We start from the raw sequence: 57,319 nt of genomic DNA on the forward strand, positions 1-57,319 counted from the left end.
CCGCCCGGGCCGGGCGGGGGGGGTTGGGCCGGCCGCCCCGCCCCCCCCCCCGGCGCCCCCCCCCCCCCCCCCCCCGGGGGGGGGGGGGGGCGCCCCCCGCCCCCCCCCCCCCCCCCCCCCCCCGGGCCCGCTACTTCACCGGGATCTTCGGCTCGGCCGTTTCCGGCTCGCGCGTCTCCTGCTGCCCCGGCACCAGGATCCGGCGGGACAGCACATAGGTGAACGGGATCGCCACCACGGCGGCGACCAGCGGGGCGATCGTCTTGTTCATCCCGACCCAGTGCACCAGCACGAACAGGCCGGCGCTCTGCACCACGAAGTTGGTGACGTTGGTGAGCGGGAAGAGCAGGAACTTCTTCCAGCTCGGCCTGGTGCGGTAGGTGAAGTAGGTGTTCAGGAAGAACGAGCCGACCATGCTGAGCAGGAAGGCGATGGTGTACGCGACGAAGTACGGCAGCTTCGCCAGGTGGAGCAGCGGCCAGTAGAAGGCGTAGAAGGTGCAGGTGTTGACTCCGCCGACGAAGCCGAACCGGATCACCTGCCCGAGCTGACTGGGCATCAGATCACCTTGTGCTGCTGGTCGTTGCGCCGCACCTCGCGCCGCTCGACGCGCTCGCGCCCGCCCGGGAAGCCGTGGGACTCCTTGACCAGGAAGTGCGGGCGGCGCTTGGTCTCGTAGTAGATGCGGCCGATGTACTCGCCGATCAGGCCCAGCATCACCATCTGCACGCCGCCGAGGCCGACGATGATGGCGACGAGGGTGACGTAACCGGGGGTGCTGACGCCGTAGGCGATGGCGGCGACGGTGATCCACAGGGCGTAGGCCGCGCCGACTCCGGCGAGCAGGATGCCGAGCCAGATCGCGATGCGCAGCGGCCGGTTGTTGAAGGAGATCAGGCCGTCCATGCCGTAGTTCAGCAGGGAGCCGAACTTCCACTTGGTCTCGCCGGCCTCGCGCTGGGCGTTCTGGTAGTCGAAGGTGACGGTGTCGAAGCCGATCCAGGAGAACAGGCCCTTGGAGAAGCGGTTGTACTCGCCGAGCGAGAGCAGCGCGTCCACGGCGGGCCGCGACAGCATGCGGAAGTCGCCGACGCCGTCGGTGAGTTCGACGTCGACCCACTTGTTGACCGCGTGGTAGTAGAGGCGGCTCAGGGCGGAGCGGACCTTCTTGTCGCCTTCGCGGGTGCGGCGGGCGATGATCTGGTCGTGGCCGAGCTGGTAGAGGTCGAGCATCCGCTCGATGAGCTCCGGCGGGTGCTGGAGGTCGGCGTCCATGATGACCACGGCGTCGCCGGTGGCCTCGCGCAGCCCGGCGAGCATGCCGGCCTCCTTGCCGAAGTTGCGGCTGAAGGAGACGTAGCGGGTGGCGTCGGGGTGCTTTTCGGCCAGGTCCCGCAGGTGCATGAGCGTCTTGTCGCGGCTGCCGTCGTCCACATAGCAGATCTCGTACTCGATCGCGAGGGTGTCGAGCACGCTGCGGGTCTTGGCGTCGAATTGGTCGATGACCGCTTCTTCGTTGTAACAGGGGACGACGACCGACAGCTTCATCATCAGCGCTTTCCGTTGGAAGAAGAAGTGGAGGAGGAGAAACGGGACGACCGGGTACGGACCACGCCGACGGCCCCGACGGCGAGCAGGGCCACCAGGGCCAGGCCGCTCGCCAGGAGTCCGGGCCCCAGCCCGGGGGTCTGGTACGAGCACGAGACCCGGGATCCGCCGTCGCCGAGACTCACGGCAATCAGCCCGCCAAGAGTACCGGGGGTGCGGGCGGCGCCGCCGTCGACCGAGCACTGCCAGCCGGTGACGGCGGGCGTGGAGATCACGGCGGTTCCCGTGGTGCCCTTGCGGAAGGTGGCGGCGATGGAGTGGCCGCCGGCCGTGACCTCCAGGGGCGCGCTGGTCTTGAGCTGCCCGACCGCGGCGGTGAGCTTGGCGCGGTCCAGGCAGCCGACCGGGAACTTCGGGATGTCCTGGGCCTTGCGGGTGCCCAGCGCGACGGTGACCTTGCCGTCGGCCGGGACGGTGCCGAGCGACAGCAGGGTGTTGCTGGTCATGTTGTAGCGGCCGTCCTGGGCGAACTTCCCGCCGAGCGCCTGGATGTTCCCCGCGTACCAGGGCGCGTACCAGAAGGCCTCGGTGCCGGGGGTGCAGGTGGCGGTGAACGACGTCCACTTGCCGCCCTTGGCGTTGCCGGGCAGGTGCCAGTCGCCGTTGGGCTTGCTGGTGGGCACCGGACCGGCGCCGGGGGCGAGGGCGAGCACGTCGTAGACGGAGGCGCCGAGCACGCGCTCCTGGCGGGCGTAGACCGAGGTGTCATGGGCCTTGGCGCCGGCGTCGGTGGCGGTGCCGGGCCGCAGGGTGACCACGGGCGGGGCCGGCACGGACTTCTCGGCGAATCCCTTGGGGTTCTTGGCCCAGTCCAGGTAGCTGCCGACGCCCATGATCGCGCGGCCGACGGGGTCGGTGAAGCTCAGCGTGTGGCGGCCCTGTATGTACCAGCCGGCGCCGAGGGCGTGCAGGGCCTCGGCGGTCTTGGCCGGGACGTAGCTGCTGTAGTACGAGCCGCCTTCGCCGCCGAGCAGCAGCGGGTCGTTGTTGGCGAACTCGTGCGGGCCGGGGTCGCTGCGGGTGGCGGGCCAGTCGTCGTGGGCGCGGACGGCGTCGTGGGCGGCGAGCGACTTCGAGTCGAGGGTCCGCTTGGGCTGCCACCAGTCGGTGCTGTCGCGGATGGCGGTGACCGAGAAGACGGTGTACGCGGTGGACAGGAACACGGTGCAGGCGAGCCCGCCGGTCACCGCGATCCGCAGCCTGCGGTCGCCGCGGAACCGGTACAGCAGCACCAGCAGCGCCAGGACGAGCAGTCCGCCGCCGACGGTGAGGATCCAGGTGCCGCGCGAGACGTAGGGGCTGCGGGCGGCGAGGGCCACGACGACCGCGGTCACCCCGGCCCCGTACAGGAGCTCCTTGGGGCGCGGGCGGCGGGCCAGCGCCAGCCAGGCGACGATCACGAGCATCGCGGTGAGGGCGATGGAGGCGCGGTACGGGCTGCCGTTGGGCATGGCCAGGCCGTGCCAGAGCAGGATCGTCGGCGTCCAGATGTAGGACAGGGCGACCAGGACGAGCAGCACGCACCAGGCGATCCGCTCCTTGCCGGGCACCCGCCGGATGAACGGGAAAGCGAAGACGAGGAGCAGCGGGAGCAGGCCCACCGAGATCTGCGGCGCGGAGGTGAGCAGCCCGCCCGGCAGCAGGTGGGCCAGGTAGTCGGTGGGGTGGGGCGCGCCCTTGTACGTGGCGTCGGGGGCGGGCTGCGAGAGCTTGCTGGCCTTGAGGCCGACGGTGAGGACGGGCGCGGCGAGCAGCACGCCGGTCACGGTCATCGTGCCGGCCCGGACCAGGACGTTCAGGCGCTGCCGGGCGGGGGTGTCCTCCAGGATCAGGCGGACGACGAGGACCAGGCCCATGCCGATGGTGGCCATGGCCGCGATGTAGAAGTTGCCGGCCCAGGAGGCGAAGACGAGGAGGGTGCCGAGGATCCAGTGGCGGCCGCGCAGGCACCAGTCGGAGGCGATGCCGAGCATCGGGAACGCGGCCAGGCCCCACATCCACATGGGGTCGGAGAACCCGTCGGAGATCATCCAGGCGCTGACCGCGTAGCCGACCGAGAGCAGTCCGCGCAGCCAGGGCGAGCCGGGGCGCAGCCGGCCGAGCAGGACGGTCATGAGGAACGCGGCGAGGCCGACGCTGAACAGCGTGACGAGGAAGACCGGTATCTCCACCTGGTCGCGCGGGAAGAGCCCGACGAGCCAGGAGAAGGGGTTCATGAGGTAGGTGAAGAAGTCCCCGAGGAAGGGCACGCCGAAGCCGCTGCCCCAGTTGAAGACGAGGTCTCCGGAGGTGTTCCCGTGCATGAGGTCCCACAGGTGCGCGTGGAACGGCACGAACTGGTTGCCGAGGTCGTTGACGGCCCGCGAACGGGATCCGAAGGGATACGTACCGTGCACGGCCATCGCCAGGCAGTAGGCGCCCATGGAGATCACGGCCGACAGGGTCGCGGCGACCGTCTGTGCCCCGAGGATCTTCCTGCCGCGGCGGCTGCTGGTCTCTTCGGTCGTCGCCGATCCCGGAGGGGAGGTTTTCAGCACCGTGCCTTCTCGTTCACTCGCTCTGTGTCTGCTTCGTCCGCAGCGTCCTGCCGTGACGGCGATGGACATGGTTCGAGGAGAAGTATGACGTTCCCGACGGGCGACCGCCCGTGGCATCGCCTCATCGGGAGATGGCCGGGGCGGGTCTTTGGTTGCCCGTTCGTTTCTCACGGTTGCGTAACGAACGGGCCGGACATGCCGTGGCGCCCGCCCCCCGGACGGGTGGTGGTGGGCCCCGGGCGGCTGCCGAGGGGTGGATGAATACCAGGTAGCGTTGAAGCGCATGCCATTAGCACAAATGGATTGAGGTGCCAGTGCCTGACGTCTCCGTGATCGTCATCGTCTACAACGATGCCGATCGACTGCCGACGGCCGTTCAGTCTGTCTTGGACCAGACCCACAAGAGTGTCGAGGTCCTGATCGTCGACGACTGCAGCAAGGACCGCTCCTTCGAGGTCGCGCAGGAGCTCCAGGCCGCCAACCCGGGACGGGTGCGGGCATTCCAGCTGCCGCAGAACAGCGGCGGCTGCGGCGCACCGCGCAACCACGGCATCTCCGAGGCGCTCGGCACGTACGTGATATTCCTCGACAGCGACGACGTCCTGGAGGAGAACGCCTGCCGGAACATGGTCGCCGCGGCCGAGCGGACCGGCGCCGACCTCGTGTCCGGCATGTGCGTCCGGGTCCACGTCGACAGCCGGCACGGCAAGACCGTCGAGTGGTACCCGTGGATCTATTCGGTGAGCCGGACCCTCGAATCGATCACCGAGATGCCGGACCTGCTGGTCTTCGACACCCTCTCCACCAACAAGTGCTACCGGCGTGACTTCCTGCTGGAGCAGGGCCTGACCTTCCCGGTCGGCATCCACTACGAGGACCTGCTGTTCTCCGCGCAGGCCTACGTCGCCGCGCGCCGGATCGCGCTGATCCCCAACCAGGTCTACTTCTGGAACGTCGTCGAGAACGCCTCGGCGAAGTCGATCAGCAACCGGCGCCACGAGATCGCCAACTTCGTGCACCGCATGGAGATCCACCGGCGCGTCGACGAGCTGCTCGCGTCGAAGGGCTACGACGACCTCAAGTTCCGCAAGGACGTCAAGTTCCTCAAGCACGACCTCGTCCTCCATCTGCGGGACCTGCCGCTGCTCGACAACGAGTACCGGCACGACTTCGCCGAGCTCGCCAACAGCTACCTGGCGACCATCTCCCCGCAGGCGTACGCCGAGGTCCAGCCCATCCAGGCGATCTGCGCCTATCTGCTCGGCCAGGAGGACTGGCAGAACCTGATGCCGGCGGCCGACGCCCTGATCAGTCCGGGCAAGCTCTCCGCGCCGCTGGTGGAGAAGGACGGCCGGATCTACTGGTGCGCGGAGCACCTCGACGACCCGGACGGCGCCCGCATCCTGGACGTCACCGAGGCCGGCTACCACACCCGCCCGCTGACCAAGCTCTCCCTGGGCAACCGCCTCACCTCGTACGCCGACGACGGCCGCGGCAAGGTGCGCCTGGGCGGCTCGGTGGTGAACCCGCTGGGCCGCGTCAAGCCCGGCGCCGAGCTGAGCGGCACCCTGGAGTTCCGGGCCCGCCGCACCAGCCTGCAGTCCTTCCGCTTCCCGCTCACCTCGCTGACCCACGCGGGGCGCACGCTGGACTGGAAGGCCGAGGCGGACATCGCCCGCAAGCTGCGCCCGCTGGGCATCATCGACGTGGTCTGGGACGTCTGGCTCAACCTGGACATCGACGGCGACGCGGTCTCCACGCGGGTCTCGGCCGGCAGCATCGATGTGAACTCCGGGCATCCGCTGCACATCCGCCCCCGGCTGACCCGGCTGGTCTCCGACCGCATCGAGCCCTCGGTCTCCAAGAAGGGCAACCTGTCGTACGTCCTGACGGCGGCGGGCGCGGTGACCGTGCGCACCCAGGGGCTGATCGACGAGGCGCTGCAGAGCAGGGCGGCCGGCATCGCCAAGAAGGGTCTGCGCAAGGCCCGCCGGGCGAAGAAGGACCTCAACTCGGGCGAGACCAAGGTCCGGGTCTACCACGACGTGCTCTGCAAGCTGCCCGTCCGCAAGGGCCTGGTGGTCTTCGAGAGCCACATGGGCAAGCAGTTCAGCGACAGCCCGAAGGCGATCTACGACGAGATGCGCCGCCAGGGCGTGGACTTCGAGGCCGTCTGGTCCTACGAGGGCGCCAAGCCGACCGGCTTCCCCAAGGACGCCACGCTGGTCAAGCGGTGGAGCTACGCCTATCTGCGGGCGCTGGCGCAGGCCGAGTTCTGGATCGACAACCAGGGCTTCCCGGCGTCCCTGAGCAAGCGGTCCGGCACCACGTACATCCAGACCTGGCACGGCAGCGCGCTCAAGCGGATGGGCTTCGACCTGCCGCAGATGAAGGTGCTCGGCCGTCCGGAGCGGGAGCGGCACCAAAAGGGCCTGGACCGCTTCGACCACTTCCTGGTCCGCTCCGAGCACGATGTGCGCACCCTCGCCAAGGGCTTCCGGCTGCGCGAGGACCGGCTGCTGCGCACCGGCTACCCGCGCAACGACGAGCTGGTCAGGGCCCGCGAGAAGGAGGCCGAGTCGGGCTCGCGCGAGCGCGGTCCCATCGCCGCCGACCTGAAGATCGACCCGGCGAAGAAGATCCTGCTGTACGCGCCGACGTTCCGGGCCACGCCGCAGGGCTCGGTCCGCCGCTTCGAGCTGCCCTTCGATGTCGAGGCGTTCGCGGAGCGCTTCGGCGACGAGTACACGCTGCTGATCCGCTCGCACTACCTCAACCAGGTCGTGCTGCCGCCGTCGGTGCGCGGCAAGGTGATCGACGTCTCCAGCGGCTACGACATCTCCCCGCTGCTCGTCCTCGCCGACGGCCTGATCACCGACTACTCGTCGCTGATGTTCGACTACACGCTCCTCGACCGCCCGATGGTCTTCTTCACGTACGACTACGAGGAGTACGCGGACGAGTCCCGCGGCACCTACTTCGACCTGCGGGAGAAGGCGCCCGGTCCGGTCGTCGCCACCGAGGCCGAGCTGTTCGCGGCGGTGGAGGGGCTCAAGTCGGCGGACACCGAGTACGCCGGGGCGCGGGAGCGGTTCGCGGCCGAGTTCGGCGAGTACGACAAGGGCACCGCGGCCCAGCAGATCGTTGCCAAGTTCTTCACCTCCGGGAGCGGTAAGTGACCGAGCAGTCCGCCAGTGCCGGCGGCCGTGACATCTTCTTCGTCTCCAACGCCGTCAACGAGCTGGGCGGCGTCGCGACCTGGTCGCACCAGATGGCCCGGCTGTTCGCGGCCCGCGGCAACCGGGTGCACGTCGTCGGCATCACTCCGCCCTCGCACCCCTTCGAGCTGGGCGACGACCTCCCCTACGGGACGACGACGCTGTACGACGTGCATCCGCCGTCGGTGCCCGGCCCGCACGGCATCAAGGGCAGGCTGAACCTGGCCGACCACCGCCGTCGCGCCGCCCGTACCGCGGGCATGCACGAGCAGGCGGCCAAGCTGACCCGGATGTTCCGGGGGGCCCGTCCCGGCGCGGTCGTCATCGTCACCCAGGTGTGGGCGATGGAGTGGGTGGCGCTCGCCGACACGTCCGCGCTGACGGTCATCGGCATGACCCACGAGTCGTTCGAGACCTGCCGCAAGTCGTCCCGGTTCGGGCGCGTCAAGAGGTACTACAAGGATGTTGACCGGCTGCTCGCGCTGACCCGCGAGGACGCCGACCTGTGGGCCCAGCAGAAGCTCGACAACGTCGACTTCATGCCCAACCCGCTGCCGTTCCTCCCCGAGACGCCGTCGCAGCGCACCGGGAAGCACGTGGTGAGCATCGGCCGGCTGCACGAGGAGAAGGGCACCGACCTGCTTCTGGACGCCTGGTCCGAGGTGGCCCCGCTGCACCCGGGCTGGACGCTGCGGATATACGGCTCCGGCTCGGACGAGGCGGCGCTGCGCCGCCAGTGCACCGAGCTCGGTCTGGACGGCTCGGTGGAGTGGATGGGCCGCACCGACGATCCGGCGGGCGCGCTGCGCGACGGCTCGGTCTTCACGCTGGCCTCGCGCGGCGAGGGCTTCCCGCTGTCGCTGCTCGAAGCGATGGCGACGGCCGTGCCGTGTGTCGCCTTCGACGTCGCGCCCGGCATCCGCGAGATCATCCGGGACGGCGAGGACGGACTGCTCGCGCCGCCCGGCAACACCCTCGCCTTCGCGCGCCGCCTGGACAGCCTGCTGGCCGACCAGGCGCTGCGCGACCGGCTCGGCGAGGCGGCCCGCACGAACATCCAGCGGTACCGGACGCAGGAGATCGTCCGCCGCTGGGAGGAGCTCTTCGCGTTCCTGGAGCGCTGACCCGCGCCGCATCCCGAGGTGCGGTCCCACGGTCCGAGCGGCCCCGGCACAAAACGTGTGCCGGGGCCTTTCGACCCCGTCCCACCAGCACAGCAACCGCACAGACTTCGCATACCGACACCCTTTGACACTGCTCCGCCAGCGGCCTCCAATAAGTAGGAATAGCTGTGCTAGCGTCCGCAGGCGCGCGAGCCGAGGCTCCGACGACACCGCAGCCGTGACCCCATTCGAGGATGTGTGCCGATGGACCCCGTTGTTACCGTGATCGTGCCGGTGCACAACACCTTGCGGTATCTGGAGCGCTGCTTCGGGTCCGTCGACAGCCAGACCATCGGGCAGCACAAGCTCGAAGTGATCGCGGTCGACGACGGCTCCTCGGACGGCAGCGGCGACTGGCTCGACGCGTGGGCGCGTGGCCGCGACAACGTCCAGGTGGTCCACCAGGAGGCCTCGGGCGGCGCCGGAAAGCCCCGCAACGTGGGCATCGAGCGGGCCCGCGGCACCTACCTCTTCTTCCTGGACTCCGACGACTACCTCGGCCCGGACGCGCTGAAGCGGCTGGTCAGGATGGCCGACCAGGAGCAGTCGGACGTCGTGTACGGCCGGATCGTCGGCATCGACCGGGCCGCCCCGGTGGACTTCCGCACCACCAGCCCCGAGGTCGACCTCTTCGACTCGCCGGTGTACTGGACGCTCGCCGCGTACAAGCTGTGGCGCCGCTCGCTGATCGAGGAGCACGGGCTGCGGTTCGTGGAGCACCGGCTGCTCGGCGAGGACGTGCCGTTCGCCGTCCCCGCGCTGCTGCGCGCCAGGAAGATCTCGGTGGTGGCCGACCACGACTGCTACTTCCTGGAGGGCCGGGGCGACGGCACCAACGCCAGCCGCCAGGACGTCGACTGGGTCGACCAGCTCGGCTACGTCGGCGGCATCCTGCGCACCGTCGGCGAGCTGGTGCCGGCCGGCCGCGAGCGCGACAAGCTGATGGAGCGTCACTTCCACGGCGAGATCCTCGGCATGTTCGCCGAGCCGTACCTGGCCCGCGACGAGGCCGGCCGCAAGGAGATGGCGGCGGCCGCCCGGGTCCTGCTCGACGAGTGGACCACCGACCGGATCATGGAGGCGCTGCCGCCCCGGCTGCGCCTTCGGGTGCACTGCCTGCGCCACGGCCTGGTGGACGAGCTCACCGAGATCGTCCGCGCCGACACCGAGAACGCCCTGGGCCCCGCACGCCTGGACGGCGACCGCGCGTACGCCGCGTACCCCTACTTCCGTGACGCGCGGCGGGCGATCCCCGACTCCTGTTACGACATCACCTCCCGGATCCGGCTGGTCCAGCAGGTCGACTCCTACGCCTGGGACGGGCCGGTGCTGCGGCTCGCGGGCTCGGCCCGGCTCAGCGAGCTCGACCCGGCCGACCAGCAGGTCGGCGCGCTGCTGCGCCGCCAGGGATACACGTACTGGGTGCCCGCCGAGACCGCCGACGACGGCACGTACACCCTCTCCGTCGACGTCGGCCGGGCCGCCGACGGCGGGCCGCTGCCCGACGGCGTGTGGACCATGCGGATCACCGTCACCGCGGGCGAACTCAACAAGGAGGCCTGGCTGGCGCGCCCGGCGGGCAGCCGCTACGACGTCTCGCCCGAGCCCCGCCTCGTCGACCGCGGCGAGGCCGGGCCCGGCGCCGCCGCCCTCTTCCACTCGGCCGCCCACCAGCACCTGAACCTCGACATCGGCGACACCCGCAGGCTGCTCGCGACCACGGCCCGGGGCACCGCGGTGCGCGCCCGCTTCGGCCGGGTCGAGGCCACCGCCCGCACCACCGTGCCGGGCTGGTCCTCCGGCCGGGGCGAGGCCCGGCTGCTCCTGGTCTCCGGCGGGCACACGCTGACCGCGCCCACCTCCACCGACGTCGACGCGGGCGGCCGCATCTCGGCGCGGGCCACCGCCAACGGCGTCGCCCCGGGCACCTGGGAGCTCCAACTCCGGCTCGTGGCAGGCGGGTTCAGCCGGGACGTGCCGGTGACCGACGCGTCCGGCGCCCCGCTGCGGATGACGGTTCCGGTGCCGCTGGCCCGTCAGGTGCGCCGCAGGGCGGGCCGGGTGCTGCGCGGGCGCTGAGCACCCGACCTCACGCGAAGTGCCCCGCCACCCTTCCCGGGTGGCGGGGCACTCTGCGTGCGTAACGGGTACGGGCTCGGGCTCAGCCGTCCTGGTGGTGGCGCCAGCCGGACCACGCCGAGCTGATCATGGAACGTACGTCGTGGTGGGCCTTCCAGCCCAGTTCCTCGGCGATGCGGTCGGCCGAGGCGACCACGCGCGCCGGGTCGCCCGCGCGCCGCGGGTGGACCTCGGGGGCGATGCCCCGGCCGGTGATCTCGTTGATCAGGTCGACCATCTCGCGCACCGAAACGCCTTCGCCGCGGCCGATGTTGACGGTCAGGTCCCGGAACTCGCCGGCCTGCGCGGACTCGGCGAGCTTGCGGGCCGCGGCCAGGTGGGCATCGGCGAGGTCCTCGACGTGGATGTAGTCGCGCACGCAGGTGCCGTCGGGGGTCTCGTAGTCGTCGCCGAAGATGCGCGGCGGCTCGCCGTCCTCCAGCTTCTCGAACACCATCGGCACGAGGTTGAAGATGCCGGTGTCGGCGAGCTCGGGGGCGGCGGCGCCCGCCACGTTGAAGTAGCGCAGGCAGCCCGTGGAGATGCCGTGCGCCTTGCCGGCCGCGCGGACCAGCCACTCACCGGCCAGCTTGGTCTCGCCGTACGGGCTCATCGGCAGGCACGGGGTGTCCTCGGTGACCAGGTCGACGTCGGGCATGCCGTACACGGAGGCGGACGAGGAGAACAGGAAGGTGCGCACGCCCGCGTCGGCGACCGCTTCCAGGAGCACGGTCAGGCCGAACACGTTCTCCCGGTAGTAGTGCAGCGGGATCTCGACGGACTCGCCGACCTGCTTCTTGCCCGCGAGGTGCACCACGCCGGTGATCGCGTGCTCCGCGAAGGTCCGGTCCAGCAGCTCGCGGTCCAGGACGGAGCCGACCACCAGCGGCACACCCTGCGGCACGCGGGCCGCGTCGCCCGTGGACAGGTCGTCGAGGACGACCACCCGCTCCCCCGCCGACGTCATGGCCCGCACGACATGGGAACCGATGTATCCGGCACCGCCAGTGATCAGAAAAGTCATATGCGTGTCCACGTCCTCATCGTCGCCTTGACCGGGCTGTCCGGGTCAGTCGGCGCAGCTTCCCGCCGACCACCCCGAAGGCCCCCTGCACTCCGGGTGCGAGCCGCACCGCGAGCGAACCGCTCGCCGTCCGGTAAGGCTGCACCAGCAGAACACCGTACCGGCTGCCGGGGACCGCCGTGCGCCGCAGTCCGGACGGCTGTGCCCGGAGCGCGGTGTGCGGGCCCGGACCCGCGGGGGTGTTCAGCCGGACCCTCAGGTCCCAGATCTGGGTGCCGCGGCCGCCCGCCGCGGCCAGCCGCGCGAGCGCCACGGGCACCTGCCCGCTCCAGCCCCCCTCGGCCGCGCGCAGCGGCGCGGTGAGCGTCAGGGCGGGTTCGCCGCCGTCCCTCGGCACGAACTCGACGTCGGCGCTCGCCGGGGCGCCGGTCGCCGCGAGCCGCCCGTACAGCTCGTGCACGCGCAGCTTGAGGATGCCGCGCCGGCCAGCCAGCAAGGTGGCGTCGACGGTGACCGGCAGCAGGCCCGCGGGCAGGTCGTCGAGTCCGTCGAGCGGTACGTCGGGGAGATCGTCGGCCCACACCGGGCCGGGCCCGGCGGTCGCGTACGGCGGGGTCAGCCGGGCCGGGTCGGCGGCGAGCTGGGAGAGCCGCTCCAGGTCGCGGGGGGCTTCGGCGCCGAGCACCACCTGGGCGATCCAGCGGGCCGGCGCGGCCGCCGCTGCCCGCTCCGCGGCCTCGAAGGCGGTGAGGTGGGTACGGGCCAGCCGCCACCAGTCGGCCTGGTACCCGGCGTCGCGCACCCGCAGTTCGCGGGCGTACAGGCACAGGTCGTAGTCGATGAACTTGGTGCGGCAGGCGGCCGCGAGCTCCTTGCGGCCGGCGGCCCGGAACGCCTCGACGGCCTGGGTGTGGGCGGCGATCCGCGCCTGCCAGTTGGCGACGTCCTTGCGGGCCAGCGAGATGGAGACCTGGGCGGCGGCGCGGCGCACATGCCAGACGTAGACGAGCTCGGGCACCACGGCGACGCGGGGCGCGGCGGCGTACACGCGGGCCGTGAAGACGAAGTCCTCGTACACGAACTTGCCGTCGGGGAACCGGAGTTGACGGTCATTCAGGAAGTCGCGCCGGTAGAGCTTGTTGACGCAGAGGGTGTCGTGGAGCAGCTTCGGCTCGGCCTCGGGCGACTCGTACACGGCCGCCTCCCGGTACAGGCCGGGCTGCCAGCGCACATCGCGGCCGCCGGGCAGCTCGCGGCGCACGGCCCGGCCCACAGTGACGTCGGTGCCGTGCCGCTCGGCGGCGGCCAGGAGCGCCGGGACGGCGCCGGGGGGCAGCACGTCGTCGCTGTCCAGGAACATGACGTACGGGGCGGTGGCGGCGGCGATGCCGTCGTTGCGGGGCGTTCCGCAGCCGCCGCTGTTGTCCGCGCGGCGTACGACCCGCAGCCGGGGCTCGGTGGCGGCCAATGCGTTCAGGACGGCCGCGGTGCCGTCGCCGGAGCAGTCGTCGACGGCCACGACCTCGGCGACGGCCGGCCCCTGCGCGAGGGCCGACCGAACGGCGTCACCGACCAGCTCGGCGTCGTTGTAGGCGATGACGACGACGCTGACGCCGTGCGGGGTGGTGGGACTCTGGCTCACGCAGGAATCCTACGGGAGCCCCCGAAACCACCGGCCCCGCACACCCGTCGGGCCCGACCGGCTAGAACGGTCCGAAGTCCTTGAACTCCTGCTCCGCCTCGTCGCGCTCCGCGTCGCGGTCCCGGCGGCGCTGGGCGGCGGGACGCGGTGCCTCGAAGCGGTGGTCCTCGCCCCGGCGGCCCAGCATCTCGGCGCCGGCCATCATCGTCGGCTCCCAGTCGAAGACGACCGCGTTCTCCTCGGGGCCGATCGCCACGCCGTCGCCCGCGTGGGCACCGGCCTTCATCAGGGCCTCCTCGACACCGAGGCGGCTGAGGCGGTCCGCGAGGTAGCCGACGGCCTCGTCGATGTTGAAGTCGGTCTGGCGCACCCAGCGCTCCGGCTTCTCGCCGCGCACCCGGTAGACCTCGTTCGCCTCGTCGAAGACGACGGTGAATCCGGCGTCGTCGACCGCCTTCGGGCGGATGACGATGCGGGTCGCCTCCTCCTTCGGCTTGGCGGCGCGCGCCTCGGCGACGATCCCGGCGAGCGCGAAGGACAGCTCCTTCAGGCCGGTACGGGCGACGGCGGAGGCCTCGAAGACCTGGTAGCCGCGCTCCTCCAGCTCCGGGCGGATCATGTCCGCCAGGTCCTTGCCGTCCGGGATGTCGATCTTGTTGAGGACGACGATGCGCGGGCGGTCGTCCAGGCCGCCGTACTGCTTCAGCTCCTCCTCGATGATGTCGAGGTCGGAGACCGGGTCGCGCTCCGACTCCAGCGTCGCGGTGTCCAGTACGTGCACGAGGACCGAGCAGCGCTCGACGTGCCGCAGGAACTCCAGGCCCAGGCCCTTGCCCTGGCTGGCGCCGGGGATGAGACCGGGGACGTCCGCGATGGTGTAGACGGTCGAACCGGCCGTGACCACGCCCAGGTTCGGGACCAGCGTGGTGAACGGGTAGTCCGCGATCTTCGGCTTGGCCGCCGAGAGGACGGAGATCAGCGAGGACTTCCCGGCGCTCGGGTAGCCCACCAGGGCGACGTCGGCGACGGTCTTGAGCTCCAGGACGATGTCGCCGTCCACGCCCGGCACGCCGAGCAGCGCGAAGCCGGGGGCCTTGCGGCGGGCGGAGGCGAGCGCCGCGTTGCCGAGGCCGCCGCGGCCGCCCTCGGCGGCGATGTAGGTGGTGCCCTCGCCGACCAGGTCGGCCAGCACGTTGCCGTTCTTGTCGAGCACGACGGTGCCGTCCGGCACGGGCAGGACGAGGTCCTGGCCGTCCTTGCCGGACCGGTTGCCGCCCTCGCCGGGCTTGCCGTTGGTGGCCTTGCGGTGCGGCGAGTGGTGGTATTCAAGGAGCGTCGTCACGGACTGGTCGACGACCAGGATGACGTCGCCGCCACGGCCGCCGTTGCCGCCGTCCGGGCCGCCGAGCGGCTTGAACTTCTCACGGTGAACGGAGGCGCAGCCGTGGCCTCCGTTACCCGCGGCGACGTGCAGCTCGACGCGGTCCACGAAGGTGGTCATGGGGTGTGCCTCCAGTAAGTACGGGAATGTCTATCTAGTAACACGCGAAAGGCGGACCCGCTTCCCGTGGGGGAAGTGAGGTCCGCCTCCGCTGAAACCGCTCTACGGGTGCCTAAGTGATCAGGCAACCGGAACGATGTTCACGACCTTGCGGCCACGGTGGGTGCCGAACTGCACCGCGCCGGGCAGCAGCGCGAACAGGGTGTCGTCGCCACCGCGACCGACGCCCGCACCCGGGTGGAAGTGGGTGCCGCGCTGACGGACCAGGATCTCACCGGCGAGCACGGTCTGACCGCCGAAGCGCTTCACACCGAGCCGCTGAGCGTTGGAGTCGCGACCGTTCCGAGTGGACGATGCGCCCTTCTTGTGTGCCATGTCTCCTCAGTCCCTTACTTCGCAGCCGTGGGGATGCCGGTGACCTTGATCGCCGTGTACTGCTGGCGGTGGCCCTGGCGACGGCGGTAGCCGGTCTTGTTCTTGTACCGAAGGATGTCGATCTTGGCACCCTTGTGGTGGTCCACGACCTCGGCGGTGACCTTGATACCGGCCAGCACCCACGGGTCGCTGGTCACAGCGTCGCCGTCGACAACGAGCAGGGTCGAGAGCTCGACCGTGTCGCCAACCTTGGCAGTGGAAATCTTGTCAACCTCAACGATGTCGCCGACAGCAACCTTGTGCTGGCGACCACCGCTGCGCACGATGGCGTACACGCGGATCTCTCTCTCGCTCGATACGGAACCCTTGAAGCCAGCCCTCCCGCAGGAAAGCAGGGGGCCTCCCCCGGCGGACCGGGAGGTGAGGTGCTCAGGGGCAGGCGCGTATATAAACACGCCGAGGGTCAAGGCTACGGGGCCGGGCGTGGCGGGTCAAACCGGCGCCATTACCCGCACTCCTCGGCGACGAAACCACGCAGCCACGCCCGGAAGTCCGGACCCAGGTCCGCTCGCTCGCTGGCCAGACGCACGATGGAGCGCAGATAGTCAGCCCGGTCCCCCGTGTCGTACCGGCGCCCCTTGAAGACGACGCCGTGCACGGTGTCGAGCCGGTTGAGCGCGTCGGTGAGCTGGATCTCGCCGCCCCGGCCGGGTGCGGTGGTGCGCAGCACGTCGAAGACGGCCGGGTCCAGGACGTACCGGCCGATGATGGCGAGGTTGGAAGGCGCCTCGGACGCCTCGGGCTTCTCCACAAGCCCGGTGACGCGTACGACGTCACTCTCGGCGGTGGTTTCGACGGCCGCGCAGCCATAGAGGTGGATCTGCTCCGGATCGACCTCCATCAGCGCGATCACACTGCCGCCCTCGCGCTCGCGGACCTCCAGCATCCGCGACAGCAACTGATCCCGCGCGTCGATCAGGTCGTCACCGAGGAGCACCGCGAAGGGCTCGTCGCCGACGTGCGGGGCCGCGCACAGCACCGCGTGGCCCAGGCCCTTCGGAGCGCCCTGGCGCACGTAGTGGACGGCCGCCAGGTCGCTGGACTCCCGTACCCTCGCGAGCCGGTCGGCGTCACCCTTGCGGGTCAGCGCCGACTCCAGCTCGTGATTGCGGTCGAAGTGGTCCTCCAGGGGGCGCTTGTTGCGGCCGGTGACCATGAGCACGTCCGACAGGCCCGCCGCCACCGCCTCCTCCACCACGTACTGAATGGCCGGCTTGTCCACCACCGGCAGCATCTCCTTCGGCGTGGCCTTGGTGGCCGGAAGGAACCGGGTGCCGAGCCCGGCGGCGGGAATGACGGCTTTGGTGATCGCACTCATGCGGGGACGGACTCTCCTTCGTACGACAGAGCCCGCCCCCGGCGTTCCGGGGACGGGCTCTTGGGGCCTTGCATCAGCCAACTACCGCTTGGTGTACGTCGGCTGAGCGGGGGCTGTCTGTCGGCTGTCGGCTGACCCTTGTCGTCTGTCAGTTGTCAGTTGTCAGCCGACATTTGTCAACCGTCAGCCGTCAGCTGTCAGTCGACGCCGAAACCGAGGACTGCTGCTGCTCGGCCGCCGCCGTCGTCTTCTTGGCCGCGGCCTTCTTGGCGGTCGTCTTCTTCGCCACGGTCTTCTTGGCCGCCGTCTTCTTGGTGGCGGCCTTCTTCGCGGTGGCCTTCTTGGCGGTCTTGCGAGCCGCCTTCTTGGCCGGAGCGGCCGCCTCGGCGGGCTCCGCCGACTCGGCGGGCTCCGCGACCGGGGCTTCCGGCTCGGCTGCCGGGGCGGCGGCCACCACGACGATCGCCGCGTCCTCGGCGCCCGACGGCGAACCGGCCGGGGCCGTCGCCTTGCGCGTCGCCCGGCGGCGGGCCCGCGGCGGGGCGGCGACGGGCGCCTCCTCGACGACAGGCTCGGCGACGGCCACGACCTGCTCGGCCACGGGCTCCTCCGCCTTCGGCTCGGGCTCCGTCACGACCACCACCGGCTCGGCGGCGGCCGGCTTCGGCGCGCCCGCCGGGGCCGACACCTTGCGGGTGGCGCGGCGGCGGGTGCGACCGCGCGGGGCCTCGTCCTCGATGAACGACGCGACCGTCACCGCCTGCGGAGCCTCCGGCTCCTCGACCGGAGCGGCCGGGGCCTCGGCCGCCGCCGCCCGGGGCGCACCGGCCGGAGCCGACGCCCTGCGGGTGGCCCGGCGGCGCGAGGGGGTACCTCCCTGGCCCCTGAGGCCTCGGAGGCCTCCACGGGCCGCTGCCTCCGCCTCGGCGACGCTGCTGTACAGCTCCTCGTCGGGCACGAACTCCGGCTCGGCGAGAGCGACCGGTGCCGCGATCTCGGCGGCGACCTCGGCCTCGGACTCGACGGCCTCGTGGTCGACGTCGGCCGCGATCTCGACGGCCTCGTGCTCGTGGATGTGCTGGTCGTGCTCGGCGCCGCCGCGGCCGCGCTTCTTGGGACGCTTGCCCGCGCCGCCGCCGGCACTGGTCGGCTGCTCCATGTGCACGATCACGCCGCGCCCGTTGCAGTGGACGCAGGTCTCGGAGAACGACTCCAGGAGACCCTGGCCGACCCGCTTGCGGGTCATCTGGACCAGACCCAGCGACGTGACCTCGGCCACCTGGTGCTTGGTGCGGTCGCGGCCCAGGCATTCGAGCAGACGGCGCAGCACCAGGTCGCGGTTGGACTCCAGGACCATGTCGATGAAGTCGATGACGACGATGCCGCCCAGGTCGCGCAGCCGCAACTGGCGCACGATCTCCTCGGCCGCTTCGAGGTTGTTCCTCGTCACGGTCTCTTCGAGGTTGCCGCCCTGGCCGGTGAACTTGCCGGTGTTGACGTCGACGACGATCATCGCCTCGGTCTTGTCGATCACCAGCGAGCCGCCGGACGGCAGCCAGACCTTGCGGTCCAGCGCCTTCGCCAGCTGCTCGTCGATCCGGTACGTCGCGAAGACGTCGACCTCGCTGGTCCACCGGGACAGCCGGTCGGCCAGGTCGGGCGCGACGTGCGAGACGTAGCCATGGATGGTCTCCCAGGCCTCGTCACCGCTGACGATGACCTTCGAGAAGTCCTCGTTGAAGATGTCGCGGACGACCCGGACGGTCATGTCCGGCTCGCCGTAGAGCAGCGACGGCGACGACGTCGAGATCTGGTTGGCCTTCTTCTGGATGTCGGCCCACTGCGCCTGGAGACGCTCGACGTCACGGCGCAGCTCGTCCTCGCTCGCGCCCTCGGCGGCGGTGCGCACGATGACGCCCGCGTCCTCGGGGACGATCTTCTTGAGGATGGTCTTCAGACGCGCGCGCTCGGTGTCGGGCAGCTTGCGGCTGATGCCGGTCATCGAGCCCTCGGGCACGTACACCAGGTAGCGGCCGGGCAGCGAGACCTGGCTGGTCAGTCGGGCGCCCTTGTGGCCGATCGGGTCCTTCGTCACCTGGACGAGCACCGACTGGCCGGACTTGAGGGCGGCCTCGATGCGGCGCGGGCCGTTGCCCATGCCGAGCGACTCGAAGTTGACCTCACCGGCGTACAGGACGGCGTTGCGGCCCTTGCCGATGTCGACGAACGCGGCCTCCATGGACGGCAGTACGTTCTGGACCTTGCCCAGGTACACGTTGCCGACGTACGAGGTGGCCTGCTCCTTGTTGACGTAGTGCTCGACCAGCACGTTGTCTTCGAGGACGCCGATCTGGGTGCGCTCGCCGTGCTGGCGGACGACCATGACGCGCTCGACGGCCTCGCGGCGGGCCAGGAACTCCGCCTCGGTGATGATCGGGACGCGGCGGCGGCCCTGCTCGCGGCCCTCGCGGCGGCGCTGCTTCTTCGCCTCCAGGCGGGTCGAGCCCTTGATGGACTGGACCTCGTCGGAGGAGGTGGACTCCGCGCGCTCGCGGGCCGGGCGCGGTTCACGGACCTTGACGACCGTACGCTCCGGGTCGTCGGAGCCCGGCTCGCCCTCGGGGCCCGCGTCGCCGGTGCGGCGACGGCGGCGGCGCCGGCGACGGCTGCTGCTGGTGCCGGCCGCGGACGGGGTGCCGTCCTCGTCCTCGTGCTCCTCGTCCTCTTCCTCGGACTCGGCTCCCCCGACCGGCTCGGTCTGCTCGGCGGGCTCGTAGGCCTGCTCCTCCGCGGCGTCCTCCGCCTCGGCGGACTCACCGCGACGACGGCGACGGCCGCCACGGCGACGGCGGCGCGAGGGGCGGTCGTCGTCGGAGTCCTCGGACTCCACGTCGGCCTCGGCCTCGGCGGCCTCCTCCACGTGCTCCTCGACCGGCTCCTCGGCGGCCTTGTCGAGCACCGGCTCGGCGGGCTCGCCACGGCGGCGGCGACGGCGCGAGCGGCCCTGCGGCTCGGCGGCGACCGGCTCGGCGGCCTCGACGGCTGCCTCCTCGGCCTCGGCGGGCTCCTCGACGCGGGCGGCGGCAGCGGCGGCCGCAGCCGTCTCCGGGGTCTGGAACATCGGCTCGGTGAAGACCGGCGCCTGGAACACGGCCACGGCGGGACGCGTGGCGCGGCGGCGGGACCGCCCGCCGGTGGGCTCCTCGTCCTCGGGCGCGGCCTGCGGCGCCGGCTCGACCGGGGTGAACTGCGGGGCGGAAGCGGGCCGGGCGGCCCGGCGGCGGATGGGGGCACCTCCCTGGCCCTTGAGGCCTCGGGGGAGGCCACGCGGCGCCTCGTCCTCCACGACCGGGACCTCGACGGCGGCGATCTCTTCGGCCTCCTCGGCCTCTTCGGCCTCGTCCAGCTCGGTCACATCGGCGACGACCGGGGCCTCGACCGTGGTCTGCGGGGCGGTCGCCTTACGGGTCGCACGGCGGCGGGCCCGCGGCGCGGGGGCGGCGGACTCCTCGGCTGCGGCTTCCTCGACGCTCTCGGGCGCCGCGACGACGACCGGGGCCGGGGCGGCCTCCACCAGGTCTTCGGCGGCCTTGGGCGCACCGGCCGGAGCGGTCACCTTGCGCGTGGCACGGCGACGGGTGCGCGGGGCCGGAGCGGCCTCGTCACTGTCTGCCACGGCAGCGGACTCGACCGGGGCGGGCGTCTCGACGGCCTCGGCGGACACGACGGCCTGCGGCGCACCGGCCGGAGCCGTCGCCTTGCGCGTCGCACGACGGCGCGTACGCGGCGCGGGAGCCTCGTCCGCGGCGGACTCGACGGAGGCAGCGGATTCGGGCGAAGCAGGCGCCTCAACGGCCTCTGCAACCCCTGCGGTCTCAGCGGTCTCCACGGCCTGCGGCGCACCGGCCGGAGCCGTCGCCTTGCGCGTCGCACGGCGACGGGTGCGCGGCGCGGGAGCCTCGTCCGCAGCGGACTCGACGGCCACCGGCGCGGCCGGCTCGGCGGTCTGCCCCGCGGGCTCCGCGTTCTGCGCGCCGACCGGCGGGCCCGCGGGCCGCGAGGCCGCACGGCGCCTGCGGCGCGGCGGCAGCGTGTCGCTGGGGCTGTTCTGATCGTTGTTGGTGTTGTCCCCGGCCGTACCGGGTTCGTTCTGCTCAAGCATGCGGGCGTAGCTCCCGTCACGCTCCCGGGCGCCGCGCCTGTTTCCGGTCCGGCGGCACGTACCGCGTGATGTGCGCGGGTGCCGCCGTCCGGGGCGCGGGCGCCGCACGGGAGCTGATATGTCTGGCTCGCCGGTTCCCTGCGCGATGTACGCACGGCCTGGCGAAAGTCTTTTAGGTCAGTGCGCGGCCCGACCCAGGTGGCTCCCGAGTGCCAGGGCTGCGCTTCAACGACTGCCCTTACGCGGCGGGACCTTCCGGCGCCGTCGCAGAGACGGTCCCGGCGGCCGTTTGTGGAGCGGCCGGGGCTGCCTCGCGGTCGGGCGCGAGCGGGTCGGTCACCGTGCCGGACTCCTCGTCGAAGAGCCCCTGCGCCAGCCTGGTCACCGCTGCGGGGACCGGCGGCGCCAGGTCGGCCACAGCTTGGAGACCGGACAGGACGTCGTCGGGTCGCACGGCAGGTGTCAGGTGCCGCACTACCAGCCGCAGTATCGCACAGGCGTCGCCCACCGGCCTATCGATGGGCGTCGCGGCGGCTTCGGCGGCCTGCGGAGCGAGCGCCCGGAGTTCGGCGACGGCGCCCCGGGTGTCGAAGGTGCGCATGCCGTTCTTCGTCTTGCGCTGGACCTCGACGGTCTCGGCGGCGAGGAACGTCGCGACGGCCTTCTCGGCGGCCTCGACGCTCACGCCGTCGAGCCGCAGCTCCCATACGGAGGCGGTCAGCCGGTCGGCGAGCCCGGAGGTGCGGACCTCGACGGCGTCCACGATGTCGAGCCCGGCGGGCAGCGACTCGTCGAGCAGGGCGCGCAGCTTCTCGGGGTCGCGCTGTGCGGTGAGGGCGATCTCCAGGTATTCGGCCTCGGAGCCGACGCCGGTGGGTGCGGCGTTGGCGTACGACACCTTGGGGTGCGGGGTGAAGCCCGCCGAGTACGCCATGGGCACCTCGGCGCGGCGCAGGGCCCGCTCGAAGGCGCGCTGGAAGTCACGGTGGCTGGTGAACCGGAGGCGGCCGCGCTTGGTGTAGCGCAGTCGGATGCGCTGCACCGCAGGTGCGGGCGGCGGGCCTTCGGGCTGTCGCTTGCCCAGTGGTTCTTCTCCTCGGTGCGGGGCGGGCGCGGTCGGCGCCGCCCACCGTCCTGTGGGGCCCCTCCGGTCACGGCCCGTCCACCACCCGGCTCATCCCTCCGTCGTACGGAAGGAGATCTCGGGGGCGGGCACCGCGCCGGAGGCAGTAGTTGTACTACCCAGAGTACGCGCCCACCGCCACCCCGGATTCCCTGCCGGACCGTGAAGGGCCCCCGGCCGAGCGGCAGGGGGCCCTTCGCGGTCGAGCGGTTACTTGACGACGGTCAGCGGCAGGAGCTTCTTGCCGGTCGGGCCGATCTGGATGTGGGTGTCCATCTGCGGGCACACCCCACAATCGAAGCAGGGCGTCCACCGGCAGTCCTCGACCTCGGTCTCGTCGAGCGAGTCCTGCCAGTCCTCCCACAGCCAGTCCTTGTCGAGGCCCGAGTCGAGGTGGTCCCAGGGCAGGACCTCCTCGTAGGTGCGCTCGCGGGTGGTGTACCAGTCGACGTCCACGCCGAAGGCGGGCAGCGTCTTCTCCGCGCAGGCCATCCAGCGGTCGTACGAGAAGTGCTCGCGCCAGCCGTCGAAGCGACCGCCGTCCTCGTAGACGGCGCGGATGACGGCGCCGATGCGGCGGTCACCGCGCGAGAGCAGGCCCTCCACGATGCCGGGCTTGCCGTCGTGGTAACGGAAGCCGATCGAGCGGCCGTACTTCTTGTCGCCGCGGATCTTGTCGCGCAGCTTGGTGAGGCGGGCGTCGGTGTCCTCGGCGCTCAGCTGCGGGGCCCACTGGAAGGGGGTGTGCGGCTTCGGGACGAATCCGCCGATCGAGACCGTGCAGCGGATGTCGTTCTGACCGGAGACCTCGCGGCCCTTCTGGATCACGTTCATCGCCATGTCGGCGATCTGGAGGACGTCGTCGTCGGTCTCGGTGGGCAGGCCGCACATGAAGTACAGCTTCACCTGGCGCCAGCCGTTGCCGTACGCGGTCGCGACGGTACGGATCAGGTCCTCTTCCGAGACCATCTTGTTGATGACCTTGCGCATGCGCTCGGAACCGCCCTCGGGGGCGAAGGTGAGGCCCGAGCGACGGCCGTTCCTGGTCAGCTCGTTGGCGAGGTCGACGTTGAAGGCGTCCACGCGGGTCGAGGGCAGGGACAGGCCGATCTTGTCCTCGGTGTAGCGGTCCGCGAGGCCCTTGGCGATGTCGCCGATCTCGCTGTGGTCGGCGGAGGAGAGGGAGAGCAGGCCCACCTCTTCGAAGCCGGTCGCCTTCAGGCCCTTCTCGACCATTTCGCCGATGCCGGTGATGCTTCGCTCCCGCACGGGGCGCGTGATCATGCCGGCCTGGCAGAAACGGCAGCCGCGGGTGCAGCCGCGGAAGATCTCCACGGACATCCGCTCGTGGACGGTCTCGGCGAGCGGGACCAGGGGCTGCTTGGGGTAGGGCCACTCGTCGAGGTCCATGACGGTGTGCTTGGACACCCGCCACGGCACGCCCGACTTGTTCGGTACGACACGGGCGATGCGGCCGTCCGGCAGGTACTCGACGTCGTAGAAGCCGGGGACGTACACCGAACCGGTCTTCGCGAGGCGGAACAGGACCTCCTCGCGGCCGCCGGGGCACCCCTCGGCCTTCCAGCCGCGGATGATCTCGGTCATGTCGAGGACGGCCTGCTCGCCGTCGCCGATGACGGCGCAGTCGATGAAGTCCGCGATCGGCTCGGGGTTGAAGGCCGCGTGGCCGCCCGCGAGGACGATCGGGTCCTCGACGGTACGGTCCTTCGACTCCAGCGGGATGCCCGCGAGGTCGAGCGCCGTGAGCATGTTGGTGTAGCCGAGCTCGGTGGAGAAGCTGAGCCCGAAGACGTCGAACGCCTTCAGCGGGCGGTGCGAGTCCACGGTGAACTGGGGCACCCGGTGCTCGCGCATGAGCGCTTCCATGTCCGGCCACACGCTGTACGTGCGCTCGGCGAGGACGCCCTCGCGCTCGTTCAGTACCTCGTAGAGGATCATGACGCCCTGGTTGGGCAGCCCCACCTCGTACGCGTCCGGGTACATGAGCGCCCAGCGGACGTCCGTGCTGTCCCAGTCCTTGACGGTGGAGTTCAGCTCACCGCCGACGTACTGGATGGGCTTCTGCACATGCGGGAGCAGAGCTTCGAGCTGTGGGAAGACCGATTCGGCAGACATCTCCGGACCTTCGTGGCTGGCAGGGGGCGACTCTCAAGCGTAACCCGAGCGGAAGCCGCCCCCTGCCCGCCGAACTCCCCGCGGTCAGGCCCCCGGCCGCAGCCCCGGCTTCGCCTCGGCCGCGCGGGCCCAGGCCTCGGGGAGTTCGCGCTCTCGGTCGGCCGCGGCCGCCTCCTCCTGTCCGTACAGCAGTCCCCAGGTGAACGCGGACTCGCCGGCCGCGTGGGCCTGGGCGGCCAGGGTCCGCAGGGCGTCGCGGGCGACCACGCTGTCCTGGTGGTCGCCGAGCACGGTCTGCACGGCCTTCATCCGTTTGGCGAACTTCTCGACGGGCCTGCCGAGTGCGGGGGTGGCGGCCTCGGCGGCGTACCGGGCGCGCTTGGCGGCCTTGCGGGCCTCGTGCAGGGCGAGGTCCCGCTCGTGCCCGGGGGCGAGGCCGAGCGCGGTGTGGACGCGGCCCGCGAGGCGGTCGTAGTCCTTGAGGACGGCCTTGAGCAGTACGTCGCCGACGGGCCGGCCCGCGTCGGGGAGGAGCGGCGGGGCCGCGAGCAGCGCGTCGAGTGCGTCGAGGAGGGCGAGGTAGCGCTTGCTGTCGAGGACGGCGATGGTCGTGCGCCGGGAGCCGCTGCGGCGGGCCGTGCTCCAGATGCGCAGCCGGCCGCGGACCGGGCCGAGCAGGAGGGTGCGGGGCAGCGCGGCGATACGGGCCTTGAGGCGCTCGGCGAGGACTTCCTGGTCGCGGTCCACGCCGAGTTCGGCGGCGAGCCATTGGAGTTCGTCGCCGACAGGGTCGGTGGCGGCCCGGTCGAGGACTTTGGCGTACGTCTTGAACGCGCTGCGCAGCCGGCGGGTGGCGACGCGCATCTGGTGCACGGAGTCGGGCAGTTCGCGGCGGACGGCGGGGTCGAGCGCGACGAGTGCGTCGCGCTGGGTGCGCAGGAAGCCGAGCACATGGGCGCCCGCGGTGCCGTCGGCGGGCCCGGTGGTCGGCGCGGGCGGCTCGTGCCGCGTGGCCGGGGCCGTCTCGTGGAGGGCGCGGGCGACCTTGGAGGGGCTGGTCGCGGGCCGGATGCCCGCCTTGCGCAGGCGTTTCTCCACCCGGTCCAGGATGCTCTCGTCCTCGACGCCGTCGGCCAGTTCGACCTCGATCTCGGTCCACGCGGTCGAGGAGGAGCCCTCGCGCAGTCCTTCGGCGCGGACGGTGTCGATGCTGAGTTCGGCGAGCAGCGAGCCGTCGTCGGCCAGGAGGTGGCGTACGTCGCGGGACGACAACAGCCGTACGACGGGGACGAGTTGGGCGGTTCGGACGCGGGAGCGCAGCAGGGCGGACAGGGTGCGCGGGAGGCGGTCGGAGAGCGGGGCGCGGATCTCGTCGCGGATTCCGAGGGCGACGGGGAACTTCAGGTGCCAGCCGGCGTCGGATCCGCCGGTTCTGCGGCGCAGGGTGACGGAGCCGGCGTCCAGGCGCAGGTCCTCGGTGTCGTAGTAGACGGCGTCGAGGTCGACCACGCCCTGGTCGGCCACCGCGCCGATGCCTGGCACCCGGGTCAGATCGGGAAGCCGGGTCCTGTCCCCGTCGGCTTCCGTGAACTCGAATTTCCGCTCGATCTCGCGCTTCGTGTCCGCCATGGCCAGAATCTAGACGCGATCGCCGGTCGGCGGCAGGACGCCGGACCAGCCATTTCTCCGGCCGGTCCGGCGTGCGGGTCAGCTATGCCGTTATCGGGCGCTGCACCCGGATCGACTGGAGCAGCCCTATGGCCACCCACACCGCGAACATGGAGGAGCCTCCGTACGAGACGAAGGGCAGCGGGATGCCCGCCACCGGCATGATGCCGAGCGTCATGCCGATGTTCTCGAAGGACTGGAAGGCGAACCAGGCGATGATGCCGGCCGCCACGATGGTGCCGTACAGCTCGGTCGTCTCGCGGGCGATGCGGCAGGCGCGCCACAGGACGATGCCGATCAGGACGATGATCAGGCCCGCGCCGAGGAAGCCGAGTTCTTCTCCGGCGACCGTGAAGACGAAGTCCGTCTGCTGTTCGGGGACGAACTGGCCGGTGGTCTGGGAACCCTTGAAGAGCCCGGTGCCGGTCAGCCCGCCCGAGCCGATCGCGATCCTCGCCTGGCTGGTGTTGTAGCCGACGCCGGCCGGGTCGAGTTTGGGGTTGGCGAACGCGGCGAAGCGGTTGATCTGGTACTTGTCCAGTATCCCGAGGGACGCGACCAGGATCGCCCCGATCACTCCGGAGACGAGCAGTCCGAAGATCCAGCGGTTGGAGGCGCCGGAGGCGAGCAGCACGCCGAGGATTATCACCACGATGACCATGGTCGAGCCGAGGTCGGGCATCAGCAGGATGCAGCCGATCGGGATCACCGCGAGGCCGAGCGACTTGACCACCGTGAGGTGGTCGGGGTGCAGTTGGTCGCCGGCGTCCACCCGGGCCGCGAGCAGCATCGCCATGCACAGGATGATCGCGATCTTGGCGAACTCGGAGGGCTGGAGGGAGAATCCGCCGCCGAGCACGATCCAGGAGTGCGCGCCGTTGACGGTGGCGCCGAGCGGCGAGAGCACCGCGAGCAGCAGCAGGATGGCGAGCCCGTACAGGACGGGCACGGCGCCGCGCAGGGTGCGGTGGCCGAGCCAGATCGTGCCGACCATCAGGCAGAGCCCGATGCCGGCGTTCATGATGTGCCGGATCAGGAAGAAGTACGGGTCGCCCTGGTTGATGTTGGTGCGGTTGCGGGTGGCGGACCACACCAGGAGCGAGCCGACGAGACAGAGCGCGAGGGCCGCCAGCAGCAGCGGCCAGTCGAGTCTGCGCAGCACCGAGTCGCGTGCGGTGAGCTTGGCGAAGGCGCCCCGGTCGGGGGCGTACCGCTGGACGGAGAAGCCTGCCATGGCGCTAGTCCCTCCGTGGGTTGCGGTTGTCGGTGTTGGCGTTGGTGTTGGTGGCCGTGTTGTCCGGCGGCTGCGGCTGGCCGGAGGGCTGCTGGGGCTGGCCGTCGGGCTGCTGCGCGGGGGCCTTGTAGGCGTTCGGGTCGTACGCGGTGACCGTCGGCGCGTCGATGGAGCCGTCGGCCTGGACCTTGGGCAGGGACTGCTCGGGCTGCGGCAGCATGGCGCGCTTGAGGTCCTGGTGTCCTGCGGAGTCGATGCCGTACATCGCCGAGTAGATGTTGCGCACGGCCTCACCGGAGGCGCCGGAACCCGTACCGGCCTGGGCGATCGTCATGACGACCGTGTAGTCCTTGGAGTACGTGGCGAGCCAGGACGTGGTCTGCTTGCCGTAGACCTCGGCGGTACCGGTCTTGGCGTGCAGCTCGATCTTGTCCTGCGGCCAGCCCTGGAACTTCCAGGCGGCGGTGCCGCTGGTGACGACGCCCGCGAGTGCCTTGTTGTAGCCGTCGAGGGTGGCCTGGTTGACCGGCAGCCTGCCGTTGACCTTCGGCTTGATCTCCTGGACGGTCTTGCCGTCGGCGCTGATGATCGCCTTGCCGATGGTCGGCGCGTGCATGGTGCCGCCGTTGGCGATCGCCCCGTAGATCATGGCCTCCTGGATCGGCGTGACGAGGGTGTCGCCCTGGCCGATGGCGTAGTTGATCGAGTCGCCCTCGCGCATCTTGTTGCCTTCGAGGCAGTTCTCGTACGCGATCTTCTCGACGTAAGTGCCGTCCTTCTTGCCGGTCTTGCACCAGGAGTCCCTGTTGGCGTGCCAGGTGCTCTCCTTCCACTGGCGGTCCGGGACGCGGCCGGTCACCTCGTTGGGGAGGTCCACGCCGGTTGTCTTGCCGAGGCCGAACTGGTGGGCGGCCTTGTAGAAGTAGTCCTTGGGCTGGCCCTTCTTCGGGTTGATGCCGCCGTCCTTCTTCCACTCGTTGTCGGCGAGCCCGTAGAAGACGGTGTCGCAGGAGACCTCCAGGGCGCGGCCCAGCGAGATGGGGCCGAAGCTCTCGCCCTCGAAGTTCTTGAAGACCTGCCCGCCCACGGAGTAGGAGCTGGTGCAGGGGTAGCCACCGTCCCACTTGTAGCCGGCCTCGACCGCGGCGGCCGTGGAGACCACCTTGAAGGTCGAGCCGGGCGCCGCCTGACCCTGTATGGCCCGGTTCAGCAGCGGGTAGTCGCCGTCCTTGCCGGTGAGCTGCTGGTAGTCCTTGGCGGAGATGCCGCCGACCCAGACGTTAGGGTCGTACGTCGGTGCGGACGCCATGGCGACGATCCGCCCGGTCTTGGCCTCCATCACGATGACCGCGCCGGAGTCCGCCTTGTAGTTCTCGTTCGTGATCTTGTCGAACTGCTGGCGGGCGGCCTTCATCGCGAAGTCCAGCTCGTACTCGGCGACCGCCTGCACGCGTGCGTCTATCGACGTGACGATGTTCGAGCCGGGCTGCGCCTTGTCGCTCTGCGCCTGCCCGATGACCCGCCCGAGGTTGTCCACCTCGTACCGGGTGACACCGGCCTTGCCGCGCAGCGCCTTGTCGTACGTGCGCTCCAGGCCGGAGCGGCCGACCTGGTCGGAGCGCAGGTAGGGCGAGTCGGTGTTCTTCGCCTTGGTGATCTCGTCGTCGGTGACGGGCGAGAGGTAGCCGAGCACCTGGGCGGTGTTGGACTTGCCGGGCCCGGGGTAGCGGCGCACGGCGGTGGGGTCGGCGGTGATGCCGGGGAAGTCCTCGGAGCGTTCGCGGATCTGCAGGGACTGCTGGGTGGTGGCCTGGTCGGTGACGGGGATCGGCTGGTAGGGCGAGCCGTTCCAGCAGGGCTTGGGGGTCTTGGCGTCGCAGAGCCTGACCTTGTCCATGACGTCCTGCGGCTTCATGCCGAGCACTGCGGCGAGCCGGGTGAGGACGGCCTTGCCCTTGTCGGGCATCTTCATCAGGTCGGTGCGCGAGGCGGAGACCACCAGGCGGGTCTCGTTGTCGGCGAGCGGCACCCCGCGGGCGTCCAGGATCGAGCCGCGCACGGCGGGCTGGACGACCTGCTGGACGTGGTTGTTCTTGGCCTCGTCCGTGTACTCCTTGCCGTTGCGGATCTGGAGGTACCACAGGCGTCCGCCCAGCGTGAACAGGAGCGAGAAGACCAGGACCTGGATGATGACGAGCCGGATCTGCACCCGAGGGGTGCGGCCGGTCTCGGGAATGTTGCTCATGCCTTGACGACCCCCTGGTTCACAGTCGCTTGACGCCCTTGATGCGGCCGGCTCGGGCGGCCCGGTTCTTGGCGACCTTGATGCGCAGTCCGCCGCGCTGGCCGCCGATGCGCAGTCCGGTGCCGCCGGCGATCCAGCCGGAGGTGATGTTGTTCTTGGGGTTGCCGTTGGCGGTGGTCTCGACGAGCGGATCGTTCTCGGCCCGCCGGGCGATCGCCATGATCAGCGGCACGGTGAACGGCGCCAGCAGCAGGTCGTACACGGCGGCCGTGAACAGCAGGCTGGGCAGCCCGACGTGGCGGGCCGCGGTGTCCCCGACGAGCGCGCCGACCGAGGCGTACAGCAGCGTCGAGCCGATGGCCGCGCCGACCACCACCAGCATCGGCCCGGTGGCCGAGCGCAGCCGGCCGTAGTCGGGCTTGGCGAGCCCGGCGAGGTAGCCGATCACGCACAGGACGAGGGCATAGCGCCCGGCGGCGTGGTCGGCGGGCGGCGCGAGGTCGGCGAGCAGCCCCGCGCCGAATCCGACGAAGGCTCCGCCGACGTGGCCGTAGACGAGGGCCAGACCGAGCACGGTGAGGAGCATCAAGTCCGGTACGGCGCCGGGGAGTTGGAGGCGGGCGAGGACGCTCACCTGGATGACGAGGGCGACGACGATCAGGGCGGCGGAGAGGATGACCCTGTTGAGACGCATCTGGATCAGCTCCTACTGGTCGCCGTTGGCGTTGGCTTTGCCGTTGCCGTTCGGATCACCGTTGGGATTCGGAGGCGGATTGGCGTTCCCGTTCGCGTTGGGGTTCGCGTTGGCGTTGGGGGTCGCGTTGGCGTTGGGGGTCGCGTTCGCATTCGCGTTGGCGTTGGGGTTCGCGTTCGCGTTCTGATTGGCGTTCGCGTTCGTGTCGGGGCTGGCGTTGCCCTGGCCGTTGGGGCTGGCGGGCGGGCTGACCGTGACGGTGACCGTGGGCGTCGGGGTCGGCTGGGGCTTGGCGGGCAGCACCTGGTCGCGGGGATCGGTGCGCGGGGCCTGGACCACGATGCCGACGATGTCGAGCTTGGTGAAGGCGACGAACGGGCGGACGTAGATGGTGCGGGTCAGGGCGCCGCCCGAGGGGTCGACCTTGACGACCTCGCCGACCGGGACGCCCGGCACGAACGGCTTGTCGGCCTGGGACCCGAAGGTCACCAGGCGGTCGCCCGGGTTGACCTTGGCCTTGCCGTTGAGCAACTGCACCGACAGCGGCCGGTCGCCGTGGCCGGTGGCGAAGCCGAGTTCGTCGCTGTTCTCCATGCGGGTGCCGACGGTGAAGTCGGGGTCGTTGGCGAGCAGCACGGTCGAGGTAGAGGGGCCGACGGTGGTGACCCGGCCGACCAGGCCCTCGCCGTTGAGCACGGTCATGTCGCGCTTGATGCCGTCGTTGGATCCGGCGTCGATGGTGACGGTCCAGGAGAAGCCCTGGGCCGCTCCTATGGCGACGACCTGGGCGGCCTTGATGCCGTACTGGCCGTCTCCCGCCGTCTTCAGCATCGCGTCGAGCTGGTTCAGGCGGGAGCGGTTGCGGGCGTCGCTGCCGAGCTTCTGGCGGAGCGTCTCGTTCTCGGCCTGGAGGGCGGAGATCTTGTTGTGCCGCTTGCCCGAGTCGCGTACCGCGCCGATGGCGTTGCCGATCGGGTCGACGGCGGCCGCGACCCCGTTCTCCACCGGCCCGAAGACCGTGGCGGCGGCCTGCCGGGCGCCGGCTACCGGTGAGTTCTCCCCGCCTCTGATATCGACCGTGATCAGCGCGAATGCGACGGCGATCAGCAGCACCAGGAGCAGCCGGCTCTCTCGTGTGTCCCTCACGTGCGGCGGCCGTGCCTTCCTCGTAGGAATGTGGGTGATCTACAAGATCTCTTCGATCTGTATATCAACGATCCGCCGTACGGGTTGGCAGTGCCCCGTACGGCGGACGCAGGCCCGGGAGCTATCTGCGGGGCTGGGCGTCGAGGACCTGCTGGAGGGCCTCGAACTCCTCGACGCACTTGCCGGATCCGAGGGCGACGGAGTCCAGCGGGTCCTCGGCGATGTGGATCGGCATGCCGGTCTCGCGGCGCAGCCGCTCGTCGAGGCCGCGCAGCAGGGCGCCGCCGCCGGTGAGGACGATGCCGCGGTCCATGATGTCGCCGGAGAGCTCCGGCGGGCACTTGTCCAGGGTGGTCTTCACGGCGTCGACGATGGCGTTGACGGGCTCCTCGATCGCCTTGCGCACCTCGGCGGCGGAGATGACGACCGTCTTCGGCAGCCCGGAGACCAGGTCGCGGCCGCGGATCTCGGTGTGCTCGTCCTTGTCGAGGTCGTACGCCGAACCGATCGTGATCTTGATCTGCTCCGCGGTGCGCTCGCCGAGGAGGAGCGAGTACTCCTTCTTGATGTGCTGGATGATCGCGTTGTCGAGCTCGTCGCCGGCGACCCGGATCGACTGCGCGGTGACGATCCCGCCGAGCGAGATCACGGCGACCTCGGTGGTGCCGCCGCCGATGTCGACCACCATGTTCCCGGTCGCCTCGTGGACCGGCAGGCCCGAGCCGATGGCCGCGGCCATGGGCTCCTCGATGATGTGCACCTGGCGGGCACCGGCCTGCGTCGAGGCCTCGATGACGGCGCGGCGCTCCACTCCGGTGATGCCGGAGGGCACACAGACCACGACGCGCGGGCGGGCCAGGTAGCGGCGCTTGTGGATCTTCAGGATGAAGTAGCGGAGCATCCGCTCGGTGATCTCGAAGTCGGCGATCACGCCATCCTTCAGCGGCCGTACGGCAACGATGTTGCCCGGCGTACGGCCGATCATCTTCTTGGCTTCGGCGCCGACCGCCAGGATGCCGCCGGTATTGGTGTTGATCGCGACCACGGACGGCTCGTTCAGGACGATTCCGCGGCCCCTGACGTACACCAGCGTGTTGGCGGTCCCGAGGTCGACAGCCATGTCACGGCCGATGAACGACATTTTGTTGCTCCCCATGAGGATGCGTCCGGCCTTCCCTAATCGAGCGTTGACGGCTTCTCAGGTCGGCGAGGTGGGTGCTGTGAGCGTGAGGCCCCATCGTAGTCCGGCCTGCACGGACACGGCGCGTTGGTCCACCTCAGTAATGGTGACGTCGTGTCGGGGCGATGCGTTCCCGAAGTCGGCCCGCATATGCCGAAGGGCGACCGAAATTCCTTCGGTCGCCCCAGGTCATGAGCGCTATTTGGCTGACACTTCGTCAGGAAATGCTCAGTCGCGGCCCGGGAAGAAGATCTTGAGTTCTCGCTCCGCGGACTCCTCGGAGTCCGAGGCGTGGATGAGGTTCTCGCGGACGATGGTCCCGAAGTCGCCACGGATCGAACCGGGCGCGGCCGCGATCGGGTCGGTGGGACCGGCCAACTGGCGTACACCCTCGATGACGCGCTCACCCTCGACCACCAGGGCGACGACCGGACCGGACGACATGAAGGCGACCAGCGGCTCGTAGAACGGGCGGCCCACGTGCTCGGCGTAGTGCGTTTCCAGGGTGGCGCGGTCCAGCGTGCGCATCTCCAGCGCGGTGATCCGCCATTCGGCCTTGCGCTCGATGCGGCCGACGATCTCGCCGACCAGCGAGCGACGGACGGCGTCCGGCTTGAGGAGGACGAGGGTGCGCTGCGTCATGGTGTACGGCTCCTTGGCAAACGTGTGCGGTCCGCCGAGGTTACCGGGTGTAGTTGAACGGGAAGCACCCGGTCCCGGGATACCCCGCGTGCGCGGGGAGCGCGACCAGCGAGACGGCGGGCACGACGGATGGCCCGGACCACCCCCGCAGCGGCGGGGAGGGACTGGGTGCCGGGCCGGTCGAGCACCCGGCACCGGCAACTCCCCTACTGCGGCTGGGCCTCCGCCTGCGCGGCGAATCTCGCCTTCGCCTCGTCGATCTTGCGGCCGAAGTGCACCGAGGCCCACCACAGCGCCGCGAACATCAGGCCCATGAAGAACATCAGCGGGACGACGAAACCGCTCGCGATCAGGGCGATCTGGAGCGCCCAGCCCAGCTCGACGCCGCCGCGCCGGCCCAGCATCCCGCACAGCAGCACCGAGAGCAGCATGCCGATGCCGCACACCGTCCACACCGTGGCGGACGCAAGGTCCGGGTCCTTCATGGCGACGAGCCCCGCGAAGGCGATGACGAAGAACTCACCGATCAGGGTGGACGCGCAGAGCGTACGCATCGGCTTCAGCCCCTCTTCAGCAGCAGCCGGGCATCGCCGACCGTGAACACGGAGCCGGTGACGAGGACGCCCGCGCCGGCGTATTCGTCCTCCTCCTCGGCCAGGGTGATCGCCGCTTCGATCGCGTCGTCCAGGCGCGGCTCGACCACGACCCGCTCGTCGCCGAACACCTCGACGGCGAGGGCGGCCAGCTCGTCCACGTCCATGGAGCGCATGGAGGTGTTGGCGGTCACGACGACTTCGGCGAAGACCGGCTCGAAGGCTTCGAGCAGGCCCTTCACGTCCTTGTCGGCGCTGGCCGCGACCACACCGATCAGGCGCGAGAAGCCGAAGGCCTCGGTCAGCCCGTCGGCGGTGGCCCGCGCGCCCGCCGGGTTGTGCGCGGCATCCAGGACGACGGTCGGCGAGCGGCGCACGACCTCCAGGCGGCCCGGCGAGACCACGGAGGCGAACGCCTTGCGGACGGTGTCGATGTCCAGCGGCCGGGCGTGCTGCGAGCCGATGCCGAAGAAGGCCTCGACCGCGGCGAGCGCCACCGCCGCGTTGTGCGCCTGGTGGGCTCCGTACAGCGGGAGGAAGACCTCCTCGTACTCGCCACCGAGCCCGCGCAGCGTCAGGAGCTGGCCGCCGACGGCGACTTCGCGGGCGACGATGCCGAACTCCATGCCCTCGCGGGCCACCGTCGCATCGGCCTCGACGGCCTTCTTCAGCATGACCTGGGCCGCGTCGACGGGCTGCTGGGCGAGGATGACGGTCGCGCCCTGCTTGATGATCCCGGACTTCTCGACGGCGATCTCGGCGGGCGTGTTGCCGAGCCGGTCGGTGTGGTCGAGGTCTATGGGCGTGACGACGGCGACGCCCGCGTCGATGACGTTCGTCGCGTCCCAGGAGCCGCCCATGCCCACCTCGACGACGGCCACGTCGACCGGGGCGTCGGCGAAGGCCGCGTACGCCATGCCGGTGAGGACCTCGAAGAAGGAGAGCCGGAACTCCTCCTTCGCGTCCACCATCTCGACGTACGGCTTGATGTCCTCGTACGTCTCGATGAAGCGCTCGGCGGGGATCGGCAGGCCGTCCAGGCTGATCCGCTCGGTGATCGACTGGACGTGCGGCGAGGTGTAGCGGCCGGTGCGGAGCTCGAAGGCGCCGAGCAGGGCCTCGATCATGCGGGCGGTGGACGTCTTGCCGTTGGTGCCGGTGATGTGGATCGTCGGGTAGGCGCGCTGCGGCTCGCCGAGGACGTCCATCAGCGCGGCGATCCGGCTGACCGACGGCTCCAGCTTGGTCTCGCCCCAGCGGCCCGCGAGCTCCCTCTCCACCGCGCGCAGCGCCGCGTCCACCTCGGGGTCGGCGGGCCGGGCGGGCACGGCTTCGCCCTGGGGCAGGCCGCCGTGGGCGCGCAGGGTGCGGCTGCCGGCCTCGATCACCGCCAGGTCGGGGGTCGGGGTCTCCCCCGGTCGAGCGGATTCGAGATCTTGGGGGAGGTCGGTCTCGGCTTCGACGATTGCGTCGAAGGCATCGGGTTCACTGTGGTCGGGCTGCTCGGTCACAAGGCCAGTCTACGGAGGGGCACCGACAGGACCTTGGACCCGCCCCTTTCGGGACGTTCGGCCCCCGGCGTACGCAGACTCTCCCGGCAAACTTGGCGATCATGGACATAGGGATCGACCTCGGGACCGCCAACACGCTTCTGTACGCAAGAGGGCAGGGCATCGTGCTCAACGAGCCGTCCGTGGTGGCGATGAAGGAGGGCGGTCGCACGGCCCTTGCCGTCGGCACGGAGGCCAAGGAGACCATCGGCCGCACGCCCGGCTCGATCACCGCGATCCGGCCGCTGCGGGACGGCGTGATCAGCGACTACGAGGCGGCGGAGGAGATGATCCGCCACTTCGTGAAGAAAGCCGTGCCGGGGCGCCGCCCCCGCACCCGCATGGTGGTGTGCGTGCCGAGCGGGGTGACCCCGGTGGAGCGGCGCGCGATCGTGCACGCCGCTCAGCGGGCCGGCGCGCGGGCCGTGCACCTCATCGAGGAGCCGATGGCGGCGGCGATCGGCGCCGGGCTCCCGGTGTCGGAGCCGCGCGGCTCGATGGTGGTGGACATCGGCGGCGGCACCTCCGAGGTCGCGGTGATCTCGCTGGGCGGCATCGTGACCTCGCAGTCCCTGCGGGTGGGCGGCGACCGCCTGGACGCCGCTATCACCGATTACGTACGCAAGGAGCACTCGCTGCTCATAGGCGAGCGCACCGCCGAGGACGTCAAGTGCGCGATCGGGTCGGCGTGGCCGGTGCCGGGCAACGCGGAGCTGGAGGAGCGGACCTTCACCGTCCGGGGCCGCGAGAAGGTGGGCGGCCTGCCCAAGACGCTCTCCCTCACCGCGCGCGAGGTGCGGGCCGCGCTGGACGAGCCGGTCGAGGCGATCATCGCGGCGGTCCGGGTCACCCTTGAGGAGTGCCCGCCCGAGCTGTCCGGCGATGTGATGGAGCACGGCATCGTGCTGACCGGCGGCGGCGCGCTGCTGCCGGGCCTCGACCTGCGGATGGCCTCGGCGACGGGCATCCCGGTGTTCGTGGCGGAGAACCCGCTGGACTGCGTGGCGCTCGGCTCGGGCAAGTGCGTGGAGGACTTCGACCAGTTGCAGCGGCTGCTGGCCAGCGCGTAAAGGGGCGCTCCCGGCCGGCACCCACCCGACACCCCCTAGGGGGTGTCCCCCGCCCCGATCGTCCCGGCCGGAAGCGTCGCCCGGACCTCGTACGTCGTTTCGGTACGGGTCGTCGCGAGGGTGCCGCCCATGGACTCCACCCGCTCCCGCATCGAGAAGGTCCCGGTCCCCGTGGACACCGGGTCCTTCACGGGCGCCGAGCGGGGCAGCGGATTGAGCACGGTGACGACCAGGTTCCCGGCCGCGAGCCGGATCGTCACCGCGACCGGCTCGCCCTGGGCGTGCTTGACCGCGTTGGTCAGGCACTCCTGGACCACCCGGTAGACCGCGGCCTGGCGCAGCGGGGACAGCCGGTACGCGGCCTCGGCGATGTCGAGGCCGACCGGGGTGCCCGCGCCGCGGCTCTCCTCGGCCAGCGCGGCCAGACCGTCCAGGCCCGGCGTCGCGGTGCGCCGGTCGGCCCGGCGGACGATGATCTCGTTCAGCATGAGGTGGGCCCGGCGCGCGGTGTCGGCGAGCTCCTCGAAGTCCTTGTGGTGCGGCTCGTTCCTGGCCCGCAGGGCGAGCACCTCGGAACGCACCGCGAGCATCGTCAGCTCCCGGCCCACCATGTCGTGCACGTCCCTGGCCACCGAGACCCGCTCGGCCTGCACCGCCTGGAGGGCCGCGGTCTCGGCCCGCTGGGCCTCCAGTTCGCGTACGAGGTCGTGCCGGTAGGCCGAGATGCCGACCCCGGAGGCGAGCACGCCCACCGGCACCACGATCGCCAGGAACGAACTGAGCGTCTCGCCCCGGCTGTCGGGCCAGCCCGGCAGGTTGAACAGGACGTACGCGACCGCGATGTACCCGGCGGTGGCCAGCACCGCCGCCCGTCGGCCCCGGAAGCGGCCGAGCGAGTACAGCGCGAACTGCACCAGGTTCAGCTGGTGCAGCCAGCCCAGGTAGCCCAGCGCGGCCAGGAACGGCAGCCACGGCCAGCGGCGCCGGAAGAGCAGGGTGGCGGCTCCCAGCGCGAGGACCGGGGGCGCGGTGTAGCTGTTGAGGGAGTTGTCGGCCTTGGCGAGGCCGGGCACGTCCAGGATCATCAGGCCGAAGCAGCTCAGCGCGATCAGCACGTCCAGGGCCCGCTCCTCGCCCACCCAGCGCGCGCTGAGGGCGCGCACCGCCGCCAGCGCGCGGCGCGGCGCGGAGGTGGCGGACGTGAGGTGCATGCCCTCCATCATCCAAGGTCTTTCGACCCGAACACCCCGGCCGAACGGCCTACATTTAGTGATATGTCGCACGCGGCCCCGGACCGTTCGGCCCTCCCCCGGCACCCGTGAAGATCCCTAACGTGGCGGTATGGCAGTCCCCTCCTCCCGCCCGTCCGCACGCGGCCCCGCCCTGCTCCTGCTGCTCGGCGGACTGCTCGGCACGCTCGCCTCGGCCGCCCTGACCCACGACCGCATCCGCACCCTGGCGGACCCGTCCTTCACCCCCGGCTGCTCCATCAACTCCGTACTGAACTGCGGCGACGTCATGGACACCTGGCAGAGCAATCTGCTCGGCTTCCCCGACATGCTGCTCGGCGTCGGCGCGTTCGCGGCCCTCGCGGCGCTGGGGCTCGCGCTGCTGGCGGGCGCGGAGTTCCCGCGGTGGCTGTGGCTGGGCATCTGGGCGGGCGTCGCCGCGGGCTTCGCCTTCACGGTGTGGCTGATCAGCCAGTGCCTGTACGCCATCGGGGCGCTGTGCCCCTGGTGCCTGCTGGTCTGGGCGGTGATGATCCCGCTGTTCTGGTACGTGACCCGCCAGGTCGCCCGGCCCCGCTCCTGGGTCCGCCGGGTGCCGCACTGGCTGGTGCCGCTCGGCATGTACACGGTGGTGGCGGCGCTGGTGTGGGCGGAGTTCGGCGACCGGCTGCGGTGAACGTACGCGTGAGGAAGGCCCCCGGAGCGATGCTCCGGGGGCCTTCTCGGGTGACTCAGCCCTGCGGCAGGGCGGCGATCTGGTTGCTGATCCGCTCGATGTCGGCCTCCGCCTTGGCGAGCCGCGTACGGATCTTGTCGACCACGTTGTCCGGGGCCTTCGCGAGGAAGGCCTCGTTGCCGAGCTTCTTGTTCGCGTCCGCCTTCTCCTTCTCGGCCGCCGCGAGGTCCTTGGTCAGACGCTTGCGCTCGGCCTCGACGTCGATGGTGCCGGACAGGTCGAGGGCGACGGTGGCGCCCGCGACCGGCAGCGAGGCGGTGGCGTGGAAGCCCTCGCCGGCCGGCTGGAGACGCAGGAGCTGACGGATGGCCGCCTCGTGCGGGGCCAGCGCGGTGCCGGTCAGGGTGAGCTCGGCCGGGACCTTCTGGCCGGGCTGCAGACCCTGGTCGGACCGGAACCGGCGGACCTCGGTGACGACCTGCTGGACGAGCTCGATCTCGCGCTCGGCCGCCTCGTCACGGAAGCCGCTGTCCTTCGGCCAGTCCGCGACGACGAGGGACTCGCCGCCGGTCAGCGTCGTCCACAGGGTGTCGGTGACGAACGGGACGATCGGGTGCAGCACCCGCAGCATCACGTCGAGGACCTCACCGAGGACCCGGCCGGACACCTCGGCCTGCTCGCCGCCCGCGAAGAACGTCGTCTTCGACAGCTCGACGTACCAGTCGAAGACCTCGTCCCACGCGAAGTGGTAGAGCGACTCGCTCAACTTCGCGAACTGGTAGTCCTCGTAGTACGCGTCGACCTCGGCCACGGTCTTGTTCAACCGCGACAGGATCCAGCGATCGGTCGCCGACAGCCGCTCCACGGGCGGGAGTTCACCCTCGACGGTGGCGCCGTTCATCAGCGCGAAGCGCGTCGCGTTCCAGATCTTGTTGGCGAAGTTCCGGGACGCCTGGACCCAGTCCTCGCCGATCGGGACGTCGGTACCGGGGTTGGCCCCCTTGGCCAGGGTGAAGCGGACGGCGTCCGAGCCGTACTTGTCCATCCAGTCCAGCGGGTTGACGGTGTTGCCGAACGACTTCGACATCTTCTTGCCGAACTCGTCGCGGACCATGCCGTGGAACGCGATGGTGTGGAACGGCGGCACGTCGTCCATGACGTACAGGCCAAACATCATCATCCGGGCGACCCAGAAGAACATCAGGTCGTAGCCGGTGACCATGACCGAGTTCGGATAGAACTTCGCCAGGTCCTCGGTCTGCTCCGGCCAGCCCATGGTCGAGAACGGCCACAGCCCGGACGAGAACCAGGTGTCGAGGACGTCGGTGTCCTGGGTCCAGCCCTCGCCGCTCGGCGGCTGCTCGTCCGGTCCGACGCAGACCATCTCGCCGTCCGGACCGTGCCAGACCGGGATCCGGTGGCCCCACCACAGCTGGCGCGAGATGCACCAGTCGTTGAGGTTGTCGACCCAGTCGAAGTACCGCTGCGTCATGTCGGCCGGGTGGATGTTGACACGCCCGTCGCGGACCGCGTCACCGGCGGCCTTGGCCAGCGTCTCGACCTTGACCCACCACTGCATCGACAGGCGCGGCTCCAGCGTGGTCTTGCACCGCGAGCAGTGGCCGACCGAGTGGACGTACGGACGCTTCTCGGCGACGATCCGGCCGTCGGCCCGCATGGCCGCGACGATCGCGGAGCGCGCCTCGAAGCGGTCCAGGCCTTCGAAGGGGCCGTGCACCGTGATGACGCCGCGCTCGTTCAGGACCTCGATCGACTCAAGGTTGTGGCGCTGGCCGATGGCGAAGTCGTTCGGGTCGTGCGCCGGGGTCACCTTGACGCAGCCGGTGCCGAACTCCGGGTCGACGTGGGTGTCCGCGACGACCGGGATCGAACGGTCGGTCAGCGGCAGCTTGATGAGGGTGCCGATCAGGTGCTGGTAGCGCTCGTCGTCCGGGTGGACGGCGATCGCGGTGTCACCCAGCATCGTCTCGGCGCGGGTGGTCGCGACGACCAGGGAGTTGTCGCCCTCGCCGTACTTCATCGAGACGAGCTCGCCGTCGTCGTCCTGGTAGTCCACCTCGATGTCGGAGATGGCCGTCAGACAGCGCGGGCACCAGTTGATGATGCGCTCGGCACGGTAGATCAGCTCGTCGTCGAACATCTTCTTGAAGACGGTCTGGACGGCCTTGGACAGGCCTTCGTCCATGGTGAAGCGGTCCCGGCTCCAGGCGACACCGTCACCGAGGCGCCGCATCTGCCCGGCGATCTGCCCGCCGGACTCCGCCTTCCACTGCCAGACGCGCTCGACGAACGCCTCACGCCCGAGGTCGTGGCGGGACTTGCCCTCCTTGGCGAGCTCCCGCTCGACGACGTTCTGCGTGGCGATACCGGCATGGTCCATGCCCGGCTGCCACAGCGTCTCGAACCCCTGCATCCGCTTGCGGCGGGTGAGGGCATCGATCAGCGTGTGCTCGAAGGCATGGCCCAGGTGCAGCGAGCCGGTGACGTTCGGCGGCGGAATGACGATCGTGTACGCGGGCTTCTCGCTCTTCGCATCGGCCTCGAAGTAACCGCGCTCTACCCAACGCTCGTACAGCTCCCCCTCTACCTCGGCCGGCGCGTACTGGGTCGGCAGTTCGGTGGTGGGCGCTGGATTCTGCTGCTGAGTGTTCTCGGTCACGGGGTCAGTTTAGGGGCGGTGGCAGCTCACGATGAAACGGGAATGTTTCTTGGCATCCTCCCCGCAGCGGCCTGCGAGGATTCCTCGCTCCCGACGGGCGGAAACGCGAAGGGTTCACGCGTGCGTCCGGCTGGTGCCGGGCATGACCGGCCGGGTGCGGCCGGTCGGTGCGTGCTGTTCACCGCAGTGCCCTGCGGCAAAGGCGGTGCCCACCGGCGCTCGAAGGGCGCGATCGAGCGTCACCGCGGCTGCGTTGTGGTCGGCGTCGTCCACGTGTCCGCAGTTGGTGCAACGGAAGGTGTCCCGATCGGTTCGGGACGCCGGGTCGCGGTGGTGGCAGACCCGGCACGTCTGAGAGGTGCCCGCGGCCTCCACGGCGACGAGCACCGACCCGTACATCGGGCGTTTGTAGGCGAGCTGCCGTCGGCGCTCCCCCGGGAGGTTGTCGAGGATGCCGCGATTGAGTCCCGTCTTCCGCCAAGGGGGCTGTGCACCGCGCTTGGCGCTCTTCGTCATGGCCTTCACCCGCAGACCCTCGACGGCGACCAGGCCGTGGCTCTTGGCCAGGCCGGCGGTGAGCTCGTGGGTGAAGTCCACCCTCCGACGGGCTTGCCGGGCCTTGAGGCGAGCGATCTCGCGCAGGGTACGGCGCAGGCCGCGTGCCGTACCTTCCGCCTCGGTGTTTGCGCGCGTGACGCATCTGCCGCGCCTTCCGCCGCTCCAGCCCTTCCAGCCGCCGCCTCTCGCCCTCGGTCATCGACCGAGGCATGAGCCGTGGCTGCGCCTCGTCGGAGAGGTAGGCGGACTGCCTGACTCCGAAGTCGACGCCGACCGGCGGTAGTTCGTTGGCGACGACTGTCTGATCGCGCGTGCACACGGCGAGACTGATGTACCAGCGCCCCGAGGCTTCCGTGCGAACCGTCGCGTTCCGGATTTCGCCCCCGAGGGCGCGGGACAGCCGGAACTTGACCTCGCCGAGGTTCGGAATCCGCACGAAAGCCCATTTCCGATTACCTGCCTTACACGAACCGCCTGGCCGGGAAAGGGGATGGAGAGCCGCGCGGATCGCTTCTTGAACCGAGGGAATCGGGCGGACGCCGACCTGGCTGCCCTCCGAGCTTGACGCCTGGCGGGCGGAACATCCCGCGAAGAGGCCACGGCCGCGCCCGCAGCGGCGCATCGAGGCCTCACGGCCCCGTTCCGACACCTCGTTCCACGACCTGGCGGCGCATATCGCTTTCGTCACCCTGCACCGTCGGGCGCTGCTGACCGCCGAGATGCTGCGCCCAGCGGAGCGCTCCCTGAGGGAGGCCGCTCGGGCGGCCAATGCTGAAGTCGAGGGCTTCGCAGAAGCGCCCGACCACATTCGTGCCATGGTCCGCTATCCGGCCGCCTAGCCGCCCCGACCTGGCCAGAAAGCTCAGAGCCGCCTCTGAACGCACCCTGCGGCAGAGCGGTGTGTCGCAGATCTGGGCCCGTTCGCACTTCGTCGCCTCCGCCGGAACCGATCCCTCCGGCCGGATCGACGAGTACGTGCAGGAACAGGAACAAGTCGTCAACAGCTAGACATCAAAGGACCCCGGGTGCTGCGGGCCACCCCCCTTTCGGTCAGGATGTCTGGATCGGATAAGCATCCCTAGGGGGAACCCAGCAATGAGCTACAACCAGCCGGGCCCGTACGGTGGCCAGCCTCAGCAGCCCGGTCCGTACGGCCAGCAGCCGCCGCAGCAGCCGTACGGGCAGCCCGGTCCGCCGCAGCCCGGCTACGGCTACCCGCAGCAGGCGCCGCAGGGCGTCCCGCCGCAGCAGCCCGGCCCGTACGGGCAGCAGCCGCCGCAGCAGCCCTATGGGTACCCGCAGCAGCAGCCGCCTTACGGCCAGCCGCCCCAGCAGCCCCCGTACGGCCAGCAGCCTCCGTACGGCGCCCCGATGCCCATGCCGCCGGCCCCGCCGAAGAAGAAGACCGGCGTGATCATCACGGCCGTCGTCGTGGCGGTCGCGGTCATCGGCGGCGGCGTGTGGTTCCTGACGAAGGGCGGCGGCGCCAGCAACAGCGACGTGTCCGCCAGCACCAAGGGCTACAAGGTCGTCCTGCCCGCCACGGTCGAGGACTACAGGAAGTCCTCCGCGGGCGACCAGACGACGCCCATGACCGACACGCAGAAGCAGAAGGCCGAGGGCCTCGGCGTCAAGAACCCGCAGCAGGTCGCCACCGAGTACAACTCGGGCGACACCAAGAACCCGCTGACCAGCAAGGCGATTCAGGTCCAGGCTGTCTGGGGCCAGATCAGCGACCCCGCGAAGGTGATCGACGCGTCGTTCCAGAACGCCACGGAGAACACCAAGAAGAGCACGACCATCAAAGCGCAGCTCATCGGCACGGCCAAGCTCGTCAAGCCGGCCGGGTTCTCGGGCGCGCTGATGAAGTGCCAGGACATGAAGTTCACCAACTCCGGCAGCGACGGGTCGGCGGAGAAGGGGCCCAAGGAGTTCACGGCCCCGGTGTGCGTGTGGGCCGACTACAGCACGTACGGCGTTGTGATCCTGATGGACCTGGGCAAGGCTGCGATTGGTGGCGGCGCGAGCCAGGACGACGCCGCCAAGCTGACGGCCTCGCTGTACAACACGGCCCGCCAGAAGGCCTAGCCGTACATCGGCACACAGCAAAGGGGCGCCCGGACAGTCCAGCCGGGCGCGCCAAGTGGTCGGCCGGGCGACTCAAACGGCGCTCCAGAGCGTGCACTACGCCCGGCCCGGCCGAGTCACCTCATGCGCGGGAACACGCCTCTTGCGCGTCGTCGGGCTTCACACCTATGGAGACCATTCCCCGCCACGCACACGGGGTTTGCCCAGGGCAAACCCTTGATCGTGCAGGCATGCTACAGAACGAGGCCGACGTTATATCCGGCACGGTCCAGGTAGTTGTCGCAGACGATGGCCGTGGCATGCGCTGTCCCGGCAGCCATCAGGGGTACGGCCACGGTGGCCGCGACCACCAGGCCGCAGCACTGATGGCGCGCCCCACCTTGAGCAGTGTCGTCGTCGACCTCCATGAGTAGCGATCGGGTGCCCTGCACACCCGCCGCGCCCAACAAGATCATCAGGCCCCTCGGAATCTAGAGTGGATCATGGAAGTGTCTTGAGCAGGTTCCGGCTTGACCGAGACCAATCTGTCCACCGCAACGAGACAGCGGACACAAAGGCGCTCGCCGCAAGGGGGTTTACCCCTTGCGGCGAGCGCCTTTGCACACCCACGCAGCGCCTGGCGGCTACGCCGACTTCTCGTGCCGCCCGTCGTTCTTCACGATGCGCGGCTCGCGCGGGACCAGTGTCGGGTTGACGTTGTTGCGGACGACGTCCGCGGTGATGACGACGCGGGCGACGTCCTTGCGGGACGGGACCTCGTACATCACCGACTGGAGGACCTCCTCCATGATGGCGCGCAGGCCGCGCGCGCCGGTGCCGCGCAGGATGGCCTGGTCGGCGATGGCCTCCAGGGCCGGGCGGTCGAAGTCCAGCTCCACGCCGTCGAGTTCGAACAGGCGCTGGTACTGCTTGACGAGCGCGTTGCGCGGCTCGACGAGGATCTGGAGGAGCGCCTCGCGGTCGAGGTTGTGGACCGAGGTCAGGACGGGCAGGCGGCCGATGAACTCCGGGATCATCCCGAACTTCACCAGGTCCTCCGGCATGACCTCCTGGAACTGGTCGCTGGCCTCGATCTCGCGCTTGGAGCGGATGGTCGCGCCGAAGCCGATGCCCTTCGCGCCGGCCCGCGACTCGATGATCTTCTCCAGGCCCGCGAAGGCGCCGCCCACGATGAACAGCACGTTCGTCGTGTCGATCTGGATGAATTCCTGGTGGGGGTGCTTGCGGCCGCCCTGCGGGGGAACCGAGGCCGTGGTGCCCTCAAGGATCTTGAGCAGGGCCTGCTGGACGCCCTCGCCGCTCACATCGCGGGTGATCGACGGGTTTTCGCTCTTACGAGCCACCTTGTCGATCTCATCGATGTAGATGATGCCGGTCTCGGCCTTCTTGACGTCGTAGTCGGCGGCCTGGATCAGCTTGAGGAGGATGTTCTCGACGTCCTCGCCGACGTAGCCGGCCTCCGTGAGCGCCGTGGCGTCGGCGATGGCGAACGGGACGTTGAGCATGCGCGCCAGGGTCTGGGCGAGCAGCGTCTTGCCGGAGCCCGTGGGGCCGAGCAGCAGGATGTTGGACTTGGCGAGCTCGATCGCGTCGTCGCGGCCCGTGCCGCCGCCGTTCTCGCCGGCCTGGACCCGCTTGTAGTGGTTGTAGACCGCCACCGAGAGGGCCTTCTTGGCGGGCTCCTGCCCGACGACGTACCCCTCGAGGAACTCGTAGATCTCGCGCGGCTTGGGAAGTTCCTCCCACCGCACCTCGGAGGACTCGGCGAGCTCCTCCTCGATGATCTCGTTGCAGAGGTCGATGCACTCGTCGCAGATGTACACCCCGGGGCCTGCGATGAGCTTCTTCACCTGCTTCTGGCTCTTTCCGCAGAACGAGCACTTGAGCAGGTCGCCGCCGTCACCGATGCGTGCCACGAGGTGCTTCCCCTTCGCCTGGGAGACGCCATGTGCGCCGCCTCCTGGTGCCTACTGCGTTTTCCGGGGGGACACCCCCAGACCCCCTACCGACGGTACCTTGCCGAGCCCCTCGTTCGGGCCCCCCTTGGCGCGGTTCACTTCTCCGTGGACCGCGCCAAGGCCGTCGAAGCGGCTCAGGCCGCCGCGGCGGTCGTCGTCTTGCGGGTCGCGACGATCTGGTCGACCAGGCCGTACGCCAGCGCGTCCTCGGCCGTGAGGATCTTGTCGCGCTCGATGTCGTCGCGGATCTTCTCGATCGGCGTGGTCGAGTGCTTGGCCAGCATGTCCTCCAGCTGCGTACGCATGCGGAGGATCTCGTTGGCCGCGATCTCCAGGTCGGAGAGCTGCTCGCGGCCGGTGCCGCCGGACGGCTGGTGGATCAGCACCCGCGCGTTCGGCAGCGCCATGCGCTTGCCCGGCGTACCGGCGGCCAGCAGGACCGCGGCGGCCGAGGCGGCCTGGCCCATGCAGACCGTCTGGATGTCGGGCTTCACGAACTGCATGGTGTCGTAGATCGCCGTGAGGGCGGTGAAGGAACCACCCGGGCTGTTGATGTAGATGGAGATGTCGCGGTCCGGGTCCATCGACTCCAGGCACAGCAGCTGCGCCATCACGTCGTTGGCGGACGCGTCGTCGATCTGCACGCCGAGGAAGATCACGCGCTCCTCGAAGAGCTTCGCGTACGGGTCGTACTCGCGCACGCCCTGCGAGGTGCGCTCGACGAAGCGCGGGACGATGTAGCGGTTGTCGACCTGCGGGCCCGTGTAGAGGCCGCTCGCGTTGGCCGGGGTGAAGTTGCTCATTGGGGTGTTCACCATCCTGGTGGCGTTCAAGTGGGCGGGGGAAGCGGTGCGGGCAGGGGCTCAGGCCCCGGTGCCGCCGCCGCCCGGAACGCCCGAGGCAGCGGAGATGATCTCGTCGATGAGGCCGTACTCCTTGGCCTCCTCCGCCGTGTACCAGCGGTCGCGGTCGCCGTCGCGGATGATCGTCTCGACGGTCTGGCCGGAGTGCGCGGCGGTGATCTCGGCCATGCGCTTCTTCGTACGGATCAGGTACTCGGCCTGGATCTTGATGTCGGAGGCGGTGCCGCCGATGCCGGCGGAGCCCTGGTGCATCAGGATGTCGGTGTTGGGGAGCGCGAAGCGCTTGCCGGCGGTGCCGCCGGTCAGCAGGAACTGACCCATCGAGGCCGCCATGCCCATGCCGATGGTGACCACGTCGTTCTGGATGTACTGCATGGTGTCGTAGACCGCCATGCCGGCCGTCACCGAGCCGCCGGGGCTGTTGATGTAGAGGTAGATGTCCTTGTCCTGGTCGGCAGCGGCCAGGAGGAGCATCTGGGCAGTGATCTTGTTGGCGATCTCGTCGTCGACCTGCTGGCCGAGGAAGATGATGCGGTCGTTGAGCAGTCGGCTGTAGACCTGGTCGCCGAGGCCACCACCGAAGGACGGCTCACCGGCGGCGTAAGGCATCAGATTCGTCACGTATCCACCTGCTCGTCTCTGACGGCTTCGGCCGTCTCAGCGTCTTCGTTCCGGGGGCTCGGGCTCCGGCTCGGAGACTCCACCACCCTCGTATTCATGGACCCTAACGCGCAGGTGGGACAACGCCATCCCGGTTCCCGAACTGTTCGCTCGGAGCGCAAGGTGGTTGAACCGGAATTACGTACGAAGAGGGGCCCGTACGCGGCTGCGTACGGGCCCCTCCCACGGGATTCAGGGTGAGGCTCAGGCCTCGGTCTTCTCCGCGGCGTCGACCTCGACGGCCTCGCCCTCGGCGGCGGCGACGACGGCCTCGGCGACCTCTTCCTCGTCGTCCTCCAGGTCCACGGGCTCACCGTTGGTGTCGGTGACCTTGGCGGCCTCGACCACGACGGCGAGCGCCTTGCCGCGGGCGACCTCGCCGACGAGCATCGGCACCTGGCCGCCCTCGACGACGGCCTGGGCGAACTGGTCCGGGCTCATGCCGGAGGAGGCCGCACGCCGCATGAGGTGCTCGGTGAGCTCCTCCTGGTTGACGTTCAGCTTCTCCTTGTTGACGAGCTCGTCCAGGATGAACTGGGTCTTGATGCCCTTGACCGCCTGCTCCTCGGTCTCGGCGGTGAACTCTTCCTCGGTCTTGCCCTGGATCTCCAGGTACTTGGCGAGGTCGATGCCCATCTGGCCGAGCTGGTGGTGCTCAAGGTTGTGCTTGCGGGTCTGGATCTCGTCCGCGAGGAGCTTCTCGGGGATCGGGACCTCGGCCAGCTTCAGGAGCTCGTCCAGGACGCGCTCCTGGGCCTGGGTGGCCTGGTCGTACTGCTTCATGTTCTCAAGGCGCTTGCGGCTGTCGGCCTTGAGCTCGTCCAGGGTGTCGAACTCCGACGCGAGCTGCGCGAAGTCGTCGTCCAGGGCGGGCAGTTCACGGGCGGCGACCTGGGTGACCTTGACGGTGACCTCGGCCTCCTTGCCCTCGGCCGAGCCGCCCTTGAGCTCGGAGGTGAAGGTGGCCTCGCCACCGGCCTCCAGGCCCTTGACGGCCTCGTCGATGCCTTCGAGGAGCTCGCCGGAACCGATGGTGTACGAGACACCCTCGGCCACGCCGTCCTCCAGGACCTCGCCGTCGACCTTGGCCTGCAGGTCGATCGTGACGACGTCGCCGTCCTCGGCGGCACGCTCGACGGGGGAGGTCGAGGCGAAGCGCTCGCGGAGCTGCTCCACGGACTTCTCGACGTCCTCGTCGCTGACCTCGACGGCGTCCACGGTGACCTCGATGCCGGAGTAGTCCGGGATCTCGATGGTCGGGCGGATGTCGACCTCGGCGGTGAAGTTCAGCGTCTCGCCGTCCTTCAGCTCGGTGATGTCGACCTCGGGCTGACCCAGCGGGTTCAGCTCCGCCTCGTTGATCGCCTCGGTGTAGAACTTCGGAAGCGCGTCATTGACAGCCTCCTCCAGCACGGCGCCACGACCGAACCGCTGGTCGATCACTCGGGCCGGGATCTTGCCCTTGCGGAAGCCCTTGACCGTGACCTGCTGGTTGATCTTCTTGTACGCCGCGTCGAGGCTGTCCTTGAGCTCCTCGAAGGGCACCTCGACAGTGAGCCGAACCCGAGTCGGGTTCAGGGTCTCCACGGCGCTCTTCACGGTTCGGTCTCCTTGTGGCTGACTTCTTGGGGGTTCTGCCTAAGACCGACGGTCTCCGGCGGATCGGGCCCGGTACATCGGATTCATCAGACACACGGGCACGCAGCTTGCATAGTAGCCGCAAGCTGGATGCCGCCCACAATGTGATCTTGTGCGCGGAGATCGCACGTCGGTGACGCTGGTCGGGGTGGCGGGATTTGAACCCACGGCCTTCCGCTCCCAAAGCGGACGCGCTACCAAGCTGCGCCACACCCCGTCGGTGCGACACGTAGGGTACATGCCCGCGGGGAGTACGTCGGCCGCTTTGTTTCCCGGGTGCCGTCGCGCGGATGCGGTGTGCACGTCCGGGGTGCGACCCGCTACGATGCTCTACGTGCCGCGGTCGCTACGACCTGCGGCGCGGTGCTTGCGGGCGTAGCTCAATGGTAGAGCCCTAGTCTTCCAAACTAGCTACGCGGGTTCGATTCCCGTCGCCCGCTCTGTTGTGCATCGGGGCCAGGTCAGAGGGAGAACCTTTGAACTGGCCCCGGTCGCGTTCCGGGGCGGTGTTCGCCGGGCCCCCTGTCGCTCGGGGGTCGGACTGACGCTCGGGGTCAGAACTTGATCTGGTTGATCGAGTCCGCTATCGAGTTCAGGAAGCGCTGGATCGAGGGGGCCATGCCCGTCGAGGCCAGGAAGAAGCCGAAAAGTACCGCGACGATGGCTGGGCCGGCCTTGATGGAGCCTCCGCGGATCAGCACCACGAGGATGACTGCCAACATCAGCACCACTGACAGCGAAATGGCCACAACTGATCACACACCCTTGGTCGGTCCGCCCTTGCCGGCCCGGGAGCGTGCCGCGCACGCTCCCGCGAGCTCTATCGTGCCACCAACACCCCTGTGGTTGTTCCCGGGTGACGAATCGCCAAGGTAAGGATCAGGCCAACCGCGAGTCGGCCTCAGGCGGTTCGGCAAGGCCGAGCAGGCGGCGCACCTCTGTGTACTTGGCCGTCAGGCGGGCCCGGGTCGGCTCGTCGAGGACGGCCAGACGGGCCGGGTCGGCGTTGTGCGCGAGGTCGGACTCCTTGATCAGGAGCGCGCCTTCGGTGGCCAGGATGCGCCGGGTGTAGGACTCCGGTCGCTCCCCCGGGCGTTTGGTCAGCGCGAGCACCAACGCCTTGACGGAGTACGGGAGTTCGGCGGAATCCAGCCACTGAGGAGACAGCGCGTCGTCCTCGATCGCGTCGTGCAGCCAGGCCGCTTTGATCTGGTCGTCGCTGCCGCCCCGCACCCGGACGCCCTCGGCCACCGCCGCGAGGTGCTCGGCGTACGGCCGGCCCGCCTTGTCGGTCTGGCCCTCGTGGGCCGCACGGGCGATCGCTTCGACTTCGGGGAGGCTGAGGATCGGCATGGCGTCGACTGTACGACGGGGCGAGCGGGCGGTGGCCACCCCCTACGCCTCCCTGCGGATCAGGAGCAGCGCCCGGTCGTCGTTGACGTCCTTCGCGACCGCCTCGATCAGGTGCCAGGCCGCCCCGTCGAATCCCGTCGCGACATAGCGGTCGGCCTCGCCGGTCAGGCGGTCGATGCCCTCGCTGATGTCGCGTTCGGAGGTCTCCACCAGGCCGTCCGTGAAGAGCATCAGCACGTCGCCGGGGGCCAGTGAGCCCTTGGCCGGGTGGAATTCGGCACCGTCGTAGACGCCGAGCAGCGGGCCTTCGGCACTCTGTTCGTGCCAGCGGCCCGAGCCCGCGTGGAGCTGGAGGGCCGGGGGGTGGCCGGCCGAGAGGAGCTGGTAGTCCCCCGAGTCGAGGTCCAGGACCAGGTGGATGGCGGTGGCGAAGCCCTCGTCCCAGTCCTGACGCAGCAGGTAGCCGTTGGCCGCGGGGAGGAAGGCGTGCGGCGGCAGGGAGCCGAGGAGGCCGCCGAAGGCGCCGGAGAGCAGCAGCGCGCGGGAGCCCGCGTCCATGCCCTTGCCGGAGACGTCGGTGAGGACGACTTCCAGGGTGCGGCCGCCGCCAGTGCGGGCGGCGACCACGAAGTCGCCGGAGAAGGACTGGCCGCCCGCGGGGCGCAGCGCCATCTCGCGGTGCCAGCCCTTGGGGAGGCGGGGCAGCGCGCTCTGGACGCGGATGCGTTCGCGCAGGTCGAAGAGCATGGTGCCGCCGCGCCGCCAGGGCACTCCGACGCGGGCCCGGAACTGGGCGATGAGCAGGCCGAAGAGCCCGCAGGCGGCGACCACGAGGACGGTGCCCGGGGTGACCCGGTCCGCTCCCGCGGTGTACGGGCCGAGCTCCACCGACTCCACGATCAGCGCGGTCGCGGCCGCGGCGTACAGGCCGAGGAGGTTGGCGGGCCGCAGCAGGAGCCCGCCGGCCACGATCGGCAGGACCAGGGCGGCGGGCGCGCACCACGTGGGGGCGAGGAGGGTGGCACAGGTGATGACGGGGACGGTGAGGAGCAGACCGGCCAGCGCGATCCAGTCGGAGCCGTCGCCGCGGAAGTAGTCGACGCCGGATTTGCGCACCGCGATACGGACCCGGTGCAGCGCCTTGCGCCACCGGGCGGTGAACGAGTCCGCTCTCGTCGCACGTGCCATTGCCCAGGACCCTATCCAGCCCGCGGGGCCGCGCGCAGGTGACCCCCGTGGACGGAGCCGGGCAGGGCGGTCGAAATCGGGTCGCCCGCCGGGGCGGCTCCCTGGTAGGCATGGGCATATGACAACGGAGCTGCGGGCTTTGGACCCGGCCGAGTGGGACGACTGGTACGCGGCGATCGTGGCGGCGTTCGGCGGCGTGCCGGACGCCCCGGAAGAAGTGGAGCTGTGGCGCGACGAGCTGATCGATCCGCAGCGGTCGATCGCGGTGTGGGACGGCGCGGTGTGCGTGGCGGCCACCAGCACCTTTCCGTTCCGGATCAGCGTGCCGGGCGGGGCCGTGGTGCCGGCCGCGGGGGTCACCGCGGTCGGCGTGATGGGCACGCACCGCCGCCGCGGCATCCTCACGTCGATGATGCGGCGCCAGCTCGACGGCGTAAGGGCGCGGGGCGAGGCGCTCGCGGTCCTGACGGCCTCCGAGCCCGCCATCTACGGGCGGTTCGGGTACGGCATCGCCACCCTCGCGCTGTCCGCCGAGATAGACACGGCCAGGGTCCGGCTCGCCCTTCCACCGGGCACGGACGAGGTACGGCTGCGGTACGCGAAGGTGGACGAGTCGCTGGCGCGGTGCGAGGCGCTGTACGCGCGCCTGGTCCCGGGGCGGCCGGGCAGGCTCGCCAGGCTGCCGGGCTGGGACCGGATGGTGACGCTCGACCCGGAGTCCCGGCGGGGCGGCGGCTCGCCGCTCCAGTGCGTGCTCGCGGAGCGGGACGGGGAACTGGTCGGCTACGCGCGCTACCGGGTCGCGGTGACCGGCGAGCCGACGGGGGTGGCCGGCACGGTGTCGCTCGCGGATCTGGAGGCGGCGGACCCGGCGGCGTACGGGGCGCTGTGGCAGTACCTCTTCGACCTCGATCTGACGTCCACGCTGAGCGTGAAGGGCCGGCCGGCCGACGACGCGTTCCAGCACCTGGTCTCCGATGTCCGCCGGTGCGGGGTGCGGCTGCGGGATGCGCTGCACGTGCGGCTCGTGGAGCTCGGCGCGGCGCTGGAGGCGCGTACGTACGCGGCGCCCGTCGATGTGGTCCTGGAGGTCGAGGACGCCTTCTGTCCGTGGAACGCGGGCCGCTGGCGGCTCACCGGTGACACCAAGGGCGCGTCCTGCGTACGGACCGACGACGCGGCCGAACTGGCGCTGTCCGTACGGGAGTTGGGCGCCGCCTACCTGGGCGGGATCACGCTGGCCTCATTCGCGGGCGCGGGCCGGGTGCGCGAGCTGCGGCAGGGGGCGCTCGCCGAGGCCTCGACGGCGTTCGGCAGCGAGCTCGCGCCCTGGCTGCCTCACGGCTTCTGACAGCCGGGGCACCAGAACAGATTGCGGGCGGCGAGATCGGCGGTGCGGATCTCGCCGCCACAGATGTGGCAGGGCCGGTGGGCGCGGCGGTAGACGTACACCTCGCCGCCGTGGTCGTCCACGCGCGGCGGGCGGCCCATCGCCTCGGGGGTGTGCTCGGGGCGGACGGTGTCGATCCGGTTGAGCCGGACGCCCTCGCGCATCAGCTCCACGAGGTCCGCCCAGATGGCGTCCCACTCGGCACGGCCGAGGTCCTTGCCGAGCCGGTAGGGGTCGATGCCGTGCCGGAAGAGGACTTCGGCGCGGTAGACGTTGCCGACGCCCGCGACGACCTTCTGGTCCATGAGCAGGGCGGCGATGGTGGTACGGCTGCGGGAGATCCGCTGCCAGGCCCGCTCGCCCGTGTCCGCCGCGCGCAGCGGGTCCGGGCCGAGCCGGTCGTGTATCGCCCGCTTCTCGCCGTCGGTGATGAGCGCGCAGGTCGTCGGGCCGCGGAGGTCCGCGTACGCCTCGTCGTTGACCAGGCGCAGCCGTACGGTGTCGGTGGCCGGCGGGGCCGGTGCGTCGCCGAAGCCGTACTTGCCGAACAGGCCCAGGTGGATGTGGACCCAGCCGGACGGTCCGAAGCCGAGGAACAGGTGCTTGCCGTGGGCCTCTGCGCTCTGAAGGACCTGGCCGTCGACCAGGGCCGCGCCGTCCGAGAACTTGCCCTGGGGGCTGGCGGCACGCAGCGGCCGGCCGCCGAACGCGAGGTCGTGGTCGGCGGCCAGCCGGTGGATCGTGTGCCCCTCAGGCATGAGCGGCGATCAGCCCTGCTGCGGGTGGTGGGCCGGGATCTCGGGGAGCTTGCCGGTGTTCTCGTACTCCGACAGCATCTCGATGCGGCGGGTGTGGCGCTCCTCACCCGAGTACGGCGTGCTCAGGAAGATCTCGACGAACTTGGTCGCCTCCTCCTGGGTGTGCATCCGGCCGCCGACGGAGATGACGTTGGCGTCGTTGTGCTCGCGGCCGAGCGCCGCGGTCTGCTCGCTCCAGGCCAGCGCGGCACGGACGCCCTTGACCTTGTTCGCGGCGATCTGCTCGCCGTTGCCGGAGCCGCCGATCACGATGCCCAGCGAGTCCGGGTCGGCGGCCGTCTTCTCGGCGGCACGCAGGCAGAACGGCGGGTAGTCGTCCTGGGCGTCGTAGATGTGCGGACCGCAGTCCACGGGCTCGTGCCCGTGGGCCGTGAGCCACTCGACGAGGTGGTTCTTGAGTTCGAAGCCGGCATGGTCGGAGCCGAGGTACACGCGCATGCCCCCGAGTGTGGCATGCGCGGGGCCGGACAGGGGGAAGTGGGTGCGGGACTTCGGTCCCGGCGCACGAGTGTCGTTCGGCCCAGGGGGTGTCCGGTGGATCAGGGCCGGGGTCGCGACGTCTGGCACGGCACCTCGCCGCGTTGCCGAAACGCCCCGATAGCTCCGCTATCGCGACGCTCCGGCGCCTTGCGATGCACCGCACCAGCCGCCGCGCCCTATCCGACCCTGATCCACCGGACACCCCCAGTACAACGATCCGGATTCAGGTCTTCCGTCCCGAACCGGACCGGGTTTCAATGCACGGGCTCGTAACCCGAGTGCTCCGAAGACGTAAGGAAGCGTCCATGACCTCGCAGCCGACCCTGGCCAAGGAAGACGGCCTCCCCGGCAACCCCGGTTCCGGTTCGCCCGCTCCCGGCGGCCCCCACAACGGCCTCCAGGCGGGTCTCAAGAACCGTCATCTGTCCATGATCGCCATCGGTGGCGTGATCGGCGCCGGCCTCTTCGTGGGGTCCGGTTCCGGTATCGCCGCGGCCGGCCCCGCCATTCTGCTCTCGTACGCACTCGTCGGCGTGATGGTCGTCTTCGTGATGCGGATGCTCGGCGAGATGGCCGCCGCCCGCCCGTCGTCGGGCTCGTTCTCGGCGTACGCGGACCGCGCGCTCGGCCGCTGGGCCGGGTTCTCGATCGGCTGGCTGTACTGGTTCTTCTGGGTCGTGGTGCTCGCGGTCGAGGCGACGGCCGGCGCGAAGATCCTGCACACCTGGGTGCCGGGGGTCCCGCAGTGGGGCTGGGCGCTGATCGTGATGGTCGTGCTGACCGCCACCAACCTCGCCTCGGTCTCCTCGTACGGCGAGTTCGAGTTCTGGTTCGCCGGGATCAAGGTCGTCGCGATCGGCGGCTTCGTGGTCATCGGGATGCTCGCGGTGTTCGGCGTGCTGCCGGGCTCGAACAACCCGGGCGCGGGCTTCGCGCACCTCACGGACGCAGGCGGATTCTTCCCCAAGGGGTACGGGGCGATCCTCACCGGTGTGCTGATGGTCGTGTTCTCCTTCATGGGCAGCGAGATCGTGACGCTGGCCGCCGGTGAGTCCGAGGACCCGCGCCGCGCCGTGACCAAGGCCACCAACAGCGTGATCTGGCGGATCGCGGTCTTCTACCTCGGTTCGATCTTCATCGTGCTCACGCTCCTGAAGTGGAACGACCCCTCGATCGTCACCGACGGCTCCTATGTGGCCGCGCTCAAGACGATCGGCATCCCGCACGCCGACCAGATCATGAACGTGATCGTGCTGACGGCGGTGCTCTCCTGCCTCAACTCCGGTCTGTACACGGCCTCCCGGATGGCGTTCTCGCTCGGTGAGCGCGGGGACGCGCCGCGCTCCTTCGCGCGCACCAGCGGGCGGGGCGTGCCGCGGGTCGCGATCCTGTGCTCGGTCGTGTTCGGCTTCGTCGCGGTCTTCTTCAACTACAAGTGGCCGGACACCGTCTTCGCGTTCCTGCTCAACTCCTCCGGCGCGGTCGCCCTGTTCGTGTGGCTGGTGATCTGCTTCACCCAGCTGCGGATGCGCGGGATCATCCTGCGCGAGTCGCCGGAGAAGCTCACCGTGAAGATGTGGGGCTTCCCCTATCTCACCTGGCTGACGGCAGGGATGATCACCTTCGTCCTCGTCTACATGCTGTTCGACAAGTCCGGCCGCGAGCAGGTGCTCCTGTCGCTGCTCGTCGCGGCGATCGTCGTCGTGATCGCGGTGGTCAAGGAGAAGGTGCTGGCGGGCCGTGCCACCTCCTACAGCGGGGTGAAGGAAGACGTCACCGCGTCATAGGCCGCGCGGGCGGCGGGTTCGGTGTCGGCCTGGTACCAGGTGTTGACCTGGTACGACTTGCCGCCTTCGTTGAAGCCGGTCTGGCGGGCCTTCCAGGGCACGCCGTTCTGGGTGAAGTCGTAGTCCCAGACCACGGCGGGCTGTCCGTGGAAGGTCGTCCGGTCGAGCCGGATCTTCCGGTAGCCCGGCACGTCGTGGGAGGCCGCCTCGGCCTCCTGCCACTGGGCCAGGAGATCGCCGCCGCGTACGAGTGCGTACGAGGCGGCGATCTCCTGTTTTCCGCCCGGTGCGTGGTAGTGCACGTTGGAGGGGCTCTTGGCGGTACGGGTCCAGCCCTTGGGCGGTATCCAGGCGAAGCCGGTCTCGTCGATGGAGCCGGGCGGCGGGGTCGCCGAGGGGGCACGCGAGGTGCCGGCCACGGTCGGCGGCGCCGAACTGACGGAGCCGCTCGCGGTGCCGCCGCCGTGCCGACTGACGGTGGTGGCGATCAGGACGGCGGTCACGGCCGCCACCACGACAACCGCCGCGGCCAGGAGCCGGTTGCGGCGCCGACGCCCGGCAGGCGGATCCGGCCGCGCGGGTTCCGGGGTAGGGGACAACTCCCTTGGCGGGGGCGGCAGTTCAGCGCGTACGACGACCGGAACCGGCCGGAGTGGCGCCTCGCCGGGCACCGCCAGGGTGGGGGGATGCGGCGGCGCGGCCGGGCCCGCGGCGAGGACCGTCGGGGGCGCGGCGATCGGCATCAGGCGGGTGGTGAGCTCGGTCAGGCCCGGCCGCCGCTGCGGGTCCTTGACCAGGAGCGCGCCGAGGATCTGGGCCAACGGGCCTGCGGCCGCCGGGAGTTCGGGCTCCTCGTAGAGCACGGCGTGCAGGGTGGCGATCGTGGTCGCGCGGGCGAACGGGGAGCGCCCGCCGACCGCCGCGCACAGGGTGGCGCCGAGCGACCACAGGTCGGAGGCCGGGCCCTGCGGTTTGCCGGTGACCCGCTCGGGCGCCATGTAGTCCGGGGAGCCGACCAGCATGCCGGCCACGGTGAGTGCCGCGGTGTCCTGGATGGCGGCGATGCCGAAGTCGGTGAGCACGACCCGGCCGCCCGGGGCGAGCAGGACGTTGCCGGGCTTGATGTCGCGGTGCAGTACGCCCACCGCGTGCACCTCGACAAGGGCCGCCGCCAGGCCGATCCCGATGCGGGCGGCCTCGCGGGGCTCGACGGGCCCCTCCTCGACCAGGAGTTTCTCCAGCGAGCGGGACTCGACCAGCTCCATCACGATCCAGAGCCGGTCGCTCTCCTCGGCCACCACGTCGTAGACCCGCACCACGTTGGGGTGGTCGATGCGGGCGGTGGCGCGGGCCTCGCGCAGGCTGCGTTCGCGCCGGACGCGGCTGTCCTCCGCGTCGAGGTCATCGATGCGCATTTCTTTTACGGCGACCTGCCGGTCGAGTATCTCGTCCGCCGCCCGCCACACCCGCCCCATTCCTCCCTGGCCAATTGTTTCGCATAGGCGGTAGCGTCCAGCGACCAATAGCCCCCGAGTTCCCGGCATGACCACCCACCCCCTCAGAACCGCCTGTGACCAGGACTGATTCACTACGGTGACACCATCACAGCATAATTGGCGGAAATCTTGTGGGACCCTTCTCCGCAGAGACGCACCCACTACGGGTGAGGGGATGGGGAAATGCACGTTCGAAAATCCAAAGGATCTCTTTTCGCCACCGCATTCGCGGCACTATTGATATTTCCGTTCGGGGCGGGCGTGGCCGCGGCCGCCGGACCGACCCCCGGCAGCAGCCAGGGCGGAACACCGGGGCCGAGCGCGCCGCCGGACGTGAAGATCTCCACCGAGCTGCCGTCGACGATCAAGGTGCACAACGCCACGGGCCGCACCACCCTCACCGCGAAGGTCGTCAACCACGGGAGCAAGGACACCGGCCGGATCACCCTG

45 protein-coding genes and 2 tRNA genes (1 of these 47 running past the window's edge) are annotated in these 57,319 nt (G+C 70.4%); 11 read left to right on the plus strand and 36 right to left on the minus strand.

Features of this window, described 5'->3' with window-relative positions:
• Positions 1–130: 130 nt before the first annotated feature.
• Genes ACIQ8J_RS04060 through ACIQ8J_RS04070 form a run of 3 tightly spaced genes read right to left on the minus strand, consistent with a single transcriptional unit; the run spans position 131 to position 4,145 of the window.
• Positions 131–559 carry a GtrA family protein gene (locus ACIQ8J_RS04060; protein WP_403264485.1) on the minus strand — a complete coding sequence of 143 codons (429 nt, stop codon included), beginning with the start codon at positions 557–559 and terminating at the stop codon, positions 131–133.
• Positions 559–1,548: a glycosyltransferase family 2 protein gene (locus ACIQ8J_RS04065; protein ID WP_403265237.1), complete on the minus strand. Its 990-nt coding sequence runs from the start codon at positions 1,546–1,548 to the stop codon at positions 559–561. The genes ACIQ8J_RS04060 and ACIQ8J_RS04065 overlap by 1 nt, the downstream gene beginning before the upstream one ends.
• Before the next feature lie 2 nt (positions 1,549–1,550).
• Positions 1,551–4,145, minus strand: a complete 2,595-nt coding sequence (locus ACIQ8J_RS04070; RefSeq protein ID WP_403264488.1) for a YfhO family protein — start codon at positions 4,143–4,145, stop codon at positions 1,551–1,553.
• 308 nt (positions 4,146–4,453) lie between these two features.
• Here ACIQ8J_RS04070 and ACIQ8J_RS04075 point away from each other — a divergent pair, with 308 nt between their 5' ends.
• The 3 genes from ACIQ8J_RS04075 (at position 4,454) to ACIQ8J_RS04085 (ending at position 10,605) form a co-directional block, all read left to right on the plus strand.
• Positions 4,454–7,324 carry a CDP-glycerol glycerophosphotransferase family protein gene (locus ACIQ8J_RS04075; RefSeq protein ID WP_403264490.1) on the plus strand — a complete coding sequence of 957 codons (2,871 nt, stop codon included), beginning with the start codon at positions 4,454–4,456 and terminating at the stop codon, positions 7,322–7,324.
• Positions 7,321–8,487: a glycosyltransferase gene (locus ACIQ8J_RS04080; protein WP_403264493.1), complete on the plus strand. Its 1,167-nt coding sequence runs from the start codon at positions 7,321–7,323 to the stop codon at positions 8,485–8,487. Before ACIQ8J_RS04075 ends, ACIQ8J_RS04080 begins: the two co-directional genes overlap by 4 nt.
• A 243-nt stretch (positions 8,488–8,730) precedes the next feature.
• A complete protein-coding gene (locus ACIQ8J_RS04085) occupies positions 8,731–10,605 on the plus strand; it encodes a glycosyltransferase family 2 protein (protein WP_403264495.1) in 1,875 nt (624 codons plus the stop codon).
• A gap of 82 nt (positions 10,606–10,687) precedes the next feature.
• Here ACIQ8J_RS04085 and galE read toward each other — a convergent pair whose 3' ends face one another.
• The 18 genes from galE to ACIQ8J_RS04175 all read right to left on the minus strand — a co-directional run bounded on the left by galE (position 10,688) and on the right by ACIQ8J_RS04175 (position 34,898).
• Positions 10,688–11,668 carry a UDP-glucose 4-epimerase GalE gene (gene galE / locus ACIQ8J_RS04090; protein ID WP_403264498.1) on the minus strand — a complete coding sequence of 327 codons (981 nt, stop codon included), beginning with the start codon at positions 11,666–11,668 and terminating at the stop codon, positions 10,688–10,690.
• A 16-nt stretch (positions 11,669–11,684) separates the two neighbouring features.
• Positions 11,685–13,310 (minus strand): glycosyltransferase family 2 protein, encoded by a 1,626-nt coding sequence (locus tag ACIQ8J_RS04095; RefSeq protein ID WP_403264500.1) that lies wholly within the window; start codon positions 13,308–13,310, stop codon positions 11,685–11,687.
• 61 nt (positions 13,311–13,371) lie between these two features.
• Positions 13,372–14,811, minus strand: a complete 1,440-nt coding sequence (obgE, locus tag ACIQ8J_RS04100; protein ID WP_403264503.1) for a GTPase ObgE — start codon at positions 14,809–14,811, stop codon at positions 13,372–13,374.
• A gap of 120 nt (positions 14,812–14,931) precedes the next feature.
• Positions 14,932–15,186 carry a 50S ribosomal protein L27 gene (gene rpmA / locus ACIQ8J_RS04105; protein WP_189964347.1) on the minus strand — a complete coding sequence of 85 codons (255 nt, stop codon included), beginning with the start codon at positions 15,184–15,186 and terminating at the stop codon, positions 14,932–14,934.
• A 14-nt stretch (positions 15,187–15,200) separates the two neighbouring features.
• The gene (gene rplU, locus ACIQ8J_RS04110) at positions 15,201–15,521 is read right to left on the minus strand and encodes a 50S ribosomal protein L21 (protein WP_114036861.1); all 321 of its coding nucleotides are present in this window, start codon (positions 15,519–15,521) and stop codon (positions 15,201–15,203) included.
• A 170-nt stretch (positions 15,522–15,691) separates the two neighbouring features.
• Positions 15,692–16,564 carry a UTP--glucose-1-phosphate uridylyltransferase GalU gene (gene galU / locus ACIQ8J_RS04115; RefSeq protein WP_403264507.1) on the minus strand — a complete coding sequence of 291 codons (873 nt, stop codon included), beginning with the start codon at positions 16,562–16,564 and terminating at the stop codon, positions 15,692–15,694.
• A 190-nt stretch (positions 16,565–16,754) separates the two neighbouring features.
• A complete protein-coding gene (locus ACIQ8J_RS04120) occupies positions 16,755–20,726 on the minus strand; it encodes an Rne/Rng family ribonuclease (protein WP_403264510.1) in 3,972 nt (1,323 codons plus the stop codon).
• 238 nt (positions 20,727–20,964) lie between these two features.
• A complete protein-coding gene (locus tag ACIQ8J_RS04125; protein WP_403264513.1) occupies positions 20,965–21,768 on the minus strand; it encodes a TIGR03936 family radical SAM-associated protein in 804 nt (267 codons plus the stop codon).
• Between the two features lie 291 nt (positions 21,769–22,059).
• Positions 22,060–23,985: a TIGR03960 family B12-binding radical SAM protein gene (locus ACIQ8J_RS04130; protein ID WP_403264516.1), complete on the minus strand. Its 1,926-nt coding sequence runs from the start codon at positions 23,983–23,985 to the stop codon at positions 22,060–22,062.
• A gap of 84 nt (positions 23,986–24,069) precedes the next feature.
• Positions 24,070–25,614, minus strand: coding sequence for a CHAD domain-containing protein (locus tag ACIQ8J_RS04135; protein WP_403264519.1), 1,545 nt, complete (start codon positions 25,612–25,614; stop codon positions 24,070–24,072).
• An 82-nt stretch (positions 25,615–25,696) separates the two neighbouring features.
• Positions 25,697–26,887, minus strand: a complete 1,191-nt coding sequence (gene rodA, locus ACIQ8J_RS04140) for a rod shape-determining protein RodA (protein ID WP_403264522.1) — start codon at positions 26,885–26,887, stop codon at positions 25,697–25,699.
• 4 nt (positions 26,888–26,891) lie between these two features.
• Positions 26,892–29,132: a penicillin-binding protein 2 gene (mrdA, locus tag ACIQ8J_RS04145; protein WP_403264524.1), complete on the minus strand. Its 2,241-nt coding sequence runs from the start codon at positions 29,130–29,132 to the stop codon at positions 26,892–26,894.
• Positions 29,133–29,151: 19 nt separating this feature from the next.
• Entirely contained in the window at positions 29,152–29,826 is a 675-nt protein-coding gene (gene mreD / locus ACIQ8J_RS04150; protein ID WP_403264527.1) for a rod shape-determining protein MreD, read from the minus strand.
• A gap of 12 nt (positions 29,827–29,838) precedes the next feature.
• Positions 29,839–30,972: a rod shape-determining protein MreC gene (mreC, locus tag ACIQ8J_RS04155; protein ID WP_403264529.1), complete on the minus strand. Its 1,134-nt coding sequence runs from the start codon at positions 30,970–30,972 to the stop codon at positions 29,839–29,841.
• A gap of 121 nt (positions 30,973–31,093) precedes the next feature.
• On the minus strand, positions 31,094–32,113 hold the full coding sequence (locus ACIQ8J_RS04160) for a rod shape-determining protein (protein WP_053727412.1): 1,020 nt from the start codon (positions 32,111–32,113) through the stop codon (positions 31,094–31,096).
• Between the two features lie 267 nt (positions 32,114–32,380).
• A complete protein-coding gene (ndk, locus tag ACIQ8J_RS04165; protein WP_403264532.1) occupies positions 32,381–32,794 on the minus strand; it encodes a nucleoside-diphosphate kinase in 414 nt (137 codons plus the stop codon).
• 206 nt (positions 32,795–33,000) lie between these two features.
• Positions 33,001–33,348: a DUF4233 domain-containing protein gene (locus tag ACIQ8J_RS04170; protein ID WP_403264534.1), complete on the minus strand. Its 348-nt coding sequence runs from the start codon at positions 33,346–33,348 to the stop codon at positions 33,001–33,003.
• Positions 33,349–33,353: 5 nt separating this feature from the next.
• Positions 33,354–34,898: a bifunctional folylpolyglutamate synthase/dihydrofolate synthase gene (locus ACIQ8J_RS04175; RefSeq protein ID WP_403264536.1), complete on the minus strand. Its 1,545-nt coding sequence runs from the start codon at positions 34,896–34,898 to the stop codon at positions 33,354–33,356.
• A gap of 101 nt (positions 34,899–34,999) precedes the next feature.
• Between ACIQ8J_RS04175 and ACIQ8J_RS04180 the strand changes: the two genes are divergently transcribed.
• The gene (locus ACIQ8J_RS04180; protein ID WP_403264539.1) at positions 35,000–36,007 is read left to right on the plus strand and encodes a rod shape-determining protein; all 1,008 of its coding nucleotides are present in this window, start codon (positions 35,000–35,002) and stop codon (positions 36,005–36,007) included.
• A 35-nt stretch (positions 36,008–36,042) separates the two neighbouring features.
• Here ACIQ8J_RS04180 and ACIQ8J_RS04185 read toward each other — a convergent pair whose 3' ends face one another.
• Positions 36,043–37,218 (minus strand): sensor histidine kinase, encoded by a 1,176-nt coding sequence (locus tag ACIQ8J_RS04185; RefSeq protein ID WP_403264542.1) that lies wholly within the window; start codon positions 37,216–37,218, stop codon positions 36,043–36,045.
• A gap of 130 nt (positions 37,219–37,348) precedes the next feature.
• Here ACIQ8J_RS04185 and ACIQ8J_RS04190 point away from each other — a divergent pair, with 130 nt between their 5' ends.
• Positions 37,349–37,912 (plus strand): vitamin K epoxide reductase family protein, encoded by a 564-nt coding sequence (locus tag ACIQ8J_RS04190; protein WP_403264545.1) that lies wholly within the window; start codon positions 37,349–37,351, stop codon positions 37,910–37,912.
• Positions 37,913–37,967: 55 nt separating this feature from the next.
• Here the strand turns inward: ACIQ8J_RS04190 and ACIQ8J_RS04195 are convergent, their stop codons facing one another.
• Both ACIQ8J_RS04195 and ACIQ8J_RS04200 read right to left on the minus strand, forming a co-directional pair.
• Positions 37,968–40,592 carry a valine--tRNA ligase gene (locus ACIQ8J_RS04195; RefSeq protein WP_403264548.1) on the minus strand — a complete coding sequence of 875 codons (2,625 nt, stop codon included), beginning with the start codon at positions 40,590–40,592 and terminating at the stop codon, positions 37,968–37,970.
• A 114-nt stretch (positions 40,593–40,706) separates the two neighbouring features.
• A complete protein-coding gene (locus ACIQ8J_RS04200; protein WP_403264551.1) occupies positions 40,707–41,189 on the minus strand; it encodes an RNA-guided endonuclease InsQ/TnpB family protein in 483 nt (160 codons plus the stop codon).
• 623 nt (positions 41,190–41,812) lie between these two features.
• Here ACIQ8J_RS04200 and ACIQ8J_RS04205 point away from each other — a divergent pair.
• Both ACIQ8J_RS04205 and ACIQ8J_RS04210 read left to right on the plus strand, forming a co-directional pair.
• The gene (locus ACIQ8J_RS04205; RefSeq protein WP_403265239.1) at positions 41,813–41,989 is read left to right on the plus strand and encodes a transposase; all 177 of its coding nucleotides are present in this window, start codon (positions 41,813–41,815) and stop codon (positions 41,987–41,989) included.
• Between the two features lie 256 nt (positions 41,990–42,245).
• Positions 42,246–43,238 (plus strand): hypothetical protein, encoded by a 993-nt coding sequence (locus ACIQ8J_RS04210; protein WP_403264553.1) that lies wholly within the window; start codon positions 42,246–42,248, stop codon positions 43,236–43,238.
• Between the two features lie 233 nt (positions 43,239–43,471).
• Here ACIQ8J_RS04210 and ACIQ8J_RS04215 read toward each other — a convergent pair whose 3' ends face one another.
• The 6 genes from ACIQ8J_RS04215 to ACIQ8J_RS04240 all read right to left on the minus strand — a co-directional run bounded on the left by ACIQ8J_RS04215 (position 43,472) and on the right by ACIQ8J_RS04240 (position 48,574).
• On the minus strand, positions 43,472–43,645 hold the full coding sequence (locus ACIQ8J_RS04215; protein WP_403607736.1) for a hypothetical protein: 174 nt from the start codon (positions 43,643–43,645) through the stop codon (positions 43,472–43,474).
• Between the two features lie 216 nt (positions 43,646–43,861).
• A complete protein-coding gene (clpX, locus tag ACIQ8J_RS04220) occupies positions 43,862–45,154 on the minus strand; it encodes an ATP-dependent Clp protease ATP-binding subunit ClpX (RefSeq protein WP_161254410.1) in 1,293 nt (430 codons plus the stop codon).
• Positions 45,155–45,330: 176 nt separating this feature from the next.
• Complete coding sequence (locus tag ACIQ8J_RS04225) at positions 45,331–46,014, minus strand: ATP-dependent Clp protease proteolytic subunit (protein WP_403264559.1); 684 nt, start codon at positions 46,012–46,014, stop codon at positions 45,331–45,333.
• A gap of 45 nt (positions 46,015–46,059) precedes the next feature.
• On the minus strand, positions 46,060–46,668 hold the full coding sequence (locus ACIQ8J_RS04230; RefSeq protein ID WP_403265242.1) for an ATP-dependent Clp protease proteolytic subunit: 609 nt from the start codon (positions 46,666–46,668) through the stop codon (positions 46,060–46,062).
• Between the two features lie 255 nt (positions 46,669–46,923).
• Entirely contained in the window at positions 46,924–48,318 is a 1,395-nt protein-coding gene (tig, locus tag ACIQ8J_RS04235; protein ID WP_403264562.1) for a trigger factor, read from the minus strand.
• A gap of 179 nt (positions 48,319–48,497) precedes the next feature.
• Positions 48,498–48,574 (minus strand) — tRNA-Pro (locus ACIQ8J_RS04240).
• A 152-nt stretch (positions 48,575–48,726) separates the two neighbouring features.
• Between ACIQ8J_RS04240 and ACIQ8J_RS04245 the strand changes: the two genes are divergently transcribed.
• Positions 48,727–48,797: transfer RNA gene (locus ACIQ8J_RS04245), tRNA-Gly, on the plus strand.
• Between the two features lie 114 nt (positions 48,798–48,911).
• Here ACIQ8J_RS04245 and ACIQ8J_RS04250 read toward each other — a convergent pair.
• From ACIQ8J_RS04250 to ACIQ8J_RS04260, 3 genes are all read right to left on the minus strand, one after another.
• Positions 48,912–49,106 (minus strand): hypothetical protein, encoded by a 195-nt coding sequence (locus ACIQ8J_RS04250; protein WP_403264565.1) that lies wholly within the window; start codon positions 49,104–49,106, stop codon positions 48,912–48,914.
• Between the two features lie 130 nt (positions 49,107–49,236).
• Positions 49,237–49,710, minus strand: coding sequence for an HD domain-containing protein (locus ACIQ8J_RS04255; protein WP_403264568.1), 474 nt, complete (start codon positions 49,708–49,710; stop codon positions 49,237–49,239).
• Between the two features lie 42 nt (positions 49,711–49,752).
• Positions 49,753–50,898, minus strand: a complete 1,146-nt coding sequence (locus ACIQ8J_RS04260) for a PP2C family protein-serine/threonine phosphatase (protein ID WP_403264571.1) — start codon at positions 50,896–50,898, stop codon at positions 49,753–49,755.
• A gap of 118 nt (positions 50,899–51,016) precedes the next feature.
• Between ACIQ8J_RS04260 and ACIQ8J_RS04265 the strand changes: the two genes are divergently transcribed.
• The gene (locus tag ACIQ8J_RS04265) at positions 51,017–52,249 is read left to right on the plus strand and encodes a GNAT family N-acetyltransferase (RefSeq protein WP_403264574.1); all 1,233 of its coding nucleotides are present in this window, start codon (positions 51,017–51,019) and stop codon (positions 52,247–52,249) included.
• Here ACIQ8J_RS04265 and ACIQ8J_RS04270 read toward each other — a convergent pair.
• Together ACIQ8J_RS04270 and ACIQ8J_RS04275 are read right to left on the minus strand one after the other, a co-directional pair.
• Positions 52,237–53,046, minus strand: a complete 810-nt coding sequence (locus ACIQ8J_RS04270) for an Fpg/Nei family DNA glycosylase (protein ID WP_403264577.1) — start codon at positions 53,044–53,046, stop codon at positions 52,237–52,239. The genes ACIQ8J_RS04265 and ACIQ8J_RS04270 overlap by 13 nt on opposite strands.
• 9 nt (positions 53,047–53,055) lie before the next feature.
• On the minus strand, positions 53,056–53,544 hold the full coding sequence (locus tag ACIQ8J_RS04275) for a ribose-5-phosphate isomerase (RefSeq protein WP_403264579.1): 489 nt from the start codon (positions 53,542–53,544) through the stop codon (positions 53,056–53,058).
• A 347-nt stretch (positions 53,545–53,891) separates the two neighbouring features.
• Here ACIQ8J_RS04275 and ACIQ8J_RS04280 point away from each other — a divergent pair, with 347 nt between their 5' ends.
• Positions 53,892–55,373 carry an amino acid permease gene (locus tag ACIQ8J_RS04280; protein ID WP_403264582.1) on the plus strand — a complete coding sequence of 494 codons (1,482 nt, stop codon included), beginning with the start codon at positions 53,892–53,894 and terminating at the stop codon, positions 55,371–55,373.
• On the opposite strand, the gene ACIQ8J_RS04285 is transcribed toward ACIQ8J_RS04280, so the two are convergent.
• Entirely contained in the window at positions 55,337–56,917 is a 1,581-nt protein-coding gene (locus tag ACIQ8J_RS04285) for a protein kinase (protein WP_403264585.1), read from the minus strand. The two genes, ACIQ8J_RS04280 and ACIQ8J_RS04285, sit on opposite strands and share 37 nt — an antisense overlap.
• A 213-nt stretch (positions 56,918–57,130) precedes the next feature.
• Between ACIQ8J_RS04285 and ACIQ8J_RS04290 the strand changes: the two genes are divergently transcribed.
• Positions 57,131–57,319 carry the beginning of an LPXTG cell wall anchor domain-containing protein gene (locus ACIQ8J_RS04290; protein WP_403607738.1) on the plus strand. 504 nt of this gene lie beyond the right edge of the window, so the window shows 189 of its 693 coding nt (coding positions 1–189); it begins with the start codon at positions 57,131–57,133; its stop codon lies off the right edge, out of view.

Source organism: Streptomyces sp. NPDC094147, assembly GCF_044764265.1.
Classification (GTDB): Bacteria; Actinomycetota; Actinomycetes; order Streptomycetales; family Streptomycetaceae; genus Streptomyces.

Excerpts from the sequence above, each read along its gene's own strand:
- ACIQ8J_RS04060 (WP_403264485.1), bottom strand. The coding sequence starts at position 559 with ATGCCCAGTCAGCTCGGGCAGGTGATCCGGTTCGGCTTCGTCGGCGGA.
- ACIQ8J_RS04065 (WP_403265237.1), bottom strand. The coding sequence starts at position 1,548 with ATGAAGCTGTCGGTCGTCGTCCCCTGTTACAACGAAGAAGCGGTCATC.
- ACIQ8J_RS04085 (WP_403264495.1), top strand. The coding sequence starts at position 8,731 with ATGGACCCCGTTGTTACCGTGATCGTGCCGGTGCACAACACCTTGCGG.
- galE (WP_403264498.1), bottom strand. The coding sequence starts at position 11,668 with ATGACTTTTCTGATCACTGGCGGTGCCGGATACATCGGTTCCCATGTC.
- obgE (WP_403264503.1), bottom strand. The coding sequence starts at position 14,811 with ATGACCACCTTCGTGGACCGCGTCGAGCTGCACGTCGCCGCGGGTAAC.
- rpmA (WP_189964347.1), bottom strand. The coding sequence starts at position 15,186 with ATGGCACACAAGAAGGGCGCATCGTCCACTCGGAACGGTCGCGACTCC.
- galU (WP_403264507.1), bottom strand. The coding sequence starts at position 16,564 with ATGAGTGCGATCACCAAAGCCGTCATTCCCGCCGCCGGGCTCGGCACC.
- ACIQ8J_RS04120 (WP_403264510.1), bottom strand. The coding sequence starts at position 20,726 with ATGCTTGAGCAGAACGAACCCGGTACGGCCGGGGACAACACCAACAAC.
- ACIQ8J_RS04130 (WP_403264516.1), bottom strand. The coding sequence starts at position 23,985 with ATGTCTGCCGAATCGGTCTTCCCACAGCTCGAAGCTCTGCTCCCGCAT.
- ACIQ8J_RS04135 (WP_403264519.1), bottom strand. The coding sequence starts at position 25,614 with ATGGCGGACACGAAGCGCGAGATCGAGCGGAAATTCGAGTTCACGGAA.
- rodA (WP_403264522.1), bottom strand. The coding sequence starts at position 26,887 with ATGGCAGGCTTCTCCGTCCAGCGGTACGCCCCCGACCGGGGCGCCTTC.
- mrdA (WP_403264524.1), bottom strand. The coding sequence starts at position 29,132 with ATGAGCAACATTCCCGAGACCGGCCGCACCCCTCGGGTGCAGATCCGG.
- mreD (WP_403264527.1), bottom strand. The coding sequence starts at position 29,826 with ATGCGTCTCAACAGGGTCATCCTCTCCGCCGCCCTGATCGTCGTCGCC.
- ACIQ8J_RS04160 (WP_053727412.1), bottom strand. The coding sequence starts at position 32,113 with ATGTCGTTCATCGGCCGTGACATGGCTGTCGACCTCGGGACCGCCAAC.
- ndk (WP_403264532.1), bottom strand. The coding sequence starts at position 32,794 with ATGACGCAGCGCACCCTCGTCCTCCTCAAGCCGGACGCCGTCCGTCGC.
- ACIQ8J_RS04170 (WP_403264534.1), bottom strand. The coding sequence starts at position 33,348 with ATGCGTACGCTCTGCGCGTCCACCCTGATCGGTGAGTTCTTCGTCATC.
- ACIQ8J_RS04180 (WP_403264539.1), top strand. The coding sequence starts at position 35,000 with ATGGACATAGGGATCGACCTCGGGACCGCCAACACGCTTCTGTACGCA.
- ACIQ8J_RS04185 (WP_403264542.1), bottom strand. The coding sequence starts at position 37,218 with ATGCACCTCACGTCCGCCACCTCCGCGCCGCGCCGCGCGCTGGCGGCG.
- ACIQ8J_RS04190 (WP_403264545.1), top strand. The coding sequence starts at position 37,349 with ATGGCAGTCCCCTCCTCCCGCCCGTCCGCACGCGGCCCCGCCCTGCTC.
- ACIQ8J_RS04210 (WP_403264553.1), top strand. The coding sequence starts at position 42,246 with ATGAGCTACAACCAGCCGGGCCCGTACGGTGGCCAGCCTCAGCAGCCC.
- ACIQ8J_RS04215 (WP_403607736.1), bottom strand. The coding sequence starts at position 43,645 with ATGGAGGTCGACGACGACACTGCTCAAGGTGGGGCGCGCCATCAGTGC.
- ACIQ8J_RS04225 (WP_403264559.1), bottom strand. The coding sequence starts at position 46,014 with ATGGTGAACACCCCAATGAGCAACTTCACCCCGGCCAACGCGAGCGGC.
- ACIQ8J_RS04230 (WP_403265242.1), bottom strand. The coding sequence starts at position 46,668 with ATGCCTTACGCCGCCGGTGAGCCGTCCTTCGGTGGTGGCCTCGGCGAC.
- ACIQ8J_RS04255 (WP_403264568.1), bottom strand. The coding sequence starts at position 49,710 with ATGCCGATCCTCAGCCTCCCCGAAGTCGAAGCGATCGCCCGTGCGGCC.
- ACIQ8J_RS04260 (WP_403264571.1), bottom strand. The coding sequence starts at position 50,898 with ATGGCACGTGCGACGAGAGCGGACTCGTTCACCGCCCGGTGGCGCAAG.
- ACIQ8J_RS04265 (WP_403264574.1), top strand. The coding sequence starts at position 51,017 with ATGACAACGGAGCTGCGGGCTTTGGACCCGGCCGAGTGGGACGACTGG.
- ACIQ8J_RS04270 (WP_403264577.1), bottom strand. The coding sequence starts at position 53,046 with ATGCCTGAGGGGCACACGATCCACCGGCTGGCCGCCGACCACGACCTC.
- ACIQ8J_RS04275 (WP_403264579.1), bottom strand. The coding sequence starts at position 53,544 with ATGCGCGTGTACCTCGGCTCCGACCATGCCGGCTTCGAACTCAAGAAC.
- ACIQ8J_RS04280 (WP_403264582.1), top strand. The coding sequence starts at position 53,892 with ATGACCTCGCAGCCGACCCTGGCCAAGGAAGACGGCCTCCCCGGCAAC.
- ACIQ8J_RS04285 (WP_403264585.1), bottom strand. The coding sequence starts at position 56,917 with ATGCCGGGAACTCGGGGGCTATTGGTCGCTGGACGCTACCGCCTATGC.